This is a genomic window from Leucobacter sp. 1207-22 (assembly GCF_052850455.1).
Map to the genome: position 1 here is coordinate 1 of NZ_VXCR01000004.1, position 57,671 is coordinate 57,671.

General features: G+C 59.5%; 44 protein-coding genes and 2 tRNA genes (1 of these 46 running past the window's edge). 17 read left to right on the plus strand and 29 right to left on the minus strand.

The genetic code is table 11. From position 1 onward, the window contains the following. Positions 1-321 precede the first annotated feature (321 nt). From gatB to gatC, 3 genes are read right to left on the minus strand one after another with little or no spacing between them, the layout of a single operon-like run. Positions 322-1,836, minus strand: coding sequence for an Asp-tRNA(Asn)/Glu-tRNA(Gln) amidotransferase subunit GatB (gene gatB, locus FW756_RS08185; protein ID WP_446429678.1), 1,515 nt, complete (start codon positions 1,834-1,836; stop codon positions 322-324). Continuing rightward, on the minus strand, positions 1,836-3,347 hold the full coding sequence (gene gatA, locus FW756_RS08190; RefSeq protein ID WP_446429679.1) for an Asp-tRNA(Asn)/Glu-tRNA(Gln) amidotransferase subunit GatA: 1,512 nt from the start codon (positions 3,345-3,347) through the stop codon (positions 1,836-1,838). The genes gatB and gatA overlap by 1 nt, the downstream gene beginning before the upstream one ends. Before the next feature lie 11 nt (positions 3,348-3,358). Further along, positions 3,359-3,679 (minus strand): Asp-tRNA(Asn)/Glu-tRNA(Gln) amidotransferase subunit GatC, encoded by a 321-nt coding sequence (gene gatC, locus FW756_RS08195; RefSeq protein WP_446429680.1) that lies wholly within the window; start codon positions 3,677-3,679, stop codon positions 3,359-3,361. A 132-nt stretch (positions 3,680-3,811) separates the two neighbouring features. Between gatC and FW756_RS08200 the strand changes: the two genes are divergently transcribed. Beyond that, positions 3,812-4,732, plus strand: coding sequence for a LysR family transcriptional regulator (locus tag FW756_RS08200; protein WP_446429681.1), 921 nt, complete (start codon positions 3,812-3,814; stop codon positions 4,730-4,732). Between the two features lie 38 nt (positions 4,733-4,770). Here the strand turns inward: FW756_RS08200 and FW756_RS08205 are convergent, their stop codons facing one another. The 6 genes from FW756_RS08205 to FW756_RS08230 all read right to left on the minus strand — a co-directional run bounded on the left by FW756_RS08205 (position 4,771) and on the right by FW756_RS08230 (position 13,415). Further along, positions 4,771-5,385, minus strand: a complete 615-nt coding sequence (locus tag FW756_RS08205; RefSeq protein ID WP_446429682.1) for a DNA-3-methyladenine glycosylase I — start codon at positions 5,383-5,385, stop codon at positions 4,771-4,773. 118 nt (positions 5,386-5,503) lie between these two features. Further along, the gene (gene ligA, locus FW756_RS08210) at positions 5,504-7,861 is read right to left on the minus strand and encodes an NAD-dependent DNA ligase LigA (protein ID WP_446429683.1); all 2,358 of its coding nucleotides are present in this window, start codon (positions 7,859-7,861) and stop codon (positions 5,504-5,506) included. An 82-nt stretch (positions 7,862-7,943) separates the two neighbouring features. Next, positions 7,944-9,104: a tRNA 2-thiouridine(34) synthase MnmA gene (gene mnmA, locus FW756_RS08215; RefSeq protein WP_446429684.1), complete on the minus strand. Its 1,161-nt coding sequence runs from the start codon at positions 9,102-9,104 to the stop codon at positions 7,944-7,946. A gap of 43 nt (positions 9,105-9,147) precedes the next feature. After that, positions 9,148-10,374 (minus strand): cysteine desulfurase family protein, encoded by a 1,227-nt coding sequence (locus FW756_RS08220; RefSeq protein ID WP_446429685.1) that lies wholly within the window; start codon positions 10,372-10,374, stop codon positions 9,148-9,150. A 14-nt stretch (positions 10,375-10,388) separates the two neighbouring features. Then, positions 10,389-11,360 (minus strand): tetratricopeptide repeat protein, encoded by a 972-nt coding sequence (locus FW756_RS08225; RefSeq protein WP_446429686.1) that lies wholly within the window; start codon positions 11,358-11,360, stop codon positions 10,389-10,391. A 9-nt stretch (positions 11,361-11,369) separates the two neighbouring features. Continuing rightward, positions 11,370-13,415, minus strand: coding sequence for a glycosyltransferase (locus FW756_RS08230; protein WP_446429687.1), 2,046 nt, complete (start codon positions 13,413-13,415; stop codon positions 11,370-11,372). Positions 13,416-13,697: 282 nt separating this feature from the next. On the opposite strand from FW756_RS08230, the gene FW756_RS08235 reads away from it, so the two are divergent. Both FW756_RS08235 and FW756_RS08240 read left to right on the plus strand, forming a co-directional pair. Further along, positions 13,698-16,508 carry a hypothetical protein gene (locus FW756_RS08235; protein WP_446429688.1) on the plus strand — a complete coding sequence of 937 codons (2,811 nt, stop codon included), beginning with the start codon at positions 13,698-13,700 and terminating at the stop codon, positions 16,506-16,508. Positions 16,509-16,510: 2 nt separating this feature from the next. Then, positions 16,511-17,041, plus strand: coding sequence for a ribonuclease H family protein (locus FW756_RS08240; RefSeq protein WP_446429689.1), 531 nt, complete (start codon positions 16,511-16,513; stop codon positions 17,039-17,041). Between the two features lie 90 nt (positions 17,042-17,131). Here the strand turns inward: FW756_RS08240 and FW756_RS08245 are convergent, their stop codons facing one another. The 8 genes from FW756_RS08245 to rpsB all read right to left on the minus strand — a co-directional run bounded on the left by FW756_RS08245 (position 17,132) and on the right by rpsB (position 22,789). Next, on the minus strand, positions 17,132-17,428 hold the full coding sequence (locus FW756_RS08245; protein WP_446429690.1) for an ATP/GTP-binding protein: 297 nt from the start codon (positions 17,426-17,428) through the stop codon (positions 17,132-17,134). A 6-nt stretch (positions 17,429-17,434) separates the two neighbouring features. After that, positions 17,435-18,040, minus strand: a complete 606-nt coding sequence (locus FW756_RS08250; protein WP_446429691.1) for an aggregation-promoting factor C-terminal-like domain-containing protein — start codon at positions 18,038-18,040, stop codon at positions 17,435-17,437. 56 nt (positions 18,041-18,096) lie between these two features. Further along, on the minus strand, positions 18,097-18,684 hold the full coding sequence (locus FW756_RS08255; protein ID WP_446429692.1) for a DivIVA domain-containing protein: 588 nt from the start codon (positions 18,682-18,684) through the stop codon (positions 18,097-18,099). After that, entirely contained in the window at positions 18,681-19,595 is a 915-nt protein-coding gene (locus FW756_RS08260; protein ID WP_446429693.1) for a phosphatidate cytidylyltransferase, read from the minus strand. The genes FW756_RS08255 and FW756_RS08260 overlap by 4 nt, the downstream gene beginning before the upstream one ends. Positions 19,596-19,607: 12 nt before the next feature. Beyond that, on the minus strand, positions 19,608-20,162 hold the full coding sequence (gene frr / locus FW756_RS08265; RefSeq protein WP_446429694.1) for a ribosome recycling factor: 555 nt from the start codon (positions 20,160-20,162) through the stop codon (positions 19,608-19,610). 36 nt (positions 20,163-20,198) lie between these two features. Then, entirely contained in the window at positions 20,199-20,918 is a 720-nt protein-coding gene (pyrH, locus tag FW756_RS08270; RefSeq protein ID WP_446429695.1) for a UMP kinase, read from the minus strand. 106 nt (positions 20,919-21,024) lie between these two features. Further along, positions 21,025-21,864 (minus strand): translation elongation factor Ts, encoded by an 840-nt coding sequence (gene tsf / locus FW756_RS08275; protein ID WP_446429696.1) that lies wholly within the window; start codon positions 21,862-21,864, stop codon positions 21,025-21,027. A gap of 118 nt (positions 21,865-21,982) precedes the next feature. Continuing rightward, the gene (gene rpsB, locus FW756_RS08280) at positions 21,983-22,789 is read right to left on the minus strand and encodes a 30S ribosomal protein S2 (RefSeq protein ID WP_446429697.1); all 807 of its coding nucleotides are present in this window, start codon (positions 22,787-22,789) and stop codon (positions 21,983-21,985) included. Between the two features lie 328 nt (positions 22,790-23,117). Here rpsB and FW756_RS08285 point away from each other — a divergent pair, with 328 nt between their 5' ends. From FW756_RS08285 to FW756_RS08305, 5 genes are all read left to right on the plus strand, one after another. Continuing rightward, the gene (locus tag FW756_RS08285; protein WP_446429698.1) at positions 23,118-23,492 is read left to right on the plus strand and encodes a YraN family protein; all 375 of its coding nucleotides are present in this window, start codon (positions 23,118-23,120) and stop codon (positions 23,490-23,492) included. Beyond that, on the plus strand, positions 23,489-25,045 hold the full coding sequence (locus tag FW756_RS08290) for a YifB family Mg chelatase-like AAA ATPase (RefSeq protein ID WP_446429699.1): 1,557 nt from the start codon (positions 23,489-23,491) through the stop codon (positions 25,043-25,045). Before FW756_RS08285 ends, FW756_RS08290 begins: the two co-directional genes overlap by 4 nt. Continuing rightward, positions 25,042-26,295, plus strand: coding sequence for a DNA-processing protein DprA (gene dprA, locus FW756_RS08295; RefSeq protein ID WP_446429700.1), 1,254 nt, complete (start codon positions 25,042-25,044; stop codon positions 26,293-26,295). The genes FW756_RS08290 and dprA overlap by 4 nt, the downstream gene beginning before the upstream one ends. A 281-nt stretch (positions 26,296-26,576) precedes the next feature. Further along, the gene (locus FW756_RS08300) at positions 26,577-27,800 is read left to right on the plus strand and encodes a hypothetical protein (RefSeq protein ID WP_446429701.1); all 1,224 of its coding nucleotides are present in this window, start codon (positions 26,577-26,579) and stop codon (positions 27,798-27,800) included. A gap of 43 nt (positions 27,801-27,843) precedes the next feature. Further along, complete coding sequence (locus FW756_RS08305; protein ID WP_446429702.1) at positions 27,844-28,782, plus strand: tyrosine recombinase XerC; 939 nt, start codon at positions 27,844-27,846, stop codon at positions 28,780-28,782. A 36-nt stretch (positions 28,783-28,818) separates the two neighbouring features. Here the strand turns inward: FW756_RS08305 and FW756_RS08310 are convergent, their stop codons facing one another. Together FW756_RS08310 and FW756_RS08315 are read right to left on the minus strand one after the other, a co-directional pair. Next, complete coding sequence (locus FW756_RS08310; protein WP_446429703.1) at positions 28,819-29,331, minus strand: M23 family metallopeptidase; 513 nt, start codon at positions 29,329-29,331, stop codon at positions 28,819-28,821. 98 nt (positions 29,332-29,429) lie between these two features. After that, complete coding sequence (locus FW756_RS08315; RefSeq protein ID WP_446429704.1) at positions 29,430-29,753, minus strand: DUF2469 domain-containing protein; 324 nt, start codon at positions 29,751-29,753, stop codon at positions 29,430-29,432. Between the two features lie 76 nt (positions 29,754-29,829). Between FW756_RS08315 and FW756_RS08320 the strand changes: the two genes are divergently transcribed. From FW756_RS08320 to FW756_RS08335, 4 genes are all read left to right on the plus strand, one after another. After that, positions 29,830-30,477, plus strand: a complete 648-nt coding sequence (locus FW756_RS08320) for a hypothetical protein (protein ID WP_446429705.1) — start codon at positions 29,830-29,832, stop codon at positions 30,475-30,477. Beyond that, complete coding sequence (locus tag FW756_RS08325; RefSeq protein WP_446429706.1) at positions 30,474-32,075, plus strand: DNA polymerase Y family protein; 1,602 nt, start codon at positions 30,474-30,476, stop codon at positions 32,073-32,075. Before FW756_RS08320 ends, FW756_RS08325 begins: the two co-directional genes overlap by 4 nt. Then, entirely contained in the window at positions 32,075-35,545 is a 3,471-nt protein-coding gene (locus FW756_RS08330) for an error-prone DNA polymerase (protein ID WP_446429707.1), read from the plus strand. The genes FW756_RS08325 and FW756_RS08330 overlap by 1 nt, the downstream gene beginning before the upstream one ends. Positions 35,546-35,619: 74 nt before the next feature. Then, positions 35,620-36,900: a nicotinate phosphoribosyltransferase gene (locus tag FW756_RS08335; RefSeq protein ID WP_446430029.1), complete on the plus strand. Its 1,281-nt coding sequence runs from the start codon at positions 35,620-35,622 to the stop codon at positions 36,898-36,900. A 32-nt stretch (positions 36,901-36,932) separates the two neighbouring features. On the opposite strand, the gene FW756_RS08340 is transcribed toward FW756_RS08335, so the two are convergent. The 4 genes from FW756_RS08340 to FW756_RS08355 form a co-directional block, all read right to left on the minus strand. After that, entirely contained in the window at positions 36,933-37,205 is a 273-nt protein-coding gene (locus FW756_RS08340) for a DUF3039 domain-containing protein (RefSeq protein ID WP_446429708.1), read from the minus strand. 27 nt (positions 37,206-37,232) lie between these two features. After that, positions 37,233-38,807 carry a hypothetical protein gene (locus FW756_RS08345; RefSeq protein WP_446429709.1) on the minus strand — a complete coding sequence of 525 codons (1,575 nt, stop codon included), beginning with the start codon at positions 38,805-38,807 and terminating at the stop codon, positions 37,233-37,235. Next, the gene (locus FW756_RS08350) at positions 38,777-39,838 is read right to left on the minus strand and encodes an ABC transporter ATP-binding protein (protein WP_446429710.1); all 1,062 of its coding nucleotides are present in this window, start codon (positions 39,836-39,838) and stop codon (positions 38,777-38,779) included. The genes FW756_RS08345 and FW756_RS08350 overlap by 31 nt, the downstream gene beginning before the upstream one ends. Positions 39,839-39,902: 64 nt before the next feature. Further along, positions 39,903-41,177, minus strand: coding sequence for a CDP-glycerol glycerophosphotransferase family protein (locus FW756_RS08355; protein WP_446429711.1), 1,275 nt, complete (start codon positions 41,175-41,177; stop codon positions 39,903-39,905). A 38-nt stretch (positions 41,178-41,215) separates the two neighbouring features. On the opposite strand from FW756_RS08355, the gene FW756_RS08360 reads away from it, so the two are divergent. After that, a complete protein-coding gene (locus FW756_RS08360; protein WP_446429712.1) occupies positions 41,216-42,262 on the plus strand; it encodes a glycosyltransferase family 2 protein in 1,047 nt (348 codons plus the stop codon). Between the two features lie 28 nt (positions 42,263-42,290). Here the strand turns inward: FW756_RS08360 and FW756_RS08365 are convergent, their stop codons facing one another. The 3 genes from FW756_RS08365 to FW756_RS08375 all read right to left on the minus strand — a co-directional run bounded on the left by FW756_RS08365 (position 42,291) and on the right by FW756_RS08375 (position 48,940). Beyond that, a complete protein-coding gene (locus FW756_RS08365; RefSeq protein WP_446429713.1) occupies positions 42,291-44,684 on the minus strand; it encodes a CDP-glycerol glycerophosphotransferase family protein in 2,394 nt (797 codons plus the stop codon). A gap of 96 nt (positions 44,685-44,780) precedes the next feature. Continuing rightward, positions 44,781-46,292: a S1C family serine protease gene (locus FW756_RS08370; RefSeq protein WP_446429714.1), complete on the minus strand. Its 1,512-nt coding sequence runs from the start codon at positions 46,290-46,292 to the stop codon at positions 44,781-44,783. A 131-nt stretch (positions 46,293-46,423) separates the two neighbouring features. Next, the gene (locus FW756_RS08375; RefSeq protein ID WP_446429715.1) at positions 46,424-48,940 is read right to left on the minus strand and encodes a hypothetical protein; all 2,517 of its coding nucleotides are present in this window, start codon (positions 48,938-48,940) and stop codon (positions 46,424-46,426) included. Positions 48,941-49,102: 162 nt separating this feature from the next. Between FW756_RS08375 and FW756_RS08380 the strand changes: the two genes are divergently transcribed. Continuing rightward, a tRNA-Met gene (locus FW756_RS08380) sits at positions 49,103-49,176 on the plus strand. Between the two features lie 180 nt (positions 49,177-49,356). Continuing rightward, positions 49,357-49,430, plus strand: a tRNA-Met gene (locus tag FW756_RS08385). A gap of 347 nt (positions 49,431-49,777) precedes the next feature. On the opposite strand, the gene FW756_RS08390 is transcribed toward FW756_RS08385, so the two are convergent. Then, positions 49,778-52,759 (minus strand): UPF0182 family membrane protein, encoded by a 2,982-nt coding sequence (locus FW756_RS08390; RefSeq protein WP_446429716.1) that lies wholly within the window; start codon positions 52,757-52,759, stop codon positions 49,778-49,780. Positions 52,760-52,835: 76 nt separating this feature from the next. After that, entirely contained in the window at positions 52,836-53,930 is a 1,095-nt protein-coding gene (locus tag FW756_RS08395; RefSeq protein ID WP_446429717.1) for a YlbL family protein, read from the minus strand. A 169-nt stretch (positions 53,931-54,099) separates the two neighbouring features. Between FW756_RS08395 and FW756_RS08400 the strand changes: the two genes are divergently transcribed. Then, on the plus strand, positions 54,100-55,512 hold the full coding sequence (locus FW756_RS08400; RefSeq protein WP_446429718.1) for a zinc-dependent metalloprotease: 1,413 nt from the start codon (positions 54,100-54,102) through the stop codon (positions 55,510-55,512). Between the two features lie 82 nt (positions 55,513-55,594). After that, on the plus strand, positions 55,595-56,452 hold the full coding sequence (locus FW756_RS08405) for a hypothetical protein (protein WP_446429719.1): 858 nt from the start codon (positions 55,595-55,597) through the stop codon (positions 56,450-56,452). Between the two features lie 42 nt (positions 56,453-56,494). Here the strand turns inward: FW756_RS08405 and FW756_RS08410 are convergent, their stop codons facing one another. Continuing rightward, positions 56,495-57,671: the 3' portion of an ATP-dependent helicase gene (locus FW756_RS08410; protein WP_446429720.1), read on the minus strand. The gene runs 542 nt beyond the window's last position; the window shows 1,177 of its 1,719 coding nt (coding positions 543-1,719); the start codon falls outside the window, past its right edge — the gene reads right to left on this strand; the stop codon is at positions 56,495-56,497.

Below are 57,671 nucleotides of genomic sequence, written 5' to 3' on the forward strand. Positions count from 1 at the left end.
TTGCTGCCCGGCTACGTTGCGGCGACAAGGGAATACATTACGCCGAACCCCGAGTGAACGCAAACCAGAACAGAAACACGGGCGTGTCTGAAAGAACGCCCGTCGAACCCGCGACACCAGACCCCTCAACCCCTCGAAACAAGGCCTTCCCCACCAAAACACCCTTTACTTGCGCAAGAAAGACCTGCTTTCGCAGGAAACACCCCATCTCGAGCACTTCAACGCACATTCCCATGCCCACGCCTGCGCACAGCAACGCAACAACGCAAAAGTGGGGCACCCCGGTCTCCCGGAATACCCCACTTCTCACGAACGAAAGCGTTAGCCAGCTGCTCGCTCGAGCACGAGCTCGCGTACGCGGGCAGCATCAGCCTGTCCACGCATGGCCTTCATCACTGCACCGATAACGGCACCAGCTGCCTGCACCTTGCCGTCGCGGATCTTCGCGAGAACATCGGGCTGCTGCGCAAGCGCTGCATCAATAGCTTCGATGAGTGCGCCGTCATCCGAGACGATTGCGAGACCACGGGCCTCAACGATCTCAGCTGCGGTGCCCTCGCCGTCGATCAGACCTGCAATGACCTGACGAGCAAGCTTGTCATTCAGGGTGCCTGCATCAACGAGCTCGACAACCGAGGCGATCTGCGCCGGCGTGATGAGCTCGGTGGGTTCTGCCTCGCGCTCCTTGGCGATACGCGCAATCTCACCGGTCCACCACTTACGTGCAGCCTGCGCGGGTACACCTGCAGCAACGGTTGATTCGATCGCGTCGATGAGGCCAGCGTTGATGACGTCGCGGAACTCGAGTGCCGAGAACTGCCACTCTTCCTTCAGGCGACGACGACGCAGGGTCGGGTGCTCGGGAAGCGCTGCACGCAGCTCTTCAACCAGCTCACGCGACGGGGTCAGCGGAGCAAGGTCGGGCTCTGGGAAGTAGCGGTAGTCATCAGCGTCGCTCTTGGGGCGGCCTGGCGAAGTCTCGCCGGTGTCCTCATGCCAGTGACGGGTCTCCTGCGTAATGCTGCCACCCTCGTGAAGGATGCGTGCCTGACGCTGGATTTCGAAGCGAACCGCTCGCTCAATCGAGCGAAGCGAGTTCACGTTCTTGGTCTCGGTACGTGTGCCGAGTACCGACATCCCCGCGTCTTCGTTGCCACGAGGACGCAACGAAACGTTCGCGTCACAGCGAATATTGCCACGTTCCATGCGCGCGTCAGAAATGCCGAGCGCAGTGACGAGGTCACGAATCGTCGAAACGTACGCAGCAGCAATCTCAGGTGTATCTGCTTCGCCGCCGAAGATCGGACGGGTCACGATCTCTACGAGAGGAACACCTGCTCGGTTGTAATCAACGAGCGAGTACTCCGCGCCCTGAATACGACCGGTTGATCCACCAACGTGGTTCAGCTTGCCCGCATCCTCCTCCATGTGAGCGCGCTCAATGGGGACCTGGATGATGCGACCCGACTCAAGTTCGATCTCTACCTCGCCGTCGTAAGCGATGGGGTCATCGGCCTGCGAGATCTGGTAGTTCTTGGCAAGGTCAGGGTAGAAGTAGTTCTTGCGAGCAAAGCCCGATACTTCCTGAATCTCGCAGCCGAGCGCGAGGCCCAAGCTGATCGAGTAGCGCACTGCCTGCTCGTTCACGACGGGCAGCGAGCCCGGGAGACCGAGGCAGACTGGGGTGATATTCGTGTTGGGATCAGCACCGAAGGTGTTGGGTGCCGACGAGAACATCTTCGTCTTGGTATTGAGTTCGACGTGAACCTCGAGACCGATGACCGGTTCGTAGAGCTCGAGAGCCTTGTCGAAATCCATAAGCTTGGTCTTTGCCATTACGCGGTCGCCTTTCCGAGTGCGGGAGCCGATGCCCAGAACGGGGTGCCATCGCGCTCAGTGATGAGCGCTTCGATTGCTGCGCCGGTGCGGAACAGACGTGCGTCCTCATATGCGGGCGCCATCAACTGCAGGCCAACGGGCATGCCGTCCTCTGCTGCGGTACCAATCGGGAGCGAGAGGCCAGGGATACCGGCCATATTCGCGGGGATCGTGGTTGCGTCGTTGAGGTAGGCGGCCATCGGGTCGTCCTGCTTCTTGCCGAGCTCCCACGCAGTGGTGGGTGCTGTGAGCGACGCGATAACGTCGACCTGCTCGAATGCCTGCGCGAAGTCACGCTGAATAAGCGTGCGCACCTTCTGCGCGTTGCCGTAGTACGCGTCGTAGTAGCCCGCCGAAAGCGCGTAGGTACCAAGGATGATGCGTCGCTTTACCTCTGCACCAAAACCGGCAGCACGGGTTGCGCTCATGACGTCTTCAACGGTGCCCTGACCGGTGCGCAGACCGTAGCGAACCGAATCAAACTTCGCGAGGTTACTCGACGCCTCTGCTGGGTGCAGGAGGTAGTAGGCGGCAACGGCGTACTCGAAGTGCGGGGTGTCAATCTCGACAACCTCTGCACCCTGCGCAGTGAGCATTGCGACAGCCTCTTCGAAGCGTGCCTTCGCGCCTTCCTGTGCGCCGTCAAGCATGAGCTGCTTGACGAGACCCACACGCAGGCCCTTGAGGGGTGCGCCAGATGCGCCTTCACGCGCAGCCGCAGCGAACGACGGCCACTCGTGGTTGAGCGATGTCGAATCGTGCGCGTCGTGACCGCTAATAATGTCTTGGAGCAGGGCGGTATCGAGCACGGTACGTGCGCAGCTACCGATCTGGTCGAGCGACGATGCCATCGCGATCGCGCCGTATCGGCTGACGCTGCCGTATGTGCCCTTGAAACCTACCGAGCCGGTGAAGGCTGCTGGCTGGCGGATCGATCCACCGGTATCAGAACCGAACGCGAGAGGAGCCTCAAACGCTGCAACAGCCGCAGCCGAACCACCGCCCGATCCGCCAGGGATACGGTCCAGGTTCCATGGGTTGTGCACTGCACCGTACGCCGAGGTTTCGTTTGACGAGCCCATTGCGAACTCATCCATGTTGGTCTTACCGATGTTCACGAGGCCTGCAGCGCGTGCCTGCGCAACCGAGGTTGCGTCAAACGGCGACTGGTAACCCTCGAGGATCCTCGAACCAGCGGTGGTAGGCATGTCCGTGGTCACCAGAATGTCTTTGATGGCGACGGGTACACCCGCAAGCTCACCGAGCTCTTCACCAGCAGCGCGGCGCTCATCGATCGAGCGCGCAGCGGCAAGTGATGCCTCTGCGTCGGTTGCAAGGAACGCGTTGAGCGATCCGTCAACCTCCGCGATGCGGTCGAGGTGCGCCTGCGCAGCCTCAACAGCCGATATTTCGCCCGCAGCGAGCTTTGCGCCCAGGTCTGCGGCCGTCAGTCGAATCAATTCAGTCATTGGTGCCCCTCCTACTGCTCTTCACCGAGGATCGAGGTCACACGGAACATACCGTCTGCCTGATCGGGAGCGTTCTTCAGCGCGTCTTCACGCGACAGGACATCTGCGATTTCGTCCTTACGCGTCACGTTGGTGAGCGGGATTGGGTGGCTCGTCGCAGTCACGTCCGCAGTCGCAACCTCACTCACCTTTGCAATATTTGTGAGGATCGAACCCAGCTCGGTCGTGAGGCTTGCAACCTCTTCGGGTGTCAGGGCGATCCGGGCGAGACCAGCAAGATGTTCGACCGTCTCGGTCGTGATCTCGTTGTTCGCCGCATGGGTGTCAGACATGCTGCTCCATCATTCAGGCGTGGACGGGTTTCAAACCATTCCATCCTATCCGAAGGGGCAGACATTCAACGGCGGCTATCTGCCAAGAGGTCGCGGATCGTCATCACTCTGAATCATCTCTACGATAGATGTATGAACGTGATTGATCTTAAGGGCGTTGATCTCAACCTGCTGGTCGTGTTTCACACGCTCATGCAGGAGCGGAACGTCACAAGGGCAGCAGAAAAGCTGCATCTCACCCAGAGCGCTGTGAGCGCCGCCCTGTCACGTTTGCGCGCAGCTCTTGGTGATCCGCTTTTCGAGCGAGGTCGCGGCGAGATGACCCCGACACCACACGCCGTTGAAATCGCTGGCGCGATCTCCTCCGCGCTCGGCGGCCTCTCACAGGTGTTTCACCCGAAAGCCACATTCGATCCGGTGACTTCGACGCGCACGTTCCACCTCGCTATGTCTGATGACATTGAAGCTGTCGTCGCTCCATGGCTTCTTCGCCGGACACTCGATGAGGGGTGGCGAGTGCGCTTCGCGGTCCATCAGACCAACTCTCGGTTGTACGAAGAAGCCCTCGCAACCGGCGGCAATGACGTTGCCATCTGCGTGACCCCTTTGGACCGATCCGCTGCTCACCGGGTACAGCCCATGTTCGCGGGCAGCTGGCTTTGCCTGTACGCGTCGACGTGGCGCCAGCGCACCGGCCCGATCACCCGCAAGGAATTTGCAGAGGTTCCGCATATTCGAGTCTCGTTCGATGCGCAGCGCGGCTTCATCGATGATCTGCTCGAGTCGGCCACCTCGCTACGCCACATGCCGCTTTCGATTACCCACTTTGCTGGACTCGGTGCAGTACTGAAGAGTTCACCAGCCATCGCCACGCTTCCCGACTACGCGGCGCGCGCATTTGCTGCGGCAGAAGGACTTCGCTGCTCCCCTGTCCCTGTGCCAGTTCCAGCTTTTACCGTGTCGATGGTGTGGCGTGCCGAGACTGACAGCGACCCTGCGCTCGCCTGGCTACGCGAGGTTCTCGGCGAGTTCACCATGCCAAACGCAGAGTAATCAGCAACGCGTTGTGCAAGTGCCGCTGCACAGCACATTCAGATAACCACGCGGGAACCATCGATGTTCCAGAGACCGGAACAGCCGCGACGGTATGAGCTCACAATATGGCCGTCGGCGACGCCTATCGCGGTCATCAGCGCATAGACCGTCACTGGCCCGACATAACGGAAGCCACGTTTCTTCAGTTCCTTTGCGAGCGCAACTGACTCCGGTGATGACGCAGGAACCTCTGCCTCGGTCTCGGGCGCTGGTGATGTGAGAGGCATCGCACTCCAGACAAGTTCATTCAGCGATTCACCCTCGTGCCACATCTTCATGACAAACTGTGCATTCTGAATGACCGACTGCACCTTACGTCGGTTTCGAATCATGTCAGGCATCTCAAGAATGCGCTCGACATCAGCGTCATTCATTTGGGCGACACGCTCGATCTCAAACTGGTGAAACGCCTCGCGAATCACTTCGCGCTTGCGAAGCACTGTGAGCCACGAGAGGCCGGCTTGAAATCCCTCGAGCGAGATTCGCTCAAACAGTCCACGCTCATCCCGGATAGGCATGCCCCATTCCGTGTCGTAGTACTCCGTCAGGAGAGGATCTTGCTCGGCCCAGGGTGTACGCACAACATTGGACGCGGGTTGGTAAGCGCTCATCAGCTCACTTTCTTTTCTGTGCCGCGGACGGAAGACCACTGCCGATCAGTAAGCAAACCACGGCTCAGTCGTTCGTGGCGGAAATAACTGGGAATGCGCACAAGTTCTCCGCAAGCCCCTAGAGTTTCAGCCCCGCTGGCCCCTCCGTCACAAGAATTGCGAACTGTTCAGCGTCGAGTACGGGAATACCGAGTTCTTCTGCTTTACCGAGCTTTGAGCCTGCGCCTGGACCAGCCGCGACGAAGTCCGTCTTCTTTGAGACCGACGAAGCAGCCTTACCACCAGCTTGGATGATCGCTTCCTTCGCGCCGTCGCGCGTGAAGCCATCAAGTGCTCCAGTTGCGACAACGGTCAGCCCCTCGAGCACGCCACCTTCAACAACTGCGCCACCTGGGCCTGGGTGACCCGGCGTCGCCCACTGAACACCTGCGGCAGTCCACCGGTCAACGATTTCCTGGTGCCAATCCACCTCGAACCAAGCCTTGAGCGACTCGGCAATGATGCCCCCAACGCCTTCGACTGCTGATAGTTCCTCAAGCGTGGCTTCGCGGATCGCGTCTAGCGAGCCAAACCATTCGGCAAGCGCCCGTGCAGCGACAGGACCGACATGACGAATGTTCAGCGAAACAAGCAGACGCCAGAGCGGCTTAGTCTTTGCTTTCTCAAGCTCTTCAAGAAGCTTGTCTGCGTCTTTCGACTTCACCGCGACACGGTAGTCCTTTTTGATGCCTGCCTTACGGCGCTCGGCGGGCGTTGCGTTCTCCCAACCGGGTGGGTAGGTTGCAGCACTGAGCTTCTGGAACGGCTTGCGGCGCTTTGGCTCGCCAGTTTCCTCGTCAATCGTCACTTCACCGGTTTCGAGGTCGCGCACGATGACTTCAATTGGCACAAGCTGCTCAAGCGTTAAGTCGAATAGACCAGCTTCAGTCTCGAGCGGCGGGGTCGCCGGTACCTCTGGCTGGGTCAGGGCTGCTGCGGTAATCGCACCGAGCACCTCAACGTCGAGCGCACCTCGAGTCCCGATGTGTTCAACCCTGCCACGCACCTGTGCGGGGCAGGCTCGCGCATTCGGGCACCGGAGATCAATATCGCCTTCTTTCATCGCGCGAAGCTCCGCTCCACACTCGGGGCAGTCCTTCGGCATCTGCCACTCGACCTGCGTTCCGTCGCGAAGCTCGACGACGGCGCCAAGTACCTCAGGAATCACGTCGCCCGCTTTTCGCAGCACGACGGTGTCCCCCAGCAGCACACCCTTCGCTTTCACAACCTGCTGGTTGTGAAGCGTTGCCTGACTCACAGTTGAACCAGCAACACGCACGGGTTCCATGACTGCGTACGGCGTTGCACGCCCGGTTCGGCCGACGCCAATACGAATATCGAGCAGCTTGGTGTGTACTTCTTCTGGTGGGTACTTATAAGCAATCGCCCAGCGGGGCGCACGACTGGTTTCGCCGAGCTCAGCGTGTAGCTCAAGCTCATCGACTTTCACGACTATGCCATCGATCTCATGTTCAAAGCCGTGACGGTTCTCACCGCTCTCACGGATAAAGGCGACGACTTCTTCTGCGGTGTCAAACACGCGCGAATGCGGTGAAACCGGTAGCCCCCAGCCCGCAAGCAACTCATACGCGTCCGATTGGTTCACGAAACCAGGGTGCTCCCACGCGCCAATTCCGTGCACGTACAGCGACAGCTTGCCAAGCCGCTCGCGCATGAGCACGAGGTCATCAGCACTCTTATTATCGGCGCGCTGGCGTAAGGACCCTGCAGCGGTGTTTCGCGGGTTCGCGAACTCTGGGTAGCGAACCTTGATGTCTTCGTCTGCGATGCCCCTTGCGCGCTGTGTCGCGGCGAAGTCCGCCTGAAGTCGGTGCTGCCGTTCGTTCAATTCGGCAAATGCTTCACCGCTGAGGAACACTTCACCTCGCGCCTCAAAAAACTCTGGCAGGTGTTCACCCGTCAGCTGACGCGGAATAATCGGAATCAGATCAACGTTCTCAGTGATGTCTTCACCGGTACGTCCATCACCACGAGTTGTCGCAGTCTCAAGCACGCCATTCCGGTAAGCGAGACTGATCGCGAGTCCATCGATCTTCAGCTCACTCAACCAGCGGACAGGACGGCCCGCAGCGGCACGGGTCTTCCCCGCCCACTCCATGAACTCTTCGAGTGAGAACACATTGTCGAGACTGAGCATGCGTTCTGCATGCTCGTGCTCAGGGAATCCGACTGAGGCGACCGCAGCACCAACCTCTCGGGTTGGACTGTCTTGACCAACGAGCTCTGGGAATGCTTGTTCGAGCGCTTCAAGTCGGCGAAACCGCACATCGTACTCTGCGTCAGAGACCAGGCTCACACCATCTGAATGGTATGCAAGGCGGAACCGTTCGATCTCATCAGTCAATCGTTCGACCTCGGCGCGCGCCTCGTCAAAGTCGTGCGGAAGTGCTGCAGCGGAGTCAGAGTTCGTAGTCACTGTTCCAGTGTAGATTCAGCGACCGACATCGGCGCGGTTCAACCGCATTTATGAGGTGTGTCCCAGCGGTTTTGACAACGCCTTACGCAGCGACTGGTGCCTCTGCAAGCGCCCGATCAATCGTGAACTGACCGAGCACGCGCGATCCAACGTAGATCACGGCAGTCTGACCTGGAGCTACCCCAAGCAGCGGCTCAGCGAGCTGGAGATTGACATCGACGACGAGTTCGTGCGTGGCTTCCACGCGGTGCTGCTCAGTGCGGTCTTCTTCACGAATCGGTTCAAGCCGCGCAAACGCCGGCACAGGATCGGCGTGCGCGCGGATCTGCACCTCACATGCAAAACGCTCTGACAGGTCAAATCCTGGCTCACCAGCGAAGCTGTAGCGACCGCCGGTAATCCGTTCAATTGCCAGGCGTTCCTTCGACCCCACAACGACCTGGTTCGAGACTGGCCGAATCGACAGCACGTACCGGGGCTTTCCATCGTCAGCAGGGCGTCCCAGTTGGAGCCCTCGACGCTGCCCAACGGTGTAGCCGTGCGCGCCGTCATGCTTGCCAATCACCTCGCCGGACTCGTCAAGAATCTCCCCTGGCTCACGCGAAACGTGATCCGACAACCAACCACGGGTGTCGCCGTCAGGAATAAAGCAGATGTCGTGGCTGTCAGGCTTCTGCGCGATCTGGATGCCACGATCCGCTGCCTCTTCGCGGATCATCGCCTTCGAAGGGGTGTCACCAAGCGGGAAGTAGCAGTGGTTGAGCTGAGTCTCTGTCAGGACGCCGAGAACGTACGACTGGTCCTTCGCCCACGCACTCGCACGGTGGAGCTCACGACCATTCTCACCGTCAATCAACGTCGCGTAGTGGCCAGTGGCCACCGCATCGAAGCCAAGCGCGATTGCCTTGTCGAGAAGCGCAGCGAACTTAATCTTCTCGTTGCAACGCATGCACGGATTCGGGGTTCGGCCCGCAGCATATTCAGCGATAAAGTCATCGACGACATCAGCTTTGAAGCGTTCGCTGAAGTCCCACACGTAAAAGGGAATGTCAAGCAAGTTCGCAACACGACGGGCATCCATCGCGTCCTCAATCGTGCAGCAGCCACGCGAACCGGTACGCAATGTACCTGGCATTCGACTCAATGCCAGGTGCACCCCGACAACTTCATGCCCGGCTTCGACGGCGCGAGCTGCAGCAACCGCTGAGTCAACGCCGCCACTCATCGCAGCCAAAATCTTCATTCGAATGAGTTTACGCGACCTCGCTCCGAAACGTCACCCAGGTTTAGACAAACCCTGCGACCCGGGCGCGTTCGATCGCCGTCGGAAGCGCGGCAAGAAACGCGTCGATTTCGGAGACTGCCGTGTCAGGACTCAGCGTGAGGCGAAGGGCGCCTGCCGCAACGTCCTCAGGGAGGCCCATCGCGAGCAATACATGAGAGACTTCAGCGACACCGGCGCGGCATGCAGATCCAACCGACACTGAAACTCCAGCTGAGTCGAGCAAGTAGACCAGGGAATCGCCCTGGCAGCCCGGGAACGTGAAATGCGCACTCCCCGCGAGCCGCTCGCCTGTTGCCGGATCCGCACCACGCAAGACGGCGGAAGGATCGATAGCGCGCACCCCAGCAATCAGCTGGTCCCGGAGCCCGGATAGCCTGGCAATGCGATCACGGCGTGGAGTGCCGTCAGCTTCGAGTGAAAGCTCAACCGCGCGGGCAAACGCGATGGCGCCCGCGACGTCCTGTGTGCCAGAGCGCCCACGCTGCTGCGACCCGCCATGGAAGAGCGGACTCACCGTCAGGCGGCGGTCAACGACAAGCGCGCCGACACCCATCGGCCCGCCAATTTTGTGCGCAGATACGCTCAACAGGTTCGCACCAGACTCGCGGAGGGACACCGGGATCTGACCAAGGGCCGCCACAGCATCCACATGCACTGGAATGCCAGCACTTGCAGCAATCTCGCACAGTGCTGACACCGGTTGCACGGTGCCGACCTCATTATTTGCCCACAGGAACGAGATGAGTGCGATTCGATCCGCGCCTCCCGTGTTTTCTTCTGCGATTGCCGCAGCAAGAGTTTCAGGCGCGAGACGCCCGTTTGCATCAACTGGCAGCCAACGCACAATCGCGTCTTGCTCATCTCGAAGCCACTCGGCAGCCTCGATCGTCGCGTGATGCTCGCCATCGGCGACCAAGATCACCGGGCGCGCGGATCGCTCCTGCCTGGCCCAGAATCCTCCCTTGAGGGCGAGGTTAATCGACTCCGTGCCGCCACCAGTAAACACAAGCTCTGCCGAACCACAGCCGAGCGCTTGGGCGATGCGCTCGCGTGCGCTCTCAAGCGCTTCGCTCGCACGCTGACCATGGCTGTGGGTGGATGCGGGATTTCCCACGGTTTGCAGCGCACGAGCGTACTCCGAGAGCACCTCATCCGGCATCGGTGAGGTGCTCGCATGGTCGAGGTAGGCGGAAGCTGCCTCAGCAGCGTTCGCTGGCTGCTCGTTCACACCAGGCATCGAGATTAGAACATCAGTGAGGCGAGGCGGCCACGAGCAGCATTGACGCGCGGATCAGCCTGACCGACGACCTCAAACAACTCGAGCATGCGTGTACGCACGATCGCGCGGTTCGTATCATCGCTCTTCTCAAATAGCTCGAGCAAGCGAAGGAAGGCATCCTCGATGTGTCCGCCAGACAAATCGAGGTCGGCCACCAGCATCTGAGCGTTGAGGTCGGTGGGCTGAGCAGCTGCTGCATCCCTAATTCCCTCAGCGGTTTGACCCTGCAGACGAAGCAGTAGCTTCATCTGTGCAAGCGCTTCTTTCGCGGCCTGGTCAGCAGGCGCCTTCTGCAGCACTGCCTGCCACTCAGCAATTGCGCCAGCGTAGTCGCCACGTTCTGCGGCTTCCATCGCAGGAATGTGTGCCTCAGGAATACGGGGCGCCGGCGGAGCTGCCGGAGTTCCATCTCCCGTCGCGTCTGGAGCGTCAACTCGCCCCGTGACGCCCTGCTGTTCGGCAAGCTGCAACAACTGTGCCATGAAATCGCGGATCTGCGCCTCTGCAAGCGGCCCCTGGAACAGAGGAACAGGACGACCGCCAACAAGCGCTACCACTGTGGGAATCGCCTGCGGCCCGAACGCCTGAGTCAACTGCGGGTTTGCCTCGACATCGACCTTGGCGAGCATCACGAGACCACCGAGGTCACGAGTGATCTTTTCAAGGACCGGGTTCAGTTCTTTCGACGGTTCGCTGTTCTCAGACCACAGCGAAATGATCACCGGAACGATACCCGACAGCTGTGCTGCCTGTTCGAACGTCGAATCACTGATGTCCATGACAAGCGAAGGCACATCAACCGCTGGTACTGGCTGCGAAGCACCCATACCCGCCGACTGTCCGCCGGGTTCGTGCGTGGTCTGCTGACGGTGCGCAAGGTGGCTCAAATCGACGCCACCACCCGGAATGCTCGGCATAGGGTTACGCTGACTCATTCTGTTCACTTACTCCTTTGCTCCGACGAGCTCACTTGTTACACCGAGGAGCTGGATCTTCTCGCCGGAATCCTTTGTCGGAACGTAGAACAGGAGCTGGTGCGCGACCTCGCGCACGAGCTTCTTCTTTTGTCCCTCCAAGCCAGACACTGCGGTGACTTCGTTCGCTGCCTTCGGCGCGAAACCGTCGGATTCAACGATCTGATCTTCCAGCACCGTCGTCGCAACGAGTGCGCCGCCAAGACCGGTCGAAAGCGCGGTCACTGGCTGATCACCCTGAGCCGCAGTCACCGAGAACTTCATTGGGGTTTTATCGGCTTCAGCCTTTGCCTGCGACTGAGCCACCCATGCGGCACCATACTTCTCAAGCAACAAGTTGTCTTCAAGATCAAAGACCTCAGCGCCCTCCGCGTCCTTACCAGAGGCGAGGAACTTAGCATACATCTCACCGACCGACTGCGGTGTCGCCGCGATTGTCGCAAAATCATTCGCGAGCAGCGCCGTACCAACTTCTGCTGGCGCTGCCTGCGGCATCGTAATGCCCCCACGAAGCGAGAACACGCGGGTCACCAAGAAATTGGTGTGCGGCGACTCCTGCGTCAACACCATGGCAACAGACGGAGCTTCAGCAGGCTTCTCCCCCTCCGCCGGGGCAGGTGCCTCCGAGGCAACCGTGAGGAAGAGCGTACGAGGCCAACCCTCCGTGCTCTGCACCAACTGGTAGTCACGAGACTCCGCGGTGATGACATCGGGAATTGAGGCGTAGTCGCTTACAGACTTACGGATTTTATAGTTCGCCGCACGCTGCGCGAGCGCGTCGCCAGTGAAACGCTGAGCAAGCAACTCGGCGTCGAGGTCGGCGTCAGCCTTTGTCGCAACTTCGGCGACGTCGTCCAGGATTGCCTCGATTTGGCCATCAGTGACCGGCACAGGAGCAGCGCTTGAGCCCTCAGTAACCTCTTCTGTGACAGCAGGCTTTTCTGCATCAAAATCAGGCCAGTACGTTGGCGAACAACCGCTCAGGCCAAGCACAGCAGCCATGCCGATTGCTGGCAGTGCGAAGCGCGTCATCTTCTTTGGCCCCTTCTCAGCGGTTGGTGCTTGGGGTGCAGTATCGGTCCCGGGCTCCGCCACTGGTGGTGCCGGATCCTCCAAGCCAGCGTCTTCAGCAGGCGCATCGGCCGACGATTCAGGCTGAGTCACCTGGGTGTCGGTCTCGCCATCTACGGTGCCTGCTTCAGAAGGCGACTCAGCCTTCGGAATAGCTGTCTCGGTTCCCGGAACAGCTGCAGCGGACTTCTTACCGGGGAACATATTTCGAATTCCCTGGAAAGCCCCACGACGACCGCGACGCGGACCGAGTCCGCGACGATCATGGTCGAACGCGAGCAAATACAGCACGAGTCCGACGAGCGCCAGAACACCACCCGCGGTCAACAGCGGCCCAGCCCATGGCGTGTTCCGGTCCTGCACCCACACGAGAGCAGCATCTGCCGGAGCAGGCGCCTCGCCATCAGTTGCAAACAGGAGAGATTCATCAGCCTGCAGTGAGACTGGCATTCGCGTCTGCGAGTCGCCATCCTTCGGGCCTTCGCGAGATTCGATCCACAAGTCACTACCTCGTGGATTGATGGGATCCAACTGCTCTTCTGCAGGAACCTCGGCGTCAGCATCGGCGTCAGCTGGCGTTTCAGCTTCAGCAGGCTGTTCCTCGACGGTGTTGTCGACCTCTGGTGCAACATCTTGCTTCGCGACAAAGGTCTTGGTGCTTGCATCGTAAGCGACCGAATCCCTTTCGAAGGGAGCGACCCAAGCAGCAACATCACGAGTCTTCGCTACCGCGACAAACGAGTCAGGCGAGGTCAACACGACGTTGCCCTGTCCAGGGACATCACGCATATCTTCTGCATCAACGACGAAGTAAGGAGCTGAGCTCTCCTCAGTAATGTCGTAACGCAGCTCAGCAGGGCCAGCAAGGAAGGTGCGCTGGCCAACGCCGAGCACCAGTAGCACGCCCGCTAGCACCAGCGTCGCGATCGCAAGGAAATATCGCACCGGGAGGTCCTCCAATAGCAGCCTCGCGGCCACCGTACTTTGTTGACTTACCCCGCCTGCTTGAAGCTGGCGGGAGGCTTTGACCGTATGCCAAAACCTACAGTTCCTTACTACGGTAGCGGAATGCAGCTTGGGATCGCAGTCGAATACCCAAGAACTGTGTCGACTCCCAGCGATCCACTTCCCATCACCAGGTAACGCAAACGGGTTATCATTGGTCAGTTACACAGGCCAGGTGGATTCACGTGCCAGGCCTGAACACCCGACGAATCCGGAGGCCATGTGTCCGACGCAGCACAGCAGTTCTCAGTCTCTTTCCGCGGCTATCAGCGAGAAGAGGTGGACGCGCATCTCAGCGAAATGTCCACTCGCATGACCACCATGCAATCTCATCTGACGGCGCTGCAGAATGCGCATCAGGATGAGGTGCAGGTCGGCGAGGAACAGCGTGCACTCATCGCAGAGCTGCAGGAGCAGGTCGCCGAGCTCGGCGCCTCAGGATATTCAGGTCTTGGCCTGCGTGTCGAGAAGAGCCTCCAGCAGGCGGAGCAGCATGCGCAGAGCCTGATGGCGCAAGCCGATCTTGACGCACAGAAGTTGCGCAACTCAAGCGAGGAAGAAAGCGCACGACTACTCGCGCAGGCACGCACGCAAGCCGACGAGCTTCTCACTTCGGCAAACGAGCAGGCTGAGGTACTCATTGGTGCTGCTCGTCGCGATGTGATTCAGATCACGTCAGAGACCAATGAGGAACGTGAGCGAATTCTCACAGAGACCAACGACACTGCGGCCCGTGTGCGCACGACCGCAGAGCGCGAGTCACTGTCCCTTCGTGAGACGGCGGATCGTGAGTCGCGCTCGCTGCTCGCAGCGGCAAAGAGCGAGGCAGAACGTATCCTCGGTGATGCGCAGACTGCCGCACAAGAACTCACAAATGCCACTGAGGCTTCAGCCGCTGCGTTCGCAGTAGAACGCGACGAAACTCGACGCGAAGTAGACGCGGAACGCGCGCGCTTGACGCACGAGGCTGAGGTCAGCCGTGCAGAGTTTGAGGCACGCCGCCAGCGCGAAGAGGCTGAACTCGAAGAGAAATATACAGAGCTCGAACGCCAGCTGACCGCCGCGATGGACGCGCAACGCAGAGATCTCGAATCCGAGATGGTCACCCTTCGTGGGCGCATCGCGCAGGAGCGGGCTGAACACGACGAGCTCGTTGCTGCAGAACGGGCAGCACACGATGCACGAATCGCTGCAGAACTGTCACAGCATGAGGCACGTCTCGCGCAAGAGCTCGAGGAACACGCAGCGACCGTGACACGTGAGCAAGAACAGCAGGCTGCGCAGATCCGCACCCTTGCTGATCAGGCTGAACGTGAACGCGAACGCCAGAACACGCGGGCAGCTGAACTTCGTGAACGCGAACGCACCGCGCACGATGCGACGCTCACTCGCGAACGCGAGGACCACGACGCGCAACTCCTCACCGAACGCGAGAAGCAAACTGCGAAGCTGTCGGCGGAGCGCACAGCACACGAGGCGAGCATTCATGATGAACGCTCCGCGCACGAAGAATCAGTTGCTGCGGAACGCAATGCGCACGAAGCACGACTGACTGCTGAGCGCGAAGCACACCTCGAAGCGATTGCGAACGAGCGTGCCGAGCACGAAGGACGCATTGCAGCTGAGAGCTCTGAGCATGCAGAGCGAATTGCTGCCGAGTCAGAGGCTCACGCGAGCCGCATTGCAGCCGAGTCCGCTGCGCACGATGAACGAATCGCAGCAGAATCGCTCGCGCACGAGGAACGTCTCGCAAACGAGCGCGCCGCACATGACGAGCGGATCGAAATTGAGAGCACAGAGCACTCGGAACGGATGGCGTCAGAACGCCAGGCACACGGCGAACGAATCTCACGCGAACTGGGATCTCACCAGGACCGCCTGATCGGTGAGTGGGAACAGCACCGAGCTCGCATTGAGACAGAACGCCAGGAGCTTGCGGCAGAACTCGAGTCAGCTCGCTCTGCTGCTGCCGAAGAACGAGAGATCGCCGCAGAAGCGCAGCGGGTCGCTCTCGCGGACGAAGTCGCGGCCCATCAAGCCCGCCTTGCGGACGAAGCCACCGTTCAAGCAGAGCAGCTTGCGACCGATCTCGCTGCCCATACTCAGCGCATTGCGGACGAGTCTGCGGCGGCTGATGCTCGCCTCCGACTCGCACACGAAGAGTCTGCCGCTCAGCTCGGACTCGACAGAGAACAGCTGGAGCTGCAAATCGAACGCGATCGCGCCTCCCTTGCCGCCGACATTGAGCGTGAACGCGGCGAGCACGAGCGTGAACTCGCAAAGCTTCGCGCACAACATGACGAAGACCTACAGCGTGAGCGTGATGAGGCGGCTGCAGCTATTGCACGCGAAGCTGCCTCGATCCGCGCCACGGCAACAGAAGAGACCGACCTTCTTCGCGCAAACACCGTCAAGGAACTTGCTGACTTCCGCACATCGGAGGAGACAGAACTCGCGGAACTTCGGGACACCACCGAAACCGAGGTTCGCGAGGCACGCGAGCGGCTTGCTGCGGATCGTACCGCGACCGCACAGGATATCGCGGATCAACGCTCGCAGCTCGAAAGCGACCTTGCTGAGCGCCAGCGTGAGGCAGCTGCCACAGCAAAGGCAGAGCTCGACGCGACAACCGCTGAACTACTCACACTGCGAGAGCAGCTCGCAGCAGCCCGGGCAGAACATCAGGAACTCACCGCCGACGCACAACAAGATGCGATGAAGATCCGTGCAGCCGCAGAACAGCGCGCAGCAGAAATCATGGTTGAGGCTGAACAGCGTGCACAAACCACGTGGGTTGCCGCGGAAGACCGCGCGACGAAGGTACTCGCTGCTGCAGAGGACCGTATGAACCAGCTCAAGGTTGAACGTGGCGCAGTTGCACGCTACTTCGAGAGCCTCGGCGAGGTGCTCACCAACGCGCAGAAAATGAACACCGCTGCAGAACGCCATGTGGACGTCGATCTCGCATCTGAGGACAACACTGATCAGGGCGATCAGACCTCGACCCGTAACGACGCAGAACAGGCGGAGTAAAGGTGAGCATCACTGCAGCAGCCGACGGCTCAGCTCTCGGCAATCCCGGTCCGGCAGGCTGGGCCTGGTACATCGACGACAACCAGTGGCGCGCAGGCGGGTGGCCGCGGGCGACAAACAACCAGGGCGAACTCATGGCCGTCCTGGATCTGTTGAACGCAACCGCTTCGCGGGCATCGGAGCCTATCCTGATCCGCTGCGACAGCCAGTACGTGATCAACTCGGTCACCAAATGGATGCCCGGTTGGAAACGTAAGGGTTGGCGAAAGGCCGATGGCAAACCCGTCTTGAACCGCGAGCTTCTCGAGCAGATCGACACTGCACTCAACGGACGCACGTACAAGTTCGAATGGGTCAAAGGACATGCTGGCGACCCGATGAATGAAGCTGCTGACACACTTGCGAAGTCAGCAGCCACGGCGTTCCAGGCAGGCGTTGAACCCAACCAGGGCCCAGGGCTAGCCGCAGGCTCTCCTGATCCCGTAAACGTCGCAGTGGAGGCGCCAACTGTGACTCCCCCGACGCTCTTCTAAGAGAACCTCTGGGCATAGACGAAGTAAGGGCCCCACATTCCGCATAGGCGGGGTGTGGGGCCCTTACTCGTAGGAAGTGTCACCAGTCGCCTACATCAGGCGCCAGCAGTGAGCGTGGTAATGACGACGATCCGCAACAGCAGCTGAATCACCAAACAGGTTCTCTGCACTCCAGGCGACAACGTGCTGCTGCCCGGCAGGCACATCGTTTCCGCACTCAGGACAGCGGTAGATCTTCTCCGCACGCTGTGCTGAGACCTCACGCACGAACCATTCGCGGCCACGACGCATTTCGCGTCGTGCACCACCATTCGCTAGGCGAGAGACATCGCGTTGCGGGCTGGCAGCCGCGCGCTGATACTTGTTTGGCCCGCGACTACGCCCCATGCGCGATCACCACCAGTCATTCGCAACCCAGAAGTTATAAGCGCCAGCCCAACTTCCGTAACGGTCTACGGCGTAGCCGTTTGCCCAGGTGAGGTTGTCGACCGGGTCGTAACCATTGCCAGGAACCTTGCTGCACGGAAGAGCCTGAATAAGGCCACAAGCGCCTGACCCCGGATTCGTTGCGTTAGGGTTCCATCCAGACTCACGCGTTGCAATGTAATCGACGAAGCCCCAATCGCTCTGGGCGATGCCAGCAGCTGCCATCCATTCCGAAGGGGCACCACCACCGGTGTAACGAAGCGACTCGATGCTCGCTGCCTCTGCAGAGTCAGCAGACGCCTTGGACTCTTCAGGTGCCTTCGCAACGGGCTTCGGCTTTGGAACCTCTTCACCCTCGATTGCGGGGAGGATGAAGTCATCACTCGGGTTTTCGTTTGGCACGAACTCCTGGAAGAGCTGGGGGTACTGCGCAGCGAACTCTTCGTCAGCAGAAGCACTAGGCGTCGTCATCGGAGCGAGCACCGCCATACCGAGGAATCCGGCGGCGGTTACAGCTGCGATGGGGCCGCGCACGCGGCGCCAGAGAGAAGTCTGAGTTGTAGATGCAGTCACAATGTAACGATTGTATCTCACCAGCGCGAAAGCTCCAAGAAGCTCTCAGGCTGCGATCAGCGAGTAGCCAGAATCAGCTCAACGATGGCGTCGAGCAGAGCATCGACCTGATCCTCGTCATATCCCCGCCATTCGCTATGGAACACGGTCTCTCGGACATCAGATGGAGTCATCGAGATTTCGCGTCTGCTGAACATTTCCCCGACGCTGTCAAGGAAGGCATCGACCTGTGAGCGACGGTACCCGGTCGCAAAAACGCCTCGGCGCCGAAGACGCTTGCCAGCTGGACGCCCGATACGGCCACGTACATCTGAGAGAAGTGCGCGGGTTTCGTCCCACCATTCCTTCTCACCAAATTCGCGCATCTCTGCACGCCGTTCACGTTCGTAGAACACGTCTTCCAAGCGATCCAACGCTGCATCTACATGCCGCACTGAGTAGCCGCCTTTGACGATCGGAAACGATGCGTCACGCACCTCGTTTGCCGTCACAGCAGACGATGCGTCAGCGCTCCCGACGTACGTTTCACGCGCACGTTCTACGAATGCATCCACGTCAACAGGCTTGTATCCAAGACGCTTATCGCCGGCCTTCGGGAAGACATTTGGATCTTGCACTCCCGATTGCGAGAATCCATCACTCACGAAATAACCCCAATCACGAGCGCAACACCGTACACGGCTACCGCCGACGGAAGCAAAGAGTCAAGCCGGTCAAGGAAGCCACCGTGACCAGGAATCCATGAACTCATGTCCTTCACGCCAAGGTCACGCTTAATGAGTGACTCAGTGAGGTCACCACCGGTAGCAGTCAAGAGGACAAGGAGGCCGAGAAGAATTCCGACCCACCACGGCTCGTCCAGGAAAAATACTGCGGAAAGCACACCAGTAGTCATCGCAACGAGTGCGGCACCAATGAAGCCTTCCCAAGTCTTGTTTGGGCTGATCCGCGGCGTCATCTTATGCTTGCCGAGCGTCACACCGGCAGCGTATGCGCCAATGTCTACAGACACCACAACGAGCACAAGCGTGAAGACCCACCACTCGCCGTTGTCCAATTCATTCAGCAGAATCGCGAAAGAGCCGAAGAACGCAACATACACGAGGGTAAAGAGGCCGGAAAAAACATCACGGATGAGGGTGCGCGGTGGAACTTCCCACTTCGGCATTAATCCTTCGATGAGACGCCAAACAATCAGCAGCGCTGAAGCTGCGAAGAGCCCCAGCAGCATCCCCTGGGCGCCCCAGAAATATGTTGCGGCGACGATGAGCAGCCCGCCGAGTGCGACACCGACCCGCGGGACACGACGTCCCGCGGTGCGGAACGCCGCAGCCAACTCAACGAGTGCAGTTGCAACGATCGCAGCGACGAGAATCGCGAAAGCCGGCTTCATCCAGAAGAGACTTCCCAAGAAGATCGCGCCAAAGACCAGGCCAGAGCCAATCGCTAGAAAGAGATTGCGGCCTGCCTTTTCTTCGACACGCTCACTCGTGGCCTTCAGTTGAGCGCGAAGCTCCTGAAGGTCATGACGACCTTCGTGCTGCTCACCATCCACCGACATTTGAGGTTAGACCTCCAGCAGTTCTGCTTCTTTACGCTTGAACGCATCATCGATCTGATCGATGAACTGCTTCGTCAGAGCCTCGAGCTCCTTCTCGGCGCGTGCAACGTCGTCCTCGCCAACCTCGCTCTTGAGCGCCTCGAGTTCATCCTTCGCACTGCGACGCACGTTTCGGATTCCGACTCGGGCGTCTTCCGAACGGGTCTTGACGATCTTCACGAATTCCTTGCGACGCTCAGCGGTCAGCTCAGGCAGTGTCACGCGGATGACGGTGCCGTCGTTCGTCGGGTTTGCGCCGAGGTTGTGCATGTTGCGGATCGCTTCTTCGATCCCCTTCATCGCACCCTTGTCGTAAGGGGTGATGATGAGGCTACGTGCATCCTGGTTTGCTACCGAAGCGAGCTGCGGAAGCGGCGTAGGGGTGCCGTAGTAGTCGACCTGCAGGTTCTGCAGCAGAGCCGGGTTTGCGCGGCCGGTGCGAACCGTCGCGAAGCTTTCCTTGGCGGCCTCAACCGCGCGGGACATACGATCCTTCGCGTCAGCGAATACCTCTTCGATCACGATGATCTCCTTCTTAAACGGTAAACGTTTCTAAGCTTACTGGTGGACCCGGGTGCCAAGCTTCTCGCCACGGATGGCGGCAGTGACATTTCCAGCGGGTTCCATGCCAAATACTCGCATCGGCATTCCGTTATCCATGCACAGGCTAAATGAAGTCGAGTCAACGACCTTCAGGCCCTTCACCAGCGCATCGTTGTAAGTGATTTCTTCGATAAGGGTGGCGTTTGGATCCTTATTGGGATCTGCGGTGTAGACGCCATCAACACCGTTCTTCGCGACAAGAACCTCGTCAGCGTGGATTTCGAGCGCTCGCTGAGCTGCCACCGTGTCCGTTGAGAAGTATGGGAGTCCGGCGCCTGCGCCGAAGATCACTACGCGTCCCTTTTCCATATGGCGGATTGCACGAAGTGGAATGTAGGTTTCAGCAACCTGCGTCATGGTGATTGCCGACTGCACACGACTGTCGACACCAGCCTGCTCAAGGAAGTCCTGCAGAGCGAGTGCGTTCATGACCGTGCCGAGCATGCCCATGTAGTCAGCACGCGCACGGTCCATGCCCCGCTGTGAGAGTTCTGCGCCACGGAAGAAGTTACCGCCGCCAACAACGACGGCAACTTCTGCGGAGTCCATTGCCGCTGCAATCTCGCGTGCGATCTCGCTGATAACGTCCGGGTTCACTCCGAGGGTGCCACCACCGAACGCTTCTCCAGAGAGCTTCAGCAGTACGCGGCGCTTACGAGGGGTGAGTGAAGTCATGAAGAAGGACTCGCTTTCTCGGTGGGTTCTGGAAGTAATGATAGTCGGTGACTGGCAGCACAAGGCCCGAGGGTAGAAAAACTACCCTCGGGCCTTATGAAGCAACTTACGCGCCGACCTTGCTACGTGCAAAGCCAACAATCTTGATGCCAGCTGCCTCAGCAACAGCTTTCACGTCGCGCTTGTCAGCGTCGAGTGCGTGAACCTGCTCGGTGAGAACAACCTGCTTGAAGAACGCGTTCAGACGGCCTTCAACGATCTTCGGAAGAGCAGCCTCAGGCTTGCCCTCGTTACGAGAGATCTCGGTAACGATCTCGCGCTCCTTGTCAACGTCTGCAGCGGGAACCTCATCGCGGTTCACGTACAGCGGATCAGCGAACGAGATGTGACGTGCAATGCTGAGCGCTGCGTCTGCAGCCTCTGCCGACTCGCCCTCGTAGCCAACAACAACGCCGATCTGCGGGGGCAGATCCTTCGAGGTGCGGTGGAGGTATACCGAGGTCGAGGGAGCCTCGACGCGAACGACCTTACGGAGAACGATGCGCTCGCCAATGATCGCCGACTCATCGGTGATGACGTCTGCAACGGTCTTGCCGTCGAGAGCTGCTGCAAGGCCAGCTTCTGCGTCAGCTGCACCCGCTGCTGCGATTGCGTCGAGAACCTTTTCGCTGAGAGCAACGAACTTTTCGTTCTTTGCAACGAAGTCGGTCTCGCAAACGAGCTCGATCATGGTTGCTGCGCCCTCGGTCTCGCGCACTGCGACGAGTCCCTCGGTAGCCTCGCGGCCTTCACGCTTTGCAACACCCTTGATGCCCTTGAGGCGAAGGATCTCAATTGCCTTCTCGATGTCGCCATCTGCCTCAACGAGTGCGTTCTTGCTGTCCATCATGCCGGCGCCAAGGCGCTCGCGCAGTTCCTTCACAGCGGCCATGGTTACTGCAGCCATGTGTGACTCCTTCATGTCTATGGGAACCCGCGGGGTGCTTCTCAGCGCCCCGCGGGTTCCAATGTTTATTGTCTGAATCCTACGTTCAAGAAATGAACGGAGGGAAGATCAGAGGTAATTACTCAGCTGCGGGAGCAGCTGCCTCAGCTGCAGCCTCTGCAGGCTTGTCAGCATTGAGGAGCTCAACTTCCCACTCAGCGAGGGGCTCAGCAGCAGCTGCACCCTCAGCAGGCTTCTGGTGGCGCTCCATGAGGCCCTCAGCAGCAGCGTCAGCGATGACACGGGTAAGCAGTGCAACCGAACGGATTGCGTCGTCGTTACCCGGGATCGGGTAGGTGACCTCGTCGGGATCGCAGTTCGTGTCGAGGATTGCGATGACGGGGATACCAAGCTTCTTCGCCTCGTCGATTGCGAGGTGCTCCTTCTTGGTGTCAACAACCCAGATCGCCGACGGGGTCTTCGTCATGTGACGGATACCACCGAGGGTCTTCTGAAGCTTCTCGAGCTCACGCTTCTTGAGGAGGAGCTCCTTCTTGGTGAAGCCCGAGGTAGTGCCCTCGAAGTCGAGCTGCTCGAGCTCCTTCATGCGCTCCAGGCGACCGGTAACGGTCTGGAAGTTGGTGAGGAGGCCACCGAGCCAGCGCTGGTTCACGTAAGGCTGGTTCACGCGAGTCGACTGCTCAGCAATCGCTTCCTGAGCCTGCTTCTTGGTGCCGACGAAGAGAATCGAACCGCCGCGTGCGACGGTGTTCTTCACGAAGTCGTATGCAGAGTCGATGTAACCGAGGGTCTGCTGCAGGTCGATGATGTAGATACCCGAGCGCTCGGTGAAAATGAAGCGCTTCATCTTCGGGTTCCAACGACGGGTCTGGTGACCGAAGTGAACGCCGCTGTCGAGCAGCTGGCGCATGGTAACGACTGCCATGGTCGTCTCCTTGAAATAAGTGCGCGAAAAACGCGCAGATGCGGTTTTCAACGATCGCGGTGCGATCGAAGCCTGGTGCCCGTGAGTTCAACCACCACACGCCAAATACATGACGCATAGACCGTTGGTGTCACTCACTGAAGTGGGCACGCGAAGTCACCTCTTCCGAGATGCCCGTCTAGCTTACCACTTTTTGCGACTCAACTTCGCCGTGGCTGCGTTGCTCCCTTTGAGAGTTTTCTCACCCCAGCACGGTGTTGTTCACAATGAGCGGCTCTCCCATGTTTGATCTGGATGTTTTCCGCACACTGGACGAAGGAGGTCAGCTATGAAAGAAGAAGATCGGCATCTCACACCGCGTGAGATCGGTGCGCGTGGCGAGACACTTGCTGCGGCTTTTCTCGTGCGACAGGGCTACGCCTTGCTTGCACAGAATTGGCGCACCCGACAGGGCGAGCTTGATCTCATAGTCACCAAGTCGGGAACACTCGTCGCCGTGGAAGTGAAGACTCGACGCAGCCTCAGCCATGGGCACCCACTCGAATCAATAACCGCACGAAAGTGCGCCAGGCTCAAACGGCTACTTCTCGAATGGGTTCGGTCGCAGCAAATCCCCTACCCCCGCCTACGAATCGACGCTATTGGAATCACCCTCCGCGATGGTGAGGCGCCCAGAATTGATCATTTGCGCGGTATTCAATGACCAAGGTATGTCGTACAGCGACGATCTCGCTCACCGGACTCACCGGACACGCTGTTTTTGTTGAAGCCGCTCTCACCCAACAACTCCCTGGAATGGCGATCATTGGGCTGCCAGACACCGCCCTTACGGAGGCAAAACTTCGTGTGAGGACCGCAGCCGCGCAATCAGGGCTTTCCCTGTCCAGCAGATTCATCACCGTGAATCTCTCGCCTGCGGCAATGCCCAAGCACGGCACGGGATTTGATCTCGCTATCGCCCTCTCTGTGCTTTCAGCCTCAGGGCACCTGCCAAGTTCACAGCTTGAAAACACTGCGCACTTCGGCGAACTCGGTCTCGATGGAACGCTTCGGCGTCCCAACGGGCTTCTAAGCGCGGTGCTCGCAGCTCGCAGCTTGGGGTTTCACAGAGTCATGGTGCCTGCGGTGTGTTTTCACGAAGCGCGCCTGGTGCCTGACATCGAGGTCGTAGCTATCCCCGATCTTCGGCATGCGGCCTCTTGGCATCAGGGTGACACATCAGCACATCTTGCAGCCCCAGCTCCGGTGGAGCACTCTGCAGCGAATGGTCTTGCCATTTCACCCCAGTATTTGCCAGACATGGGAGAAGTAGTGGGACAAGATGACGCCATTGATGCGCTCGTTGTTGCCGCCGCAGGCAGACATCACATCGCTATGGTTGGCCCTCCCGGTGCGGGGAAGACGCTCCTTGCCACACGACTCCCGTCGCTCCTCCCCGACCTCACCGAGCATGAATCACTCACGGCGAGCAGCATCGCTTCACTCGGAAGTGATGCGCTTTCCTCGCTGATCACACGCCCTCCTTTTGAGAGTCCACATCACACAGCGTCAAGCTCCGCGCTCGTCGGCGGCGGTCAATCATCTGTTCCGAGAATCGGCGCCATCACCCGGGCCTGTCACGGTGTGCTGTTTCTTGATGAGGCACCCGAGTTCAAAAAGGATGCACTTGAGGCACTTCGCCAGCCTCTTGAATCTGGCGTGGTCGAGATTCACCGCGCGCAGATACGCACGGTTCTGCCTGCACGTGCTCAGCTCATACTGGCTGCCAACCCTTGCCCCTGTGGCAAGGCGGGTTCTCCTGAGACTGCCTTGTCATGCGAGTGCAGTCCGCAGACACGGCGCCGCTACCTTCGAAAACTCTCTGGCCCACTGTCAGATCGAGTTGACCTGCAATTGGCAGTACGACGGGTTACTGCCGTCGAAAGGCCATCTGCTCCACTCGTCTCTCGCAGCAGTGAAGTCCTTCGAGAGCAAGTAGCAATGGCACGTGAGCGGGCAGCACATCGGTTCCGCGACACTTCATGGCATGTGAACGCTGACGCACCAGGCAGCTGGCTTCGTGGCCTCGCGTCTCGACTATCCACGACCGAAACCCTCGTGCTCGACGAAGCACTTCGCCGTGGCTCACTCACCATGCGCGGCTATGACCGAGTTCTCCGTCTTGCCTGGACAATAAGCGACCTCGCAGGCAGCCCGCGCCCCAGCCGGGCAGAAATATCCCAGGCACTCACACTTCGAAACGGAGCTTTCACTTGACAGCCCAATCTGCTTTCTTCGCACACGACACCGAACTGCGACAAGCGCTCGCTGAAGCACAGGGCGCAGATCTCGATCCGCACCTCGCGACAACCCTGCTCTCACGAGTCATTTGGGCGAGGTTATGCGAGCCCGGCGATCAGGTCGCTGGGTGCCTCATCGCTGCGCTTGGGCCGGAGCTCGGGTTTGACCTTGTCGCACAGGGCGCTACAGCAAAAACTGTGCTTGAAGCGGTTACTGCGCACGGAAATTCCAACGATGGCTTTGCGTTGCTCACCGCGGCTCGCCTCAACGCAGCATTTCAACGTTGGCGGCTGCGACTAGATCGAGCCAAGACTCTCGAAGATCTGCGCAGTGCTGCTGCGCTCGGATTCGATCTCACCACGCCGGACCATACCAACTGGCCAAGCAGTCTCTCCGAGCTCGAATATGCAGCACCTTGCCTATTGTGGATCAAGGGAGATATCTCCGCCTGCACAGCTGGCGGCCTCGCAGTTGTGGGTGCTCGAGCATGTACAAACTATGGCCGAGAGGTCACAGGGGAACTTGTCGAGTCTGTCGCCCGCAAAGGGACAGTCATCCTTTCTGGTGCCGCATACGGCGTCGATGCCGCGGCGCACAGAGCTGCGCTCTACGCGCAAAGTCCGACCGTTGCAGTCCTCGCGGGTGGTCTTGACCGTCCATACCCTGCGGGTCACGATGATTTGCTGATGAGAATTTCTCAACACGGAGCTGTCTGCTCAGAAGTACCACCTGGCACTGCCCCTACCCGGTGGCGCTTTCTGCAACGAAACCGGCTGATTGCGGCGCTCTCTCAAGCGACGCTTGTTACTGAAGCGGGTACACGGTCAGGGTCGCTCAACACTGCCGCGCACGCAGCAGAACTCGGACGTCCGCTGGCCGCCGTACCTGGCCCCGTCACGAGCGAGGCCTCTGCAGGCTGCCACAAACTCATCCGCGAGTACAACGCAGAGCTCATCTCAACCGCCTCAGAACTTCATGAGTTTCTCGGGATCAGTGACGCTGCGGCGAGCGCCTTCGCAGGTTCAAGCGCACGACAACTATCCATGCATCGCCGCATACTCGACGCGCTCCCTCTCACAGGCAGTCGTAGCTCAGTCGACGCGGCTCAACTATCAGGAGTCGCGTTGCACGAGGTACGACAGTTTCTCGCAGAGCTTGAGCTTCTCGGGTTCGTTGAACGCGACGCTGCTGAGGGAGAAAACTGGCGGCTCCTGAAGCGCGGGTAGCCGACCTGGTCTCACCGTCTTTGCTTACACCTGATGCACGCCAAGACGAGACGAATCACGGCATGCAAACTGTAGATATTGCGCGCGACACGGCAATTCTCAACCGGGTCCGTTCTGCTCTTTCTTCGAAGAACATCGTTGTCTACGCGCGCGTTCCGTATTAGCGTTCGTAGGTAGATCTGCATTCACCGCTCTAGCACCTGCGAATCGTTCCTTCAGCAAACCTCAACGAAGAGGCAAGCTCATTACCCTTCGCCGGGGCAAGGTTCTTAGGACGATTCATGACCTCACACACCACAGCATCGCAACCATCAGCTGCTCGCAGCGCTTCGACAGAACTCCGCGTTCCAGGAATGATCCTCGGCGCAATCATTATTGTCGGGCTTCTGATCGGCGTCGCGTTCGCGCTGAACGCCCTCACCGGTATTTTCGCTAGCCCCACCGTCGGTTCAGGTGTTGAAGCTTCACCACGCCCGACAGGATTCGCGGAGTGGGCCAGCTGGACAATCAGCGACATCACCTCGCCACAGTTTTACAAGTCCCCGATTGCCTCAATCGGACTCTTCCTCGGTGCAGCACTTGCCTGGTGGGCATGGAAACGTGGTCGCGCGTGGGCTGGGATCCCAGTGTCATACGGATCAGGGTTGTGGCCGTGGATTCTTGGATCCGCCTCCCTCAGCTTGGTTCTCTCAAACCTGGCATTTGGATGGCGAATCGATGACACCTGGCAGTCAACATTCATCCCGTTTGTCTGTGTTCCCGCAGCCATCGTGCTCATCTACGGCGCAGGCTGGAAGACGCTCTTCACCGGCGCAATCTTGGGTGCGGGAATTGCGACACCACTGTCAATTCCACTCATTGTGTATGTCACTGAGCCGCTCGGCCTCCCTGGCGTTGCCGCAAACACCATGGCAATGGCACTTGGCACCGCCATTTCTTGCTTCATCGCACGGTTTCTCCCGTGGATGCATCTCCCCGCTCCCACAGCGGCACCCGCACAAGACATCGCACCGGTCACGACGACCTCCGGTCCTCCGACATTGTGGAAAGACGCCACTTGGACGATGCGTCGTGTCATCGCAGACTTTTCGGAGGCACAGTTCTGGGCAACTGAACTTGCCTCAATCGGCATGCTGGTAGGTCTCGCTGTGACAGTCATGATCGGGCCCGCCGAGTTAGTAAGCCTCATTCCACAGATCATTGTCGCGCAGGGACTCACCGCCGCGATCGGCGTAGTTGTGTGGCGCAAAGGGCTGCGCGGTGGTGGCTACGTTCCCACCTACATTCCAGTGGTTTCTGTCGCTCCAGCCTGTGTGCTGGTGTTTGGTGGCGGTGTACCAGCGATCGTCCTCGGCGCGCTCGCAGGTGCCCTCATCGGCCCGTTCATCTCACGACTCGTCGAGGCGGTACTTCCATCAGACTTCCACCCGGTTATCGCTTTCACATTCTCCATGGCGGTCACCACAAGCATTGTTGTCCCAAGCCTCAGCCTCATCCTCAGCTGACCACTCTGGGACGTGGATCAACGCAACGGTGCACAATGGAACCATGAACATCCGTGACGCAGTCGAGAACTTCCTCACCACCGTGCGACACGAGTATGGCTATTCAGACCACACGGTGACCGCGTACCGCAGGGACCTCGAGCTGCTCTCAGCGTTCACCGAACAGCGACAGGTCTTGACCGTCACTGAACTCACGCTTGATCTCCTGCGGGACTGGCTCTGGGAGCGACAGCAGAGCGGGCTCTCGCCTGCCACGCTGTCTCGTAATGTGGCAACGCTCAAATCCTTTGGCGCCTGGCTCGAAACCCGAGAGTACGTTCCCGGAAGCCCCGCCTCGCGGTTGCGCGCGCCGAAGTCGCCACAGGCGCTCCCCCGAGTACTCACCACAGACCAAGCCGATCGCGTACTCACACGGGCTGCCGAGCATGCTGCCTCAGGAGACCCCGTAAAACTTCGGGACCATGCAGCACTTGAGTTGCTCTACGCTTCTGCGCTCAGAGTTTCCGAGCTTTGCTCGCTCACGGTCAGCGGTTATGTCGCGCTAGAGCGTACCGTTCGAGTCCTCGGCAAGGGGAACAAAGAACGTATTGTCCCGCTTGGTAGATCCGCTGCGAAGGCGCTCGATCGCTATCTCAGTGAGGCACGGCCGATCCTGCTCGCACGTGCACGGGCACGGCAGGCGGATCAGCTCTCGGCCCCAGAACCGGTCACCCTCTTTCTCGGAAACCGCGGAGGCGCTTTCACGACCTCGGCCGCGTATCGTCTGGTTGCGAAAGAACTCAAACAAGAGCCTGGCAGCGGACCCCGCGGACCGCACACTCTGCGACATACCGCGGCAACTCATTTACTTGATGGTGGCGCTGACCTACGCGTTGTGCAGGAATACCTTGGACATTCAAGCCTTGCAAGCACTCAGGTGTATACGCACGTCTCGAAAGAGCGTCTCGCAGAGAGCTACCGTCAGGCTCACCCGCGCGCATGATGCACACCGAACCAGTCAAGCCAATGGGACGATCCACTAGCCCATGATTGGCAACAAAACGGGCCGCGAGAAGAAGAACTGCAGCGGGTTCACATACACGCCATCGCTGCGCACCCCCACGTGCACGCACTCCTCGTAACAGTGACCACCGCTGCTCATCGAACCGATCATTTGCCCTCGCATCACTTTGTCACCGACTGCTAATTCAGATCGAACTGGTTCAAGCGAGAGGAGCGTGCTGGCATCAACGCGAATGGTCACCAGCGGACGATCAACCACAGTGCCCGCAAAAGTGACGGTGCCACCAGCAGGAGCCACAACCTGAGCACCTGGGGCCGCTGGCAGATCGATGCCGCGATGCCCGGATGCATACGGTCCAGGCGGTGCGCGATAAGCCCCAGATACCTGCAGAGGTGACCCCACCGGTGGGAGCCACCTCTCTTCACGCGCACCGCTCGCAAGCATCTGGTTCGCGGCAGGAAGGGCAAGAATGTACGACAGAGCAGCACCCAAGCACACGAGAGAAAGAAAGAGTTTCGCACGATACATGCGGCAAGTGTGTCGCACCAGGTGCCGAGAAAAGCACAATAGCCGCCTCGGAAGCGGCTATTGTGGGAAAACTTCTCACAGCGGTTGCTGTGAGCAACTCAGCTATCGAGCGAAAGATCCTCAGGAAGCTTGAGTTCATGAGCTGACATTTCTTCAACGTTGACGTCCTTAAACGTCAACACACGCACCGACTTCACAAAGCGGTTGGCGCGGTACACGTCCCACACCCACACATCACTCATGTTCAGTTCGAAGTAAAAATCATTACCCGCATCCTGACGCTTCAGCTCAACATCGTTCGCCAGGTAGAAACGACGTTCCGTTTCTACTACGTAGCGAAACTGGCTTGCGATATCGCGGTACTCACGAAACAACGACAGCTCAGCTTCGCGCTCGTAATCATCCAGCTCTTCCTCATTCATCGCCCCCATCCTACGCGCCTTCTTGGGGGCGCGCCGACAGATTGACTTATTCGAACATATGTTCGAATATTGCTTCATGAATTCTCCGGCGACAGTCCTTGAGTTGCAGCAGCGCATCAGCGCCATGCAGCCGCTGCGCTTGCAGGAGCGCACGTTGCCAACTGCACCTGAGCTCTCCCCGCTTCTCCCTGGTGGCTCGCTTCGTGAAGGTGGAATTTATTCAGTCACAGGCTCCTGGCAGCTTGCACTTTCCTTCCTCGCTCCTGTGTCCCAAAGTGGGGCTTGGTGCGGCATCATCGGTTGCCCAGAACTCAGCGCCGAGGCGGCCGCCGAAGCAGGCATTGCCCTCGATCGTTGTGTATTAGTACCAAACCCCGGTTCTCGCGCTACCGCAGTAGCCGACATGCTGAGCGGCACGGTCACCGCACTCATCGCTCGATTTCCTACAGGTGTCGCGCCGCACGAGGCTGAGCGCATCGCGGCCCGATTACGTGAGCAGGGCTCCACGCTCATCGTCTTGGGTGATTGGCGTCGCACTGACGCCGAGATCCAAGTCACCAATTCACGATGGTTCGGCCTCGATACGGGGCGTGGCGCGCTCCGCGACCGCGAGCTCACAGTCCGCAGCAACGACCACCGCGGTCCCCGCACCCACACGCTCCGTTTTGTTGCTGGCAAACTCGCCCCTCAACGTTCCGCCGTGCGATTAGTGGCCACCAGATGAACGCTGGCTCTCACCCACAACGGTGCATCGCGCTGTGGTTTCCAGATTGGTCGATTTACGCACACCTATCAACGTTCGGCCTCGATCTGGTTGATCCGCTTCCGCCACTCGCGTTAGTCACTCAGCGAACGATCGTGGCGTGCACACCAGCTGCACGCGAACGCGGTGTGCGGATCGGGTTGCGCGAACAAGAGGCACGCCTCCGCTGCCCCGAACTCACAGTCGAACCGGTCCATCCCACAATGGCTGAGGAACATTTTGCAACGCTCCTCAGCTCATTTGCAGAACTCGTGCCTCATATCGAGCAAGAACGTCCCGGCCTCGCGGTCATGCACGCGCGTGGCCCAGCGCGCTACTACGGCAGCGAATGCGCCGCGGCTCGGGAACTTCGCGAGTTCGCACAGAGCCTCGGCTACGTCGAAGCCCGCGTAGGCATTGCCGATGGCCGCTTCGCAGCCGAACAAGCTGCCCGGTCGACCTCCAAAAACCCGCTACTCACCGTTGCTGAAGAGAGCATCCGCATTCTCGAGCCGGGTGGTTCCCGAGCTTTTCTTGCACCTCTCCCCGTTCAACTCGCAATTGGGGACGCCCCTCGCTTTGCAACCACGTTGCACGGCCTAGGCATCCACACCATTGGCGCATACGCAGCGCTTCCCGAGAGCGCTGTGCGTGCACGGTTTGGCCCGAGCGGAGTGCTCGCACACCAACGTGCGCTTGGCCTCGAAACCACTCAACACGGCAACATCCAGGCTCACGCACCCTCGCAAACATTCGAGGTTTCGCAAGAATTTGAACCACCGGTTGATACTGCTGATCAGCTCGCCTTTGCCAGCAGCACACTCGCAGACATGTACATTAGCCAACTGTCGCAAGCGAACCTCGTGTGCACTGAGCTACGCATCACCTTGGTGGATGACATCGGGGTGCTACATGAACGAGTGTGGGGGCACCCACAACATTTCTCTGCAGCCGATCTCCTCACCCGGATCCGGTGGCAGAGCGAACAAATGCCACGGGCAGCTGAGCGTACAGGCGCTGGAGTCGCCCGCATCGTTGTTTTCCCGGTGCGTACTGACGCTGCAGCTGCTCATGAACCGGGACTGTGGAGCACCGGGGCCGACGAACGCGTGCACCACCAGTTCAGTCGCGTACAACAGCTGCTTGGCCAGGATGGCATCGGCACATATGCCATCACCGGCGGACGCCTGGCGAGTGAACGTCAGAATTTCACACCGTGGGGCACCGTTCAGGCCGGTGACTCCCGAAGCAGTGCCGCCGCGCCTTGGCCTGGCTCGCTGGTCCCACCGCACCCCTCACTCGTGTTTGATCCGCCGCCACCCGTCCAACTCATGGGGGCCGACGGCACTCCGGTCGTTGTTACACCAGACGATCTACTCTCAGCTGATCCTGTCGGGTTTGAGACGGGCACGCACCCTGCCGTCCAGGTAGCACATTGGTCGCTGCCTTGGCCGTTACGTGAGCGGTGGTGGGAAGGCAGGCCAGCACGGCACCGTTTGCAGATCGAGCTCATTGATGGCAGCGCTTGGCTGCTCGTCACGTCACACCGCTCATGGTTTGCAGAGGGCAAGTACGACTGATGGCTGGCTGGAACAACCCCAAAATCACCTGGGCTGAGCTTGAACGCAGGCTTTCCGGGCGTCCGGACGCGGGCGCCCACGCGGCTCAGACGCTCAACTCCCCCGCTGACCTTTCCGAGCACTCTGGCACACGACCAGAGCGTGCCGATCATCAGTCATCGCAATCAGCATCCGATGCGGCAGCACGGCATAAACCAATCGACCATGTGCCCTACGCCGAGTTGCACGCACATTCGCACTACAGCTTCCTCGACGGCGCTTCATCGCCACAGCAACTAATCCGCACCGCTGCAGCACTCGCACTCGACGGCATCGCTATTACCGACCATGACGGCCTCTACGGCGCCGCTCGCTTTGCAGAGGAAGCAACCGCATACCCAGAAGTGCGCACCGTGTACGGTGCAGAGCTCACCATTGGTTTAGATGCCCCACAGCTTGGCTCAATCGATCCCGCAGGAACACATCTCCTCGCACTCGCAAACGGCAAGGAGGGCTATCACCGCCTGGCAAGCGCAATCACCCACGCCCAGCTTGCTGGTGGCGCCAAAGGCCGGCCACTCTACGATCTCGAGGAGCTTGCAGCAACTGCAAATAATGAATGGGTGATTCTCACCGGGTGCCGCAAGGGCGCGCTCCAGCAAGCCCTCAACACCGCGACCAACCGGTCAGACGGCGAAGACGCGGCTCGTGCCGAGCTCGATCGGCTCACCTCGTTATTCGGCCGCGATCAGGTGTACGTCGAGCTCACGCATCACGGCCGCCCTGGAGACGACGCGCGCATCGACCAGCTCGCTGCGCTCGCCAAAAGAGCGGGCCTCCCCACGCTGGCAACCGGTAACGTGCACTATGCAACCCTGCAGGAGGCCCCACTCGCGGAAGCCGTTGCCGCAGTGCGCGCACGCAGAAGCCTCGCAGAAATGGATCCCTACCTTCCGGCGAATGGGGCAGCACGACTGCGCAGCGGCGCATGGATGCTCAACCGCTTCGCACGCCACGCTGACGCGGTCTTACGCACCGCTCCTCTTGCACACGAGCTCGCGTTTCCGCTTGCAAAGGCAAAACCACGCTTGCCACGACTAGCCCTCCCAGCAGGACAGACCCAGATGGGATGGCTGCGTGAATTGACCTGGCGCGGTGCCGAAAAGCGTTACGGCGCAGCCTTAGACGACGCGAAACGTGCTCGTATCGAACGGGAGCTATCAGTCATCGAGGCAAAGGACTTCCCCGGCTACTTCCTCATCGTGCACGACATCGTGCAGCATGCCCGCAGCCTCGGGATCCTCTGCCAGGGGCGCGGATCAGCCGCAAACTCTGCCGTGTGTTACGTCCTTGAGATCACCGCGGTCGACTCGATCTACTATGACCTCCCGTTTGAACGATTCCTGTCCAGCATGCGCGACGAGGAGCCAGATATCGATGTTGACTTCGATTCAGAGAGGCGAGAAGAAGTCATTCAGTACGTGTATGAAAAGTACGGCCGGCTCAACGCAGCCCAGGTTGCGAATGTCATCACCTACCGCCCGAAGGCTGCGGTGCGTGACGCCGCACGTGCACTCGGGTATAGCAGCGCCCAGCAGACCGCTTGGACGAAACAGCTCGAACGCGGCGGCAATGTGAGAGAGAACACCGCGCTTCCTGCCCCAGTTACGAAGCTTGCCGAAATGATGCTGACCGCCCCGCGGCATCTCGGCATTCATTCCGGCGGGATGGTGCTGACTGACCGTCCTGTCGGCGAAGTCTGCCCAATCGAGCACGCCCGCATGGACCGGCGTACGGTCTTGCAATGGGACAAGGACGACTGCGCTTCGATGGGGCTCGTCAAGTTCGACCTTCTCGGGTTGGGCATGCTGAGTGCAATCCGCAAGTCATTCCGCATGATCTCTGACGGCCTAGGCGAACACTGGAGCATCGAGACAATCCCGCGCGAAGAAGCCGGGGTGTACGACATGCTCTGCCGCGGTGACGCTGTTGGGGTATTCCAGCTGGAAAGCCGTGCGCAGCTCAACACACTGCCGCGGCTCAGACCACGCAAATTCACTGACCTAGTGATCGAGATTGCTTTGATCCGCCCAGGCCCCGTTCAAGGCGGATCAGTACACCCGTATCTCCGCAGACGTTCTGGGGCAGAACCCATCACCTATCCACACCCAATACTTGAACCGGTACTGCGGCGCACCCTTGGCATTCCTCTTTTCCAGGAACAGCTCATGCAGATGGCGATGGCCGTCGGTAACTTCACGGGCGAAGACGCGGATCAGCTGAGGCGAGCAATGGGCTCGAAGCGGGGCAAAGAACGTATCGACAGGCTCAAAGCAAAGCTCTTTGCGGGCATGTCTGAGCACGGAATCGTCGGAGACGAAGCAGAACGCATCTACGCCCAGATCGAGGCGTTCTCCAGCTTCGGCTTCGCCGAAAGCCATTCGATCAGTTTCGCACTGCTGGTCTATGTGAGCGCGTGGTTGAAGCTGCACTATCCCGCGGCTTTCCTTGCTGGTCTTCTCCAATCGCAACCGATGGGGTTCTACTCATCAAGATCTCTTGTTGAAGACGCCCGCAGGCACGGCGTCGAGGTGCTCCCACCGGATGTGCAGTTTTCAGAAATCAATTCAGTCACCACCCCACGTACCTCAAACGCGCATCCTGACGACACCAGTTCACGTCCTACTGCGACAGGTCTCCACGCGTGCACGGAGTTTGAGCAACCACCGATGACTCCATTCGACCCAGCCGCACCCGACCATGGCGGTCAACACCGCCGGGATGGCGCATTCATCGTGAGACTCGGCCTGACTGAGATCCGCGGCATCGAACACGCAACTGCGGAGCGTATCGTCACCGCGCGCGCTCGCGATCCTTTCCTCGATATGGCAGATCTCGCGCGCAGGGCTGATCTCAGCAAAGACCAGCTTGAAGCGCTTGCGTCAGCAGGTGCGTGCAGTGGTATTGGACTCGAGCGCCGGGAAGCACTCTGGTCTGCGGGCCCGAGCGCTGAGAACCGGGAACACTATCTGCCCGGCATCGCTACAACCGTGCAGCCACCGCTGCTTCCGCTGCTCACACCAGCGGAACAGTCCGCGCTTGATCTGTGGAGCACCGGCGTAGTTGCAGACAAGCATCCTCTCAGCCTGCTCAGAACACAACTCGACGAGCGCCGCATCGTACGCTCAGACCGGACACGCGCTGTGCATTCCGGCAGCGTTGTAGAGGTGGCGGGGATCGTCACACACCGACAACGGCCAGGTACAGCCAGTGGTGTCACATTCCTTACGCTTGAAGACGAGAGCGGCACCGTCAATATCGTGGTCTGGCCGAAGCTGTGGGAGCGTCACAGACTCGTAGCTCGATCCGCGCCCGCACTCATCGTGCGTGGACGTCTTGAACGCTCACCGGAGGGCGTAGAAAACGTCATCGCGGAAACTTTTGAACCGCTCGCGGCCCCACCCGCAGTTCAGTCGCGAGATTTCCGGTGATCATTAGCTAAGCTGACCGAGTGAACACCACAGCACGGTCCACCGCTTTCTTCACCGATCATTACGAACTCACGATGGTTGATGCGGCGCTTCGCAATGGCACCGCACACCGCCAGAGCGTCTTCGAACTCTTCGCGCGACGGCTTTCAGGCGCCCGTCGATACGGCGTCGTCGCTGGCGTCGGACGGTTGCTCGAGGCAATCGAACAGTTCCGCTTCAACGACGATGAGCTTGAGTTCCTGCGCCAAGAGAACATCGCGAGCGATGAAACACTTCACTGGCTCGCAAATTACCGTTTCAGCGGCGACATCTGGGGCTACCCCGAGGGTGAGGTATTCTTCCCTGGCTCGCCTCTTCTGACCGTCGAATCCTCCTTTGCTGAGGGCGTAGTACTCGAAACGCTCGCACTCTCTATCCTCAATGCCGACTCGGCAGTAGCCACAGCAGCCTCACGCATGACCAACGCAGCGCTCGGTAAGCCGCTCGCAGAGATGGGTTCACGTCGTACCGGTGAATACAGCGCCGTCGCCGCCGCCCGAGCCGCTTACATCGCTGGCTTTGGAGCGACCTCAAATCTTGAAGCGGGCCGCACGTACGGTATCCCGACGATGGGAACCGCGGCACACAGCTTCACGCTCCTACACGACAGCGAACGCGAAGCATTCGAAGCGCAGATCGCTGCGTTCGGCGTAGACACGACGCTCCTCGTCGATACTTACGACATCGAACAGGGTGTGCGCACCGCAATCGACGTTGCTGGCACCAACCTCGGCGCAGTGCGTATCGACTCCGGTGACCTTCCCGTGGTCGTTGCACGCGTTCGCAACCTGCTCGACAGTCTCGGCGCAACCCAAACAAAAATCACAGTCACCAATGACCTGGATGAGCACACCGTCGCTGCACTGGCACACTCGCCCGTAGATTCCTTTGGCGTTGGTACCTCAGTCGTTGTTGGATCTGGCACCCCAACAATGGGGATGGTCTACAAGCTCGTCTCGCGACAGGGCAGCGATGGTGAATGGGTATCAGTCGCAAAGAAGAGCGCTGACAAGGCAACCGTCGGCGGTCGGAAGTCAGTCCGACGCTCATTCGATGCGAAGGGCCATGCAAGCGCAGAGCTCATTCATGCGAGCAGTGACCCTGCAGAGCAGCACGGCACGCACAACGGAAGTACAGCACCTGGGCGCGACATCCTTGTTCCTTTGATGGTCGACGGCGTCGTCGAACCCGGGCACACCGGCCGCGAAGGTATTGCGCTTGCACGTGAACGCCACGTCACAAGCGTTGCAGAACTCCCCCTCGTTGCTATGAGCCTGACACGAGGAGACCCCGCTATCCCTACCGAATACCGGTAAAAGAGCGGGGTCTCAGCGAGAAGGTGCGCGAACTATTTGCGCATCTTCTCGTACACCTTTTTGCAGTCCGGGCAAACCGGGAACTTCTCAGGGTCGCGTGATGGCGTCCACTTCTTCCCGCAGAGTGCGCGAACAGGCTTACCTGTCACTGCCGACTCGAGAATCTTGTCCTTCGGCACATAGTGCGAAAATCGCTCGTGGTCGCCATCCTCGATCTGTGAGTCTTCAAGAAGTTTCTCAAGCTCACGGTCGAGTACGTCGACCCCGCCTGCGGGCTCGGATTCGCGTCGCGTAAAGATTCCCATAGCGAGCATTCTAACGCGCATCAAGCGTTAGTCGAACATCTGTGTTGCCGCGATGAGCTCGGGCCCACGACGGTTGAACACCACGCCACCGAGCAGCACGCCGACCGCGAGGATCAACAGACCAAACGCGACGCCAACAACAAGTGCGAGAATATTCCAGCCAAGTTCCGGGACCGCAATAGCGTATCCAGAGACCACAACCGGAACGAGCGAGAGTACCGCAGCAGCAACCATCGACAACGTCTGAGCAGTACCAGAACCGGAACCGGACCACTGAGGTTGCGCAAACGGGCTTTCGCCTGGGCGCGTAGCTGGATACGGCATCAGCGCGGAGAAAACGCTAGAAACACCGCTTGATACCCACAGCACGCCAAGGTTCATGCCGATCAACGCGGGAAGAACACGCCAATCGCCAATAATGGTCGACGTGAGGCTCGAACCAATGACCGCAATCGGAACACCAAACATGAGCACAGGTGCCAGTCGACCCCAACGATCAGCCCGGCCATCCACACCACTCGCAACGTGTTCCCAAATAGCGGTCGAATCCATCGCTACGTCATTATGCAGCGACCAGCCAAAGAGCAGCATCAGCACGGGAAGCGGGATCACCGCGAGCAGGCGGAGGTCTGCACCTGCGACCCAGAACGCGAGCAACATCACAATCGGCGCAATCGGGATCGCAGCGAGAGCAACACGATAGCGCGGATCACGTGCCCAGTACGTCAGCTGACGTGCAGCGACCACTGAGGCAGGTCGTGCAGAGAACCGCTCAAACCAGCCGAGTCCTCGACGCGCGCTCAGTACATCAATCGGCGCCTCGAGCGAAGTATGAGTCGCGCGAGCCACAACAAACCAGAGCACACCGACGAGCAACGTTGCAGCGAGAAGCACCGCCAGACGCGTCAACGCGTCAACGGACATACCCGTACCGAACATTGAGCCGGCGGTGAAGCCTGCGCCGAATGGGGTCCAGCCGAGCACATGTGCTGCACCTTCGAGCAGCTTCTCGTCTTCTGGCCTGAACACCGTTGCAAATGCGAACGCGAGCACAGGAATGAGCGCGATGAGCAGCACTACGCCGATAAGTCGAACTGTGCCAGCGATGCGCGAACTCACCCAGAGCTGAGAAAGGCCAGCGGCCAATCGAGCGCTGACGAGAGCGAAGAGCGCAATGAGCACACCAGCAGTGGGGAGCGCCCACACTGGCCCTACGCTCCACAGCGGACGCGTACACAGCAGCGTCACCAGCCACGCAAGGAAGATGAAGAACGGCCATGTGGCGATGCCAGAGAGCAGCATGCCCCAGGCAAGCGAACCTGCTTTCACCGGATAGACGGTGAACTGACGTACATCCATCATGCGGCGCGAATCGAAGAACGGGACAACGAGCACACCAGCGAGAAGTAGTGAACCGATGAGTACGTCGATCGTGTCGCGAATGACAATGTCGTCAATCAGCAACACGGGGAGCAGCGCGAGCAGCACCGCACCAGCGAAGCCAAGCACCAGACGAAGGACGGCGCTTACGACGTGCCCTCCAGTACCGCGGAACAGTCCGCCAAGCAGTGCTACTCGAAGTCGGAAGAGCCTTGCAGCCACTCGAGCCCCTTCTCATCTTCGCGCTCACCAGTGAGTGCACGGAATCGCTCTTCAAGACTCAAACCATCGCGAACCTCATCAACGGTTCCCTGTGCGATGACTGAACCGTCAACGATAATGGCGACGTGATCACAGACGCGCTGAATCAAGTCCAAGCTGTGGCTCGACATCACCACGCTGCCGCCACCGGCAACGTACTTTTCAAGAATCTCTGTGAGGTTCGCAGCTGACACAGGGTCGATCGCTTCGAACGGCTCGTCGAGCACAAGCACCTCTGGCGCATGAATCATCGAGCACGCAAGGGCGATCTTCTTCTGCATACCTGCTGAGTAGTCAGATACCAAGCGGGTAAGCGCCGAATCAAGACCAAAAGCCTTCGCGAGTTCTGCGCCGCGCTTGGCAACGTCAGCCTCAGGAACGCCGTGCAAAACACCGCAATAGTAAAGCAGCTGAGCACCGGTGAGACGGTCAAACAGGCGAAGTCGATCAGGCAGCGTACCGATCAGACGCTTTGCGGCAGGGCCGTCTGCCCAAACGTCAACATCACCCACGGTGACACGACCAGAAGATGGGCGCAGCAAACCACTGATCATCGAAAGGGTCGTGGTCTTACCAGCGCCGTTCGGCCCAACAAAACCTGTGAACGAACCCGCATGCACCTCAATCGAGACTTCGCCAGCAGCGACGACCGAGCCATAAATCTTCGTGAGCATCTCGGTACGCAGAACCACAGGATTCTGCGCTGCAATGCGACCGCGTTCACGTGCGCGAACAACCGAGGGCGTGGGAACTTCGATGCGCCCAGTTCGCGGAGCCGCATGAGGAGTGGCCGTCGCAGCATCAGCTTCTGCCGTCACAACTGCCGACTCCGGAGCAGGGCGCTCAGGAGTCTCAGTCTGCGCTGCCGTTGTTCGACTCGGTCGCACACGAGGCGCGGGGGTCAAATTCACGTCAGATTCGCTGGCGCCGATTGCGGACACGTCTGATTCAGACGCGCCGTCGCCGGTCGCAGAAGAGGGTTCGTGCTGCACGTTAATAACCTACCAAACGATCAGTGCCGAAGTCAGGCGACTCACAGGATGAGACGCAGTCACGTTACTTTTCGATGACGTCAGTCGTTGATTCTGATGACGGGACTGGTCTCGTACCGGCCTGCTGATGCATTACGTCCGCACGCTCAAGAAGCATTGATATTGCATCGTGGAATCGCTTTGTTGGCGCACCCTGCGTGGTATCTCCAAAGTAGCGTTCTGACCAAACACCTAGTCGTTCACGCGCTGCATCATCGGTAATCACCCGGTCAAGAACCTCAACGATTGACCCCGTTGACGAAGCGTCAAGCCATTCGCAGACACTGAGATAGCCGCCTTCATCAACGGTCGCCTCTTCAGCGATCGGACGCGTCACCATGAGGGGCTTGCCTGTCGCAAGCCTGTCGTAGACCATCGCCGAGATGTCACAGATCGCAATATCAGGCACTCGCAGCTGCCAGCCAAGGGTCGGCTCGGTGTCATAAACGTGATGCGCAGTTGGCTCCGCCGCATTGGCCTCAGCGATCATCGCGATAATTCGATCATTGGCCGCCCCGAATTCGTCATCGACCACGCCACTTCGTGGATGTGGCCGATAGACCACGCGGTGGCGACCCGTCGCAAGGAGCTCGCGCACGAGCTCCTCACCGTGGGAAGCAACCGAACCATAGCAAGCCGCAGGGCGATCCCCCTCCCACGTTGGTGAGTACAGCACGACCGTGCGGCCATCATCCGGGAAGGGCGGATCCCCTGCGAGATGATCCGCCTGGGGACGCCCAATTTCAATCGTGCGTGACGCGACGTCGTAGTCCCAGAGCGCTGCCGACAGTCGTGCACGAGCAGCCTGACCAGCAACAAACGCGTAATCATACGTTTTGTACTGGTTGCTCGTCATGTACATCTTGTCGCTCTCGCCGTGATTCACGAACACATGCCAGCGCGATCCGTAGCGCATCATCTGGAAGTTACGGGTGTTCTGGTTCACATAGAGAATGACGTCGAGCGGTTCTTCTGCAATGAACTCCTCGATGCTCGTTACCTTGGGAACGAAGGCAACGTCCAAACCGCTCTCAGCCATAAGCTGGCGAGCGCCGGCGGTGTTGCGCGCCAGCACGACAACAGGCCAGGTCTTCGACAGTTCTGCGAGCGGCGCATACCACTGGCGCATCTGATAAATATTCACGTCGCTGTCGGCGAAATACACACCAACACGGTATTTCCCGACTGGCAATGGCCCGCGCGCTTCCAAGAGCTTGCGCAATTCAAAGAGCGCTTTGCGTCCCTTGAGGACACGCTTCGCAAGCTTGATCGCACGCTTACTGTCTTTCGCCAACTGCATACGGCAAGGATACCGGGCAGGTATGGGAAGATCGTGACGTGACCGCAGTCGAACCCCTCCCAGAGCAGCCAGCAGTGAGCTACATCATGCCCGTCCTCAATGAGGAGGGGTTCCTTGAAGCAGCTGTCGAAACGATCCTCGCGCAGGACTACGACGGTGAGAAAGAGATCGTGCTCGCGCTCGGCCCATCACACGATGCGAGCAACGAAATCGCAGCGCGGATCGCCGCACGTGATCCAAGGGTTGTCCTCGTCGATAATCCAGAACGTGATATCCCAGCAGGCTTAAATCATGCAATCGCTGCGAGCCGCTTCCCGGTCATCGTGCGGGTAGACGCTCATTCAGAACTCACCCCTGACTACACGCGAGTCGCGATCGCAGCACTTCGCGAAACTGGCGCCGCGAATGTTGGCGGAGTCATGCGAGCTGCGGGCGCGACTGACGTTCAGCGCGCAATTGCCCGCGGGTACAACAGTCCCTTTGGGCTCGGCGGCGGCGCGTACCACGGCGATGGCACCCCCGGCCCGGCTGAATCGGCGTACCTCGGCGTTTTCCGACGGAGCGTACTTGATCGTGTGGGCGGGTACGACCCCGCTATTCTGCGCGGTGAAGACTGGGAACTGAACCTCCGGATCCGCAATCTCGGCGAAACCATTTGGTTTGAACCGAAACTCGGTGTCACCTACTGGCCGCGGGCGAGTTTCGGCGCGCTCGCACGTCAGTTCTTCGCGACAGGCAATTGGCGCGCTGTGCTCGTACGCAAGTACGGTGGTGCAAACCCTTGGCGGTTCTTCGCCCCTGGAACCCTAGTCATTGGCTTGGCGGCGAGCCTCATCACCCTGCTGTTGCAGGTCTGCGGCGTCATGCCCTTCGCCTCGTTCTGGTCACTCCTCTGGGCGCCAGCAGCGCTGTACGTGCTCGGCATCCTGTTCGCAGTCGCGCGGATCCCGGAACAGCGGGGGCTTCGCGACCGCTGGTTGACGGCAGTCACCCTCGTGACCATGCACACTGCGTGGGGCACAGGATTCTTGCGCGGAATCGTCTTCGGCGGCGGCAAGGTTGTTGACCGGTCGCGAATCGCTTAACCAGGTTTCGAAACGCACACAGCGTGAGTCAGCCTCGTAAACCGCGCTCGACGAGCGCATCTACGACCCGCTGAGCTGCCATCCCGTCGTCGAACGGGGTGAATTTCTCGCGCCAAGCAGCCGCTGCTGGAGCGTATGCTTCACGCCATGGCGCGCAATCGCCAGCGGCAGCGAGCGCGACTGCGTGCTCAACAACTGCTGCTCGAGTAGTCAGAATTGGACCAGGCGCTTCACGTTCAAAGTCGAAGGTGAAGCCCCGCTCGCTATCTCGATATGCAGCAAGGTCGGGTGCAAAGAACACTGTTGGCGTACGCGAAACTGCCGCGTCAAACATGACAGAGGAATAATCGGTGACGAGGAGATCACACGCAAGCAGCGCGTCATTGATGTCTGGATGATGTGACACGTCGATGACGTTGCCGCTCCCCCGCGTTGCGTATCCGCCCAGGTCATGGGTGCGCGTGTGGCCACGGGCGATCACGGTCCAGTCGTCTCCGAGCTGCTGCGCGAGTGCATTGACATCAAGATCATCGCTCGGTCCAACCTGACGCTCACGCCACGTTGGCGCGTACAGCAGCACACGTGTGCTTTCAGGCACTCCAAGGGCATCGCGAGCTGCGCGCCGCACAATTGGATTGATCTCTGTCACACCATCACGGTCTTGTACGACCGCCTGCGCCAGCCTGTCATCTCGTGGGTAGCCCGACTCAAGGATCTCGCCCCGGAACGCATAGCTTTTGCGGAATTGCTCAGTCGAATGAGGATTCTGGGAGAGCATCAGTGACCAACGCGCACTTTCGCGGCGGATCGCGATCCGCGTCCGAAGTGACACATGAGGCCGACCGAGTGCGAGGTGCTTCAGCATCGTGCCGTGCCATGTCTGCAGAACGACCTGTCGGCGCTGGGGCTTGAAACCAAATCGGAGCCAATCATTGACAATGATGAAAGCCGCGCGTTTGCGAGCTGCTTGCCATTCGTGCCCGCCGACGAGCACGGGAACTGCCCCGGCCGGTACAACTTGATTCTCGCTCGTGATACTCCAGTAGCGAGGCGTCTCTGGGAACCGAGCCGCGATCTCGCGATCAATTGCGAGCGGGTTACAGCTCACTTGGCGCCCATAGAACGATTCAAAGAAGACTGCGTCTGCTGGCACAAGTTCAGCGGCAGGCGTATCAAGACGAGCAATGGCATCTAGGACACGGTCTGCGGACCCACCACTTGTGAACTCGTGGAACCGGTGCGCGAAGGCTTTTGCCTGCCGAATGGCTTCCCTGCGCTCCTGACTGCCGACTTCACACATACGGGCGATGCGGGTCTGCACGGCACCCCAGGTCGCGTCAACGCGCCCAGCGGTCGTGACGTGGAACGGCTCATACAGGCCTCGCGTCGCTTCATACTGCGCAAGATCCGGAGCGAACCAAATGATCGGCCGCTGCATGAGCGAGAAGTCAACCGCAATCGATGAGTAGTCAGTGATGAGCACGTCAAAGGCGCCGAGCAGCGGGGTAATGTCACGCGCAGTTTCACTCGAGAGGAGGTGAACGCGTTCACCGACAAGGTGCGCGTAGTCGCCCTCCCCCAGCGGGTGCGAGCGGATCACAAGGTGCGCTCGTGAGCGTTCGAGCTGCGCGATGAGCGCAGCGGCTTCCGCAATTGTTGGCACGGCTGCATCGGTCTCACCGTCGCGCCACGTCGGCGCGTACAACACGATGGTGTCTGTTGCAGCAATCGCGGGGTCGAGCAGCTCACACACCGTGCGTCGAGTAGCTGCTGCACGTTCGGGATCTGCCGCTTGCAGGATGAGCTGATCATCACGGGCGTCGCCAAGGACCTGAACTTTGCCTGGCTGGACACGGAACGCGGACCGCATGCGCTGAGCCGACTCGACGGAACCAGCGACAAAGAGCGAGACCTGTCGGGTACCGCGCAAATACATCCGGCGGAGGACGGCGCGAAGCGGAGCTGGTCCGCTGAAGGTCATCGTTACCGGCGAATCAAGGTGGATCCGCTTGAGCGGCGCACCGTGCCACAGCTGCACGACGAGCGCGCGAAACGGCGCATACCGGTTCACGTCGCCGAGTCCATGCGTGACGATCAGGTGGCGGGCCCGAAGCGTGGTCCAGAAACCTCGCCAGGTATCGCGTTGCAGAGGGATGAACCCTTCAGCCGCGGCGAGCGCTGTCTCTGCCTCGTTGTGTTCCCCTGAAGCAATCGACCAAAATATTTCGGCGTGCGGTTCACGGGCTCGCAGACGCTTGGCGACTTCGAGTGCCCCCTCGCCGACTCCAATTCCGCTGCCGAAAACCCAGCGATCGCGTCTACGTGGAACGAACCACGCAAGCAGCCAGCCAAAGGCGTACGCAGGTATCGAGAGCAGTTTGGCGAGATTACCCGTGGCAAAGTGAAACCGGCTCGTGCTCATCTCATCAACTGTAGGGCATATGGCTGGGCCGAATACGACTGTGCGGCAGAACCGATGTGGTTCTGCCGCACAGTGTGTTTTCAGAGCTGGTGGTGATTACCAGTCCAGGCTTCCGAGGGTGACTTCTACCTGCCCAGGCACGCCTGCACGGGAGTAATCAACAGTGACCTTCTCGTTTGCGCCGTGAGTACGGACGAGCGCTGAGACAGTGACACCATCTGCGGCTGGAACACCGTCAACTGCAGTGACGACGTCACCGGGCTTGAGCCCTGCCTTCGCCGCTGCGCCACCGCGGACGACTTCAGCGATCAATCCACCGGCAAGCTGCGCATCTGCATCGGTGTCCTGGCTTGCGTCGACCACACTCGCACCGAGCAAGCCGTATGACGGTTTCTCGCCAGCGATGATCTCATCCGCTACGCGGGCAGCTGCATTTGCAGGGATTGCGAAGCCAAGACCAGCGCTACCAGCACCAGCTTCGGTTGCTCCCGGCGATGCGATTGCGACGTTTATACCGATAAGTTCGCCAGCCCCGTTGAGGAGTGCGCCACCCGAGTTGCCTGGGTTGATTGACGCGTCTGTCTGGATCACGGGAAGCGTCACTGCACCAGTCGGCTTCTGATCCTGCCCCTGCGCATCAAACCTGAAGTCCCAAGGCGAATTTGACTCGCCCTCAGGCTGGTTGTTCGGGTCGCTCGGTACGAGCGGACTTCCGACAGTGATGCCTCGGTTCAACGCACTGACGATGCCACTTGTGACGGTGTTCGACAAACTCATTGGAGCGCCGATTGCAACCGCAAGGTCGCCAACGTTTACCTCGTTTGAGTCTGCAACCTTGATCGGCGTGAGTCCCTTAGGATCAACCTTCAGCACGGCGATGTCTGTGTAGGGCGCTGTGCCAACAAGCTCAGCTTTACGGGTGCTGCCGTCATGCAGCTTCACCTGAATCGTGGGAGAGCTGGTTGCACCGTCGAGAAGCGCGACGTGCGCGTTCGTGATGATGTACCCGTCATTGCCGTAAATGACGCCTGATCCGGAGCCCGACGATCCGTCACCCTGCACCATGACGGTGACGACGCTTGGGGTCGCAACGAGCGCTACCTGTGTGACATCGGTCACGGTCTCTGGGTTATTCAACGTGACTGCGCTCTGGTTCACCGCGGTCGTCGCGGGGTGAGCATTCGCAGATACGATCGCCGCGACGCCCCCACCGACGATGCCACCGAGCAACGCACCGATTGCGAGCCCAACGAGAAGCACATTTCCCTTGCTCTTGTCAGCTGGCTTCTTGGGCTCAGCTGGAATGCCGAAACTTGCGCCGCCCTGACCACCTGCAGGAGGAAGCGGTGGTACACCACCAGCTTCATCGCCTGCGGGCGGCAGAACTTCTGTCGCCTGCATATGCTGCGCGGGAGCAGGAGCAGCTGGAGCCGCAGGGACCTCAGTGGTCATCGCCGCGGGAGCGGCGGGCACGGTGGCCTCCGTCGGAGCCGCTGGCGGAGCCGCCTGGTCAGGCGTCGCAGCGGGCGCAGGAGTCGCCGGAGCAGAAAGCATTGAATCCGGCGTCGTCGTCGAGTTCGGCTGTTCAGTATCTGGGGTATTCGCCATGAGCGGTTTCCTTCTTGGTCTTTGGTGTGTACTAGCTTCTCGCGAATTCCTATGTTTTTAACGAGCGAAACCTGCAAACACGCTGCATCCCTTTGGCCAACAAGGAGAAACCACCGTCTCGAAGCAGATATTTACTGTCGGGAACGCTTCCTCCGGCTTCGAACCACGCAAGCCACTACAGTCGCTCCTCCCCCGAAGGTCACACAAATACCCCAGAGCAGCTGCTCCAGTCGATTCCCGCCACCGGTAGCGGCGAGCGAAGCCTTCGTTTTCGGGTGCACGACCGTGCGTTCGTTCTCCAACCCACATGTTCCGCGGTGCAGCAGGATTTCTTCTCCTGTTCGATCATCTTTCGCCACGAGGGATTCCACCCAAAAAATCGTTCCCTCACTTCGCGTAATCACCGGCGGCGAGTGGTACTCCGCATCACTCCTCTCGACAGGAACCGCGGGGGTTGTCGATACGGGTTGGGACTCACAAGACGCGCTCGCTGCCTCGGCTGCTGACCAAGTTTTCCCAGGTGACTCCCCTCGCCACTGTTCATCAAACCGAGGCATCCCAGCTCTCGGCTGCAAGTACGCGGTGAAGGTCACTTCGGTCTGCATACCGACAGGAAGCAGACCGTGAATTGCTGCGACATCGCGCATTGACTCACCCACCGCAACTGATTCCTGGGCTTGAGTGGTTGCGTGCGGAACTTCGATCCTGGCCGAAGCCGTCGGTGAACCCCAGACGTCACAGGTATCAGAGATCAGAGGCTGGACTTCTACAGGTTGATCCTCCTGCAATACACAAGCTTGGACTGTCACCCCGCCACGGGCTTCCCGCGGCACCTCGATACGAAGGCGCGCTTGGTCAACAGGCGGTGCCGCATATGACTGGTCCGCCCGCCCCGCCGCAGATTTCAGGACGGTTGAAAGAAGTTGTCCTGATCGAATGAGCGCAGGCTTCGAGAGCCCCAGTGAGGACGGGTCCAAGTCTGCCGGTCGTGTCACAGGTATGAAGTCAGTTGAGAGAACCCCGGCAGTCTCAGGAGCATGATCTCGTGGCTGCACTTCTCCTGAAGTTTCATACATCGTCGCGCGAATCACCAGCGGCACCGCTCCGTCCGACTCGCCAAGCCAGGCATCGTCAAGCAAACCTATTTTCCAACTAGCAATCGTTGATCCGCCGATTGGCAGCGTTTCGTCCTCAAGTTCCGTGAGCGGGACCGGACGCATAGGCTGCACGTGAGTTTCCGACTCCAACCCGAGCTCATCAGCAAACACGTACTCCGAGTTCAGGTGCCATGCCGCGGGATCCCCCGTTTGTAGCTGGCTCCCCTGGTCTACACCTGCGATTTTCCACACCCACGAGTAGAAGCCGACTGCGCTCGCAGAGCCAGCGGGTGCCTGGACCTCGTATGTCCCAGGTCCGACATCAGCAACAAGAGTTACCTGCGCGGCCACCGGCAATGAATCAATGTCGAGCTTGCTGTGGGGACGAGATCGAAGTGGGCCATAGAGCGTGCCTGTGGCTCGCACTTCCCTGAAGCGTTGCTCCTCACCAGAGACGTAGGTTGGCCAGGGGCTTCCCTCCTCCGCCACAATCGTGACCCGATCAGTTGGCGCGTCAGACGGAGTAAGTCGCACTGCGTCTACTTGCGTCGTAAGTGTCGGGCGAAACGTCCGTTCTGCTGGCGCCGCACGCCCCCAGGTTCCAGAGCGACGCGTCTGTTCAGGCTTGGCCATACCAAGTTGTTGCTGGCCGGAGGAACTCTTCCCTGCGAAGACGGTCATCGCTGCCGGCCATCCGTTACGCACGAGTTCCCAGGCACCACTCACCGAGGGGCCTACGTCACTGCCATCCGCCATTTCCAATCGTTGTGTCCAGCGAATCGAGTGCCGCTGACCATCGGTGATCGACACGGTGCGCCGATCCGTAGAAAGGCTGACTCCGAGTCCTGGGTCTTCTCGAACAATCGCGCCGTGTAGCTGCAAGCTGGTCGTCCCTGCGAACGCATCAATCGTTCCTGTCAGACGGTCGTCACCATCCCACGTGATGATCGGTGCTTGAACGTCTACAGCGGCAGGAGTTGGCTTGGCATTGAGTTTCGCTTCTCTCACCATCTGGTCGGCAAGTGCCACCCATGTGGCACCGCTTGCCCGGCGGTTACGAATCACATGCTCGTTCAGCCACGGGTCACCTTCGCTGCGAATGATCCAAATCGCGAGCGACGTTGCGGCGGCGCGCACGTTCGCATCAGCCGCAAGATGCAAGGGAGCCCCAAAATTGTGCAGAATATAAGCCATCTGACGCAGCCCAGCAGGATCACTGTACGGCTCAACGAAGTGCCGTTTCCCACTCGTCCAGTACCCACGCAACGTTTGAACGTCCGCTTCGCCTGGTGTTTGAGCCCCAAGCGGTGTCTCAGCACCTGGCTCTAGGCAGTAGACCACTACGTTTGTGCCGCTGACGTTATATGAACCCATAAACCACTCCGCGGTCCACACCCCAGGCCCAAAAGTCGCTGCGTTGGCTGGCTGAGACACCCCGTTCAACGGCGGGGCAATCCCTGAACTCGCGACAATCAACATCGAAAGCACCCCCAAAAGCGCTCGCCAAGTCGCCTTCCACTTCCGTTCAGTCTTTGCTTCTGGGGATTGCACAATCTGCTCCTTTCAATTCGCGACTCGTCCGCGATGCCAATGATTGTGCGTGCCTACCATCGTCAAGGGGCAGTTATGCACAGCCCTCGCCACGCCCGAAATGAGTTGTTTTCCGCGCCGATTCGCTTCATCGAATTCAGGCGTGTATTGTTTTAGATGTGCCGCGGGATGGAGCAGTTCGGTAGCTCGCCGGGCTCATAACCCGGAGGTCGTAGGTTCAAATCCTGCTCCCGCAACTATGAGGAAGGCCCTGATCTATTGCAGATCAGGGCCTTCCGGCTTTTGTGCGCCAAATTTACGGAATACCTCTGAGCTGAGGTGCATGCCCGCACCCGTGCGCGAAACGGCGTGACGCGCCCAACGCGGCCGGTGGTTTAGGTACTCAGCGATCTTGACCGCTACGCTAATAGATGTGCCGCGGGATGGAGCAGTTCGGTAGCTCGCCGGGCTCATAACCCGGAGGTCGTAGGTTCAAATCCTGCTCCCGCAACTATGAGGAAGGCCCTGATCTATTGCAGATCAGGGCCTTCCGGCTTTTCATGGCGAATCCCACACTGCCTGACGAATCAGATCAGCCCTGCACCTCACATTCGATAAGGCGTCAACATACTTGTGAGCAACATCAGTGAGTGCACAACGGCCTCTAGAAACACCTCTGCTTCAGCTTGCGCTGAGTTATGCAGTGAACGCCACCGCCGCATGCATGCACCACGCCAACTGTCACGCAGTGTTTGAATGAGCTCAAGCCGCAACCGTAGGCCTCTACAGCCAAAGGTGCGAACAACATAGGGAGGCCCCGGAGCAAAAGCTCCGGGGCCTCCCTATGTATGGGTTCAACTACTCACTGGCGAGAGCGGCCTCAAGCGCCTGGCGCAGCTGTTCGTCAGCCTTGCCATAGGCGGTCCAATCACCCTTCTTCATTGCCGCATCGCGATCTTCGATCGCCTGCTGCATCTGCTTCAAGATGTCCTTGGTGCTCTGAGACGTGGCTGGCTTCTCGCCACCGCCGGAGGTCTCACCGGTGTCGCCGGAGCCTTCCGCGCCGGTGTCGCCACCGGCAAGGTTGCTATCGCCGGCGGAGACGCCCGAGTTACCACCGAAGAGCGAATCCAGTGCTTCATCAAGCGTGTCTTCGAACGCAATATCGCTACCGAAGGAGACAAGCACCTTCTGCAGCAGCGGGAACTGCGTGCCCGACGAAGCTTCGATATAGACAGGCTGGACGTACAGGAGTCCACCACCAACGGGGAGCGTCAGCAAGTTACCGCTGACCACCTTGGTGCCACCCTGGCGAAGCAGGTTCAACTCAGTCGACACCTTCGGGTCGGTGTTGAAGTTGTTCTGCATCTGGCCGGGGCCAGCGATGGTGTTGCCCTTGGGCAGAGTGAGCAGCTTCAGTGTGCCGTAATCCTCTGATATCTCGCCGTCCTTAGACCCGGCATTCGAGTTTGCTGCGAGATAACCGGTCAAGATATCTCGCGCGTTCTCACCACGCGCATCGGGGATGAAGGTCGAATAGATCGAGTAGTTCGGTTCTGCGTCCTGACCAGCCGAAAGCGTCAGGTAGTACGGCGGCTGGGCGAGCGCCTGGCCACCATCGCTCGATGATGATGCAACAGGATCACTCGGTGTACGCCATGCGTCTTCCTTCGAGTAGAAGGCACCAGCATCGGTTACGTGGTACTTGCTCAGAACCTCACGCTGCATCTTGAAGAGGTCCGTCGGGTAGCGGACGTGGCTCAGCAGATCACCGCTCATCTCAGATACGGGAGTGAACGAATCAGGGTAGATCGACTGCCATGCCTTCAAGATGGGATCGGTCTCGTCCCAGGCGTAGAGCTTGACGGTGCCGTCATACGCATCGACTGTTGCCTTCACCGAATTGCGAATGTAGTTCACGTTCTTCGGCAGCGGCGACTGACGCTCGGTATCAGCATCGGCGATGAGCGCGTTCATGTCGCTCACCTGCGAGTACGGGTAATTCGCAGACGTCGTGTACCCGTCGATGATCCAGACGATCTTGCCGTCAACGACCGAGGCGTACGGTGATTCATCAAGGGTCAGGTACGGAGCGACCTTCTGCACACGCTCGAGCGGATTACGGTCGTACAGCACCTGCGAGTTGTCTGCCACATCGCCGGAGAGTAGCAACTCAACATCCTGGAACTTGAGCGCGTAGATCATCTTCGTGAACAGGTTATTCAGAACCGGTCCACCGTTACCCTCGAAGGTAGTGAAATTTGGGCGACCAGAATCTGTCGATTCAGCAGCCGCTTCATCGGTCTTCTCACTAGGTTCACCCTCCGCAGAGGCTTCGGCCGCAGGGGCTTCAGCGTCGGCAGGGAAGTCCAGCTCGATCGACTTCTTTCGGTCGCCACCGACGATGGAGTACTCAGGTGAGTTCATACCAAAGTACACGCGAGGCTCAAACTCGCCGAGCTTGCCAGCACTTGGGATGCCGCTCTCGAGGAATACGGGTTCACCACCGGGTGAACGCTGGTTACCGTAGGCAGCAACAAGACCGTAGCCGTGCGTGTACACAAGAGTCTTGTTGTACCAGCCGCTCTGACCAGAAATATCGATGTCGCGAACCGCTGAAACGGTGTCTTCCACCTTGCCGTCAATCACGTAACGGTCAACATTCAAGCTATTCGGGAACTTGTAGTACTGCTTGCTCTGCTCAAGCTGAGAGAACGTACGGGCGATCCGCTCCGGATCCATAATGCGAATGTTCGAAGTTGCAACCGCATCATCGCGCAGCGCACCGGGTTCAGCGTCGGTGTTCGCGTCGTAGCGTTCAATCTGGACCTTATCCAGGCCGTACGCGGCACGCGTCGCATCAATATTGCGCTTGATGTACTCAGATTCAAGGCTCTTCTCATCAGGGGTGACCTTGAACTGCTGGACAGTCCAGGGGTAGCCAACACCGAGCACCAGGCTCGAGACGACGAAGAGCGCGGTGCCGATTACCGGCAGACGCCATTTACCGGTAAACGCCGTAATGAGGAAGAGCACAGCAACGATCGCTGCGATACCCGCCAAAATCTGCTTGCCGGGAATCACAGCGTTCGCGCCGGTGTACATCGCACCGGTGCCAATTTCAGACGTCTCAGTAAGCGTGCTGTACTGGCTGAGCCAGAGGCTAGCTGCCTGAATGAGGAGGAACAACACCACGAGAACCGCAGCCTGAATTCGGGTGGCCTTCGACACACGGAACTCACGTGCAGCAATCGAGATACCGCCGTAGAGGAAGCTCGTTGAAACTCCTGCGATCAGGGCAATCAGAACAACGGCTGAAGCGAAGGAAAGCACCGACTGCCAAATTGGCAGCGTAAAGAGGTAGAAGGAGACGTCCAGTCCGAACTGCGGATCAGTCGTTCCTGTGGGCGAACTGTTCATCCACAGCATGACCTTCTGCCAGCTGGAAGCTGCCGCGGTTGCCGCGAACAGACCGATGACCGCCGGAAGGCCCCACTTCACCACGCGGCGAATGGGCTCAAATGCTTCTTGGTAGCGATCAAGCTGAGCGGTAAGCCGGGCGTAGACCGGTCGCTTACGGTAGGCAATGTCGATCGACAGGAAGACCGGAATCGCCATCCCAAGGAATCCAACAACAAACATCACCGCCGCCGCAATCCACTGCGTAGCAAAGACGGGGAGGTAGTCCACCTGTCTAAACCACAACACTTCGGTGAATACCGCCGCTACTGCCAAAAAGGCAATGACGAGAGCCACCACGAGCACGACAGTAATCGCGAGTGGTGAAAACTTCCTCGTTTGGGCGGGGTCAGTAACAATCGGGTCGGTCACGTCTGCCATTACACGCTTTCTCGTCGCCGGTGCTCAAGACACCGCGGGCAAGGTTTCTACCACCCTACCTGTCCGAGCTGACGAGTTACCTGGCTTTACACAGTTCGAGTCCGGCTGGTTTCGTGCCGTTCTGATATTCCTTGACAACAGTGATCGCTTCATCAAGTGTCGCAACGGGTGCGACGGTCAATCCGGCAGGCACATTTTCTGGTACCTGCGCACAGTTTTCGATGGGCATGAGAAACAGGTCAGTGCCTGCGCGATCCGCCGCCCACATCTTTTGCTTCAGACCCCCAATTGCGCCGACCTTCCCCTGCGCGCTCATAGTGCCAGTGCCGCTCACTTTCAACCCATCGAACATGTCCCCCTCGGACAGTCGGTCGATCACGCCGAGTGCAAATACGAGTCCTGCACTGGGTCCTCCGATGTCTTCAAGATGGATTTTCACGGTGTCGGGAATGTCTGCGTGCTGAGTGAGCGTCACGCCAATGCGAGGCGTCTCGGCGTCTGCCGGCTGCTTGGGTGTTACACTGACGGTTTTTGCCTCGCCATCGCGCAGAATGCCGATATCAAGCGGCGTCCCAGCACCTCGCTCTGTGAGCAACGCCCGGAACTCCTCAAGACTCGTCACAGGCACGCCGCTGGCTGACACAAGCACGTCACCGGCTTGCAATACTCCGTCTGCGGCTTCGCCAGCGACAACTTCGTGCACGCGTAGTTCAATTGCGATGTCCTCGCCGAGCGCAGCATAGGCGGCAATGAGCGCCGTCGACTGCGAGGACTCCATCATTGCTGCACTGAGTTCCTTACGCTCGTCGCCCGTGATTCCCTCGGGGTACATTTCGGCAAGCGGCTTGCGGTCTTGCGTCTCATCGAAGAACGTAGGAATCACTTCGAACAGGCTTGCGCTGCGTTCCGGGGTACCGAGCACCGATACGGTCAGGAGATTCAGCACGCCGGGCGTCTCATATCCAGATCCGTCAGTGCTCTCAATCACGTCAACTGGACCGTCTTCGAGCTCAATTTCGCTCAGCACGTTGACAACGGGCCCAGGCCGTTCCACGACGTAGCCTGACGGGATAAAACCGACGAGTACCAGAAGGACGATAACGATCGAGGCAATCGTGGTGCCACTCGGCTTGCGCCACGTTCGCTGAGTATCGACCGGTTCCAAGCTCATTGCGCTCCTCGCTGCGTTCCTGGTGGGAATGTGTCGTTTCGCGGATCGTGCACTCGGGCTGCTGTTCGCACTCGGCGCAACGAAATACGGGCGACGGAGGCCAATCTAGCAGGCGAAACCGAGCCTCTTGCCGTAGCGTTAAATCTATTCACGCTTGAGGGAGGGTGCCATGGGAGCAGACGATTTTGACCGGTCTGGTTCGAACGACGACTTCGAGGATTTGCAGCGCATTCTGCGCGACATGTTGTCGGGCAAGGGAATGCCGGAGGGTGGCTTCGATCCAGAGACCTTTGCCGGGGCAGCTGGATTGCCCGGAGACCCAGCAGCGTTGAAGAAGATGTTCGAGACGTTGCGCGGCGCAATGAATAACAGCTCTGATGGTGTTGATTGGTCGCTCGCTCGGAAGTCCGCGATCGAAGCTGCTGGCGGTACGGCAGCGGCGGATCCGGCAGCAGCTGAACGCGCTTTCCCCGTCGCGTCGCTCTGGCTCGACGAGGTCACCACCCTCGGCACCACCCAAGATGCACCTCGAACCATCACCCGGATCGAGTGGGTTCAGCAAAGCATCGACACCTGGATCGGACTCGCTGAGCCCGTTGCAGATTCGATCTCTGATGCGCTGCTTGGAGCTTTGGAAAGCCAGGTGCCAGAAGAAATGCGGCAGGGACTCCTCTCGCAAGCAGGCCCAATGCTTCGTAACGTCGGCGGTGCGCTCTTCGCGATGCAGCTTGGCTCGATCGTTGGCAGGCTTTCTGGCGAGGTGGTGTCTGCTGGGGATGTCGGCATTCCACTGTTCTCAGGTCCAGGCAAAGAAGGCGGCGCGCTTCTACCTTCAGGTGTTGCGGCGTTCACTGAGGGACTCGATCAAGACATTGAGGCTGTCACGCTGTACCTCGCAGTCCGTGAACTCGCACATGCGCGACTGTTCAGGCATACCAAATGGTTGCGACTGAATCTTCTCTCGGCGATCACTGAGTACGCCCGTGGCATCCGCATCGATACCGAGCGAATGGAAGACCTTGCACGCGACTTTGACCCGTCGCAGACCGAAGAACTCCAAGCGTTGCTCACAAGCGGTGCCCTCATTCCGCCAAAGACTCCGGAGCAAGAAGCTGCGCACGCCCGCCTTGAGACGATGCTTGCACTCATCGATGGCTGGGTAGACGTCGTCACTGAGCAGGCGACGAAGCGTCTTCCAGGCGCAAACGCCATTGCCGAGATGGTGCGTCGTCGTCGCGCCGCTGGGGGCCCTGCTGAGCGCGCATTCTCCGCGCTCGCTGGCCTCGAGCTGCGTCCGCGCCGCATGCGCGAAGCCGCGGCCATGTGGCGGCTTGTCGAGGAACACAGTGACGCGGCAACGCGTGACGGCCTCTGGTCACATCCTGATCTCCTGCCGACGGGTGACGAGGTCGATGATCCACAGACCCTGCTCGTGCGGCTTGGGCTCACCGATGCACCGGCTGCAGCCGACAGCTTTGATGAGGACCTCGCGCGGTTGTTGAGCGGAGATTTGCCCCCGCTCAATCGTGAAGACGATGATGCTGACGGCACGCAGTCGGGGGACGACAAACCAGTCACGTAAGTAGTCAAGCTCGCATCAGCAGAGGTTTCGCCGGTTGTGGATAACGACTCAGCGGAACCTCTGCTGCGTTCACAATGCAGCTATGACTCGAACCACTTGGAAACTTGACGCTGTCCCGCTCTGTTGGGAAACACCAGACACGCTCAGGCTGGGATTCGACGAGGTCGCTGTGCGGCTCGGCCCACTCTCAGCGGCGGCAAGACGCACGATTGAACTGCTCTGTGCAGGGGTCTCAAACGCGGCGGATCCCGTCGCTGCCGTTGCGGAGGCTATCCGTATGGCTGGCTGTCGCGATGCGGATGCCAGCTCGCTTGCAGCGGTCCTCCCCCAATATGTGACGTCGAGCGCCCAGTCCCAGACTGGGAAGATGACTGGCGCTCCCGCGCTTCGCACATTCATCGCCGACAACGGCCGAAATGTCACTGGCCTCGCGCACGCGCTCGATGCCTGCGGCGCATTCGCGTTCACTCGGATCACGTCGCGGCCAGACTTCGTCTTACGAGTGATTCGGTACCTTGAGCCACTTGAGTGGACCCAGCGCTGGCTGATGAACGGAGTCCCGCACTTACTCATCAGATACACGGATGTGGGGGTCCGCATCGGTCCGCTCGTCGGCAGTGAGGGTGCGCCGTGTCACACGTGCGAAGCGCTCCAGATCGTCGACGAAGATCCGCTTGCTCCTCGGCTTGCGGCCCAGCTCGTACAACAGGTTCCCGCCTCAGAGACGCCAACGATGACCAGACTGGCGATCGCTCATGCAATGCCTTTCGTGCAAGCCTGGCGTCAGGGACATGCCTGGGTTCGGCACCAACAGCTCGTCATTCCGCTCAGCCGCGGCGATCATCCTGCGAGCACGAGTCGAATTGGCGCGAGTCATTGGGAAACAATTGTTCCTCATGCGGAGTGCGGTTGCACGCTTGCAGCGCAGCAGGCCGCGTGACCTCTTCGGAGGTACGGCTGCCGACGTGAGATGCCAGTTTCTCTAGATGCCAGCCTCGGCAATAAAGCGTGACGGCACTGGTCCTGACTGTCGCGAGCCTGAGAGAAACAGCCGGTCGCGCGCACGAGTCACGGCAACGTAGCAGAGCCTACGTTCTTCTTCGATCGCTGCCTCATCTTGTGCGTAGTTAATCGGGAACATTCCTTCGCTCATGCCAACCACATGTACGAGGGACCATTCAAGACCTTTCGCTGCGTGAACAGCTGAAAGCGTGACCGCCTCTACCTTTGGCTCGTGCTGCGAACGCTGACGAGCCACCAGTTCGTCAGCGAACTCTCGAATTGTGGTTCCGGCTGGCATTTCATCAACGAGGCCAAGCAGCGCATTCAGCGCTTCCCAGCTCTCGCGTTCAGCCGCGCCCTCCGGAGGTTGCACGGTCCAGCCCCCTGCACGCAACGCATCACTGACGACCTGGAAAAGCGGGCGTGAGTCACCAGTCTTTGCTTCGCCTCGCAACAATAAGACGGCACGCTTCACATCTGCGCGATCGAAGAAGCGCTGGCCTCCGCGCACCTGTGACTGCGCTCCCTGCTTGGCAAGCGCTTCTTCAATGCGGAGAAGCTGCGCATTCGTACGCGCAAGTACTGCAATATCTGACGGCTGCGTTCCGCCTCTGATAGCAGCCGCAACAGAAGCTGCGACAGCCTGCGCCTCGTCTTGGTCAGTGGCGAACCACTCAAATCCTGGCGCGAGCACCTGCGTTTCAGGCGCAGCGACAGTCTCTGTGCCTACGGGGGTCTCGACACCGCCGCGCATAGGCTTTAGCTGCAGCGCCCCCGGTCGCTGCTTCATGAGTCGATTGGCTGCAGCGACGATCGGAGCGGTCGAACGATAGTTTCGCTCAAGTTTGAATTCTCGCGCCTGACGAAATTCGGTCCCGAATCCGAGGAGGTAATCACTTGACGCACCAGCAAACGAATAAATGGTCTGGCTTGCGTCGCCGACAACACAGAGATCGTTCCGATTACCTAGCCACAGTTTCAAGAGTTCATACTGCAGTGGCGAGACGTCCTGAAACTCGTCAACGGTGAAAAACCGATACTGCTCACGCACTTGCATTGCTGCTCGCGGCTCGATCTCAAGCATGCCAGAAAGCAATACGAGTACATCTTCAAAGTCGATCTGACGACGTTCTTCAAGGATCTGGCCGTACTTCGAG

Bases quoted from the DNA above. Each gene is read 5' to 3' on its own strand.
- gatB (WP_446429678.1), bottom strand. From the start codon at position 1,836: ATGGCAAAGACCAAGCTTATGGATTTCGACAAGGCTCTCGAGCTCTAC.
- gatA (WP_446429679.1), bottom strand. From the start codon at position 3,347: ATGACTGAATTGATTCGACTGACGGCCGCAGACCTGGGCGCAAAGCTC.
- gatC (WP_446429680.1), bottom strand. From the start codon at position 3,679: ATGTCTGACACCCATGCGGCGAACAACGAGATCACGACCGAGACGGTC.
- FW756_RS08200 (WP_446429681.1), top strand. From the start codon at position 3,812: ATGAACGTGATTGATCTTAAGGGCGTTGATCTCAACCTGCTGGTCGTG.
- FW756_RS08205 (WP_446429682.1), bottom strand. From the start codon at position 5,385: ATGAGCGCTTACCAACCCGCGTCCAATGTTGTGCGTACACCCTGGGCC.
- mnmA (WP_446429684.1), bottom strand. From the start codon at position 9,104: ATGAAGATTTTGGCTGCGATGAGTGGCGGCGTTGACTCAGCGGTTGCT.
- FW756_RS08225 (WP_446429686.1), bottom strand. From the start codon at position 11,360: ATGAGTCAGCGTAACCCTATGCCGAGCATTCCGGGTGGTGGCGTCGAT.
- FW756_RS08245 (WP_446429690.1), bottom strand. From the start codon at position 17,428: ATGGGGCGTAGTCGCGGGCCAAACAAGTATCAGCGCGCGGCTGCCAGC.
- pyrH (WP_446429695.1), bottom strand. From the start codon at position 20,918: ATGACTTCACTCACCCCTCGTAAGCGCCGCGTACTGCTGAAGCTCTCT.
- tsf (WP_446429696.1), bottom strand. From the start codon at position 21,864: ATGGCTGCAGTAACCATGGCCGCTGTGAAGGAACTGCGCGAGCGCCTT.
- rpsB (WP_446429697.1), bottom strand. From the start codon at position 22,789: ATGGCAGTCGTTACCATGCGCCAGCTGCTCGACAGCGGCGTTCACTTC.
- FW756_RS08285 (WP_446429698.1), top strand. From the start codon at position 23,118: ATGAAAGAAGAAGATCGGCATCTCACACCGCGTGAGATCGGTGCGCGT.
- FW756_RS08290 (WP_446429699.1), top strand. From the start codon at position 23,489: ATGACCAAGGTATGTCGTACAGCGACGATCTCGCTCACCGGACTCACC.
- FW756_RS08300 (WP_446429701.1), top strand. From the start codon at position 26,577: ATGACCTCACACACCACAGCATCGCAACCATCAGCTGCTCGCAGCGCT.
- FW756_RS08305 (WP_446429702.1), top strand. From the start codon at position 27,844: ATGAACATCCGTGACGCAGTCGAGAACTTCCTCACCACCGTGCGACAC.
- FW756_RS08310 (WP_446429703.1), bottom strand. From the start codon at position 29,331: ATGTATCGTGCGAAACTCTTTCTTTCTCTCGTGTGCTTGGGTGCTGCT.
- FW756_RS08315 (WP_446429704.1), bottom strand. From the start codon at position 29,753: ATGAATGAGGAAGAGCTGGATGATTACGAGCGCGAAGCTGAGCTGTCG.
- FW756_RS08320 (WP_446429705.1), top strand. From the start codon at position 29,830: ATGAATTCTCCGGCGACAGTCCTTGAGTTGCAGCAGCGCATCAGCGCC.
- FW756_RS08325 (WP_446429706.1), top strand. From the start codon at position 30,474: ATGAACGCTGGCTCTCACCCACAACGGTGCATCGCGCTGTGGTTTCCA.
- FW756_RS08330 (WP_446429707.1), top strand. From the start codon at position 32,075: ATGGCTGGCTGGAACAACCCCAAAATCACCTGGGCTGAGCTTGAACGC.
- FW756_RS08335 (WP_446430029.1), top strand. From the start codon at position 35,620: ATGGTTGATGCGGCGCTTCGCAATGGCACCGCACACCGCCAGAGCGTC.
- FW756_RS08340 (WP_446429708.1), bottom strand. From the start codon at position 37,205: ATGGGAATCTTTACGCGACGCGAATCCGAGCCCGCAGGCGGGGTCGAC.
- FW756_RS08355 (WP_446429711.1), bottom strand. From the start codon at position 41,177: ATGCAGTTGGCGAAAGACAGTAAGCGTGCGATCAAGCTTGCGAAGCGT.
- FW756_RS08365 (WP_446429713.1), bottom strand. From the start codon at position 44,684: ATGAGCACGAGCCGGTTTCACTTTGCCACGGGTAATCTCGCCAAACTG.
- FW756_RS08370 (WP_446429714.1), bottom strand. From the start codon at position 46,292: ATGGCGAATACCCCAGATACTGAACAGCCGAACTCGACGACGACGCCG.
- FW756_RS08390 (WP_446429716.1), bottom strand. From the start codon at position 52,759: ATGGCAGACGTGACCGACCCGATTGTTACTGACCCCGCCCAAACGAGG.
- FW756_RS08395 (WP_446429717.1), bottom strand. From the start codon at position 53,930: ATGAGCTTGGAACCGGTCGATACTCAGCGAACGTGGCGCAAGCCGAGT.
- FW756_RS08400 (WP_446429718.1), top strand. From the start codon at position 54,100: ATGGGAGCAGACGATTTTGACCGGTCTGGTTCGAACGACGACTTCGAG.
- FW756_RS08405 (WP_446429719.1), top strand. From the start codon at position 55,595: ATGACTCGAACCACTTGGAAACTTGACGCTGTCCCGCTCTGTTGGGAA.